Genomic DNA, 41,129 nt, shown 5'->3' with positions numbered 1-41,129 from the left:
TTTTCCTACACAAGGGGGCTTTTTGTCTATTGTCCGTTTTTTCTGGGGCAGTTCAGCTTACGAAAGGGGCTTTTTACAAGCGTTATTTTTTAATGCTGCTTTACACAAGGAACCAAGATCAGCTTAATTTACAATACAGAAATCTCATTGACTTCTTCAATATGATTCTTTTTGGCGTAACCAGTCAAAAACAGCGTTAAAGCACCATCACCAGTTACATTGCAGGCAGTACCAAAGCTATCCTGCAAGGCAAAGATCGTCAGCATCAGCGCCGTGCCTGTAGCATCAAAGCCAAGCACGCTGATGATCAAACCCAAAGACGCCATAACCGTACCACCAGGAACACCGGGTGCGCCAATAGCAAAAATACCTAACAACAGGCAGAATAAAATCATCGTACCCAGTTCCGGCAAGGTGCCATACAAAATCTGAGAAACTGTCATCACAAAAAATACTTCTGTCAAAACACTGCCGCACAGGTGAATATTGGCAAACAGCGGAATGCCAAAGTTTACCAGATCCTTACGCAGCACTTTGGATTTGCGGGCACATTCCAGCGCAACGGCCAAAGTTGCCGCAGAAGACATGGTGCCTACGGCAGTAATATAAGCAGGCCAGTAATGCTTGAGCACTTCCATCGGATTAGCGCCGGCATAAAGACCAGCCAGACCATACAACAACGCCAGCCAGAGATAATGCCCCACCATTACTATCAGCACCACGATCAGGAATACCGGCAGCTGCTTTGTGATCGTGCCTTCATACGATAAAGCGCAGAAGGTGCAGGCGATAAAGATCGGCAGCACTGGAATAACGATATTGGTCACGATCGCTAAAACGATTTTCTGGAACTCTTCTAAAAATTTAGTGATTACAGCAGCCTTAGTCCAGGCAGCCGCCACACCAACCAACACAGAAAAGACCAATGCGCTCATTACGCTCATGATCGGGTCGATTTTTAAATCAAACAGCAGTTTCGGCAGCTCTTTTAAACCATCGACAGAGGAAACGATATTCAAATGCGGTATCAGACCGTAGCCGGATAACATCGCAAAGAAGGCCGCACCCACGGAAGAAACATAGGCCAATATGATCGCGACCCGCAGCATAGTCGATGCATGCTGCCCCAGGCGTGTAATAGACGGCGCAATAAAACCGATAATAATCAGCGGTACACAGAAAATGATCAGCGAACCAAGTAAATTTTTGACTGTCAGTATCACCTGCATCAAATCTTCGTTGGCGTATAAGCCCACAATAATACCAGCGATCACACCCAGCACAAGACGGGCCGGTAAACTTCCCAATATGTTCTTCATCAGCGTCACTCTTTTCTTGGATAATAGATTTTACTATATACTAAAATAGCATATACTAATCAATTCCTCAACTGTTTTTCGTCTTTTTCCCAAAAATATTTCTGCTTTTATGCGGTAAAGATTTAAAAGCCTTCCAATTTTATTCAATTTCATCAAAATTAAAATTTCACATTTTTTTTGAAGCTTTGCCCTTTTTCTGTCAAATATCTGTTGTATACTTAAGTCATAGCAAGTGATGAACTTGCTATACCCTTCCCATCAAATTCATCATAAACAGCTTTCCTATGAAGAAGCCGTTCGCAACCATCCCCTGCGAACGGTTTTCTTTTAATTTATATTAAAAGCCGTTCCTGCTTAGGAACGGCTTGAATATCTTAATTTTCAGGACATATACCTTCACGCAGTAATTTAATAATATCAACAGTATGTACTCCAGTAGCTACAACACTGTTATGTGGCAAAGGATAAATACGCTATTTACACACGGCTTCAATCTTACCAAAAATCTGCTTACGCATTTTTGCCAAAGCAATATCCTGCTCTGCCTTGCCACCATGATAGACCACAAAGATCACATCAGCCTACGTATTGTATACAATCTCATCAAATATTTGCTATTTCTTAACTTACTCGCAATTATTAATTTCAGCAAATAATAAACGACAACGCCCAATATTCTTAAATATATATGCAGGATAAGCATCTGGGAATTTGATATTCATAGCATCAACAATTTTAGGAATTACTTTTTCACATTGATTGTTAACCAAATCTAAGATTTCATTAACATCAATCATTTCAGTAGTATACTTAGGGTGGCTCTTTATATTCTGTAATACAACATACAAAATAAAACGATTTCCATGAATTAATGCCAAACGATTTCTAGCCTGATAATCATTTTCGTGAATCTGAAGATACTTATCAACCGCTCTCAAAACCTCAATACTATTTTTCATAGTGAATGCATTAGTAGAACCATTAAAAAGAATTTTATAAGGAGGTTTTGTTATATCTTCTGTTAATGATCCTACACCCTTTTTACAAATAGTTGAATAAGTTATATCATCTTGCAAACAAGCTTGAGCCACTATTGCCTCATCGATTGAAACCTGATGTATGGGGTCCTCAATCTTAGCACCTGATTTATACAGATAATAAATATTTGAGAAAATCAAGTCTGTTTTTAGGCGTTCTTGTTCTGGATCTAATGCAGCAAATTCCTTACTATCAATTCTGTTTTGTGTATTTGATAACTTCGTAATTTGTAATGCACAAGTTTCATCTACATCTGCAAGGTCAATTAATTGAACAAATACAGTGGCTTTACTAACTTGATCTTGATTCTCTAAGAATGTAGTACCAATAGTTCCTGTAGTTTGCGCTCCATTAACTAAAGACACTCCCTCAAGTGCGAATAAACCTGTTTTAGCATTTGTACTAAAAGCTGCTTTTCGAGTAATTTTTTTACAAAGAATTTTAATACCATTATTGTAGTAAAAGAAGTTTTCCGGGGACTCTAATAAAACTTTCCTTATCCCCTGATTTACCTCTGTATCACCTTTGTAGTAACGTATATTCTTGGCAAATAACTTGTTATCATAATTACTATACCATTCACCAAGGGCAGCAGCAGAAAGTGTCCCATAGTATGCTTTAAAAGGTTCATCAATAAATCCCCAATTATTCAAAATCACATCGTCTATGCATATATTATCACTATCTTGTCCTGCAGCCAAATATTTAAATACATCTGACTGCAGTACCTCAACAAAACTCAAAATATCATTTGTATCGTCATTTGTATTTTGCAATAGTTCATCAATGGGCTTCCTGCAAAAAGTTGATATTTGCTGATTTCCAGTATGTATAAACACGCATATTATTTGATAATCCATATTTTTTATAGCAATTGTGATTTCCGGTGATTTGAGTATATCATACAATTATTATAAAATAAACCATATTGCGACCTATCGAACGGTGTCATGCTTTATCGTACTCTGTCGACTTTTGTCGCCACCATCTCTGCCACCCTTATGTCAAGGCCACGACAAAAAATATTTTTATATCATACTATAACAAAAGTCGATGTATCAATTACACATCGACTTTTGTTATAGTATGATTACTTATTTGCTTTCAATAAAACGCTGTAATATTTTCGCTGACGGATAGCTAGACATTGATGCTACTCCATTAGCTAGTTCTACAGGAAACAATGCCCCTTCATGTCTCCTGCTGATCAAATCTGGGAGAGTTGCCATTATGCGCCCTAACCCGACAAGATCATCTTGTTGCGGAAATTGTGGGTTCTCGTTATATTTTCCCGTTGGAATATTCAAGACAAGCGCGGTATCGGGATCTAACTTAACATATACCTTTTCGCCCCAATTGGTTCTTGAGCCATAAGGATTAGCAAGATCTCCTGTTCGATAGACTTCCTTTCTTACATATTCATGAGTGAGTACAGCTACCGTTGGTGTTTCTCCCAATTGTTTAGGAGAAACATATTTACAAAGTACAGTCAGATGATCATGAAAAACGCCACTCTTTTCTTGTCCGATAATATGTATGGGCCTTTGTACTCGTTTTGTGTATTCAATGAAATCACGGATTAAGGGAACAAACTTCGCATACTGGCTACGCAATGTTAAAGGACCATCCTTGATAAAAAGCGTATCCGAAAAAACACTTTTATCTGTATGATGCCACATAAGTCGTACAATTGTAAATAGCATAAGATGTTCCATCAAAAGCATATAGGAGGATACTATTTTTTCGGAAGCACTATCTTCCTCCATATCAAGATGAAACCCTATCATATCAGTCAATAACACTTCTTTGTGGCAGTGAGGGCATTCACCTTTTGATGAATCATATGGTAATCCTGGGATCTCATTGGAACAATGAGGGCAATCAAACTTTGGCGAGCAACCTTTGCTGTCTTCCCACTTTTTGTATGAAAGCCACTTGAGTGTCTGAAAATACTGACCATCCTCATCAACACGTATAGAGTCGTATATAATATGCCGAATTGCATTATAGTTGTTGCCTAAACTCGTTTTTACATTTTTAAGTGGTAAAACAGTTGCATGAAATAAAGCACTACCAGCCATAATGTCTTGTAGCAAGAGTGGATGTGGATTTTTCTTATCAATCTTCTCCAAATTCTTTTTATCAACAGAAAGCAAAGCAGTTTTTATAAATGCAACTTCCTTACCCGTAGGCGGGTTTGTTTTTACAGAAACAAAAGAGCCGTCCACAGCCCAAATATACTTTAGTTTTTCTAATTGACCCACATCGAAATCATGCCATAAAGACATATCGTGGTCTGTCTCCCGAGATTGACTATCCTCAAAATCTTCTATCAGTGATTGTACCCATTGGCTCTGGATAACTGACAAGTGACCTAATTTTGAGGCATGTTCATCGGGTAACTTTCCAGTTGAAGAATACGCCATGCTTCCACCTCCAAGTTAAATTCCCTCATATAATTTAGCCTGAACCGGAACAACAAATCGGTTCGACATTGTAAGCATCCGCATAAATCCAGGTGTCTTTGCACGCAAAATATCTTGCTCAATCCCGTCAAAGGCAACCTGCAAACGCGCAAGAGCATGAGCTTCATCCTGTGATGAAAGATGCCCTACAAAAAAGTTTTCAGTCTGCGCTAACAGTTCCTTACTGATCGTTGACGGTGACTGTGTGGAATAAATCATTCCAATATGGAATTTGGCACCTTCTTTTGCGAAACGGGAATAAATATCTGTTATACTATTTGATGTTGCCGGGAACAAGTTGTGTGCCTCTTCAAAATAAAGCTGTATATAATGACTTTTTAGCGAATTGCTGACAAATTTCTGTTCTTGGTGAGTAAAAACGGCTGTCGATAAAATATCCGAAAAGTATTGCCGTATAGCATCTTGTGCATTACCAAGGTCCAGAATGACAGTTTTTCCTTCATCTAAAGATTTAAGAATATCAGCGGTAAAATCGCTTGCTCTTGCATCATGATAAATACGATACTTACGTATCATGTCCGGACCGGCCCCTGCCTTTGGGAATAAAAAATCCAGCAAGGCACAATCATCCGAATCAAAGATCGGCTTTTTTGATAAGGTTGAAATGAAAAGTTTATCGTTTTCCTTTGGGTGGTACAGTCGGAAGGCATTTATCTTGTCTAACTCTTCGACAAGTGCATCTAAAGAATTTACATCAGGCAGCATTTCCGGATCTGCCACGCCATGAGCTGCCATTCGAAGTTTTTCTCCAAAGCCGGGATCAAAGCCAATTGCATTTCTACTCTTAACCATATAACGGATTTTGCTCTCATCCGCAGGATACCCAGCTTTTTTCAAGACAGCCCAATAATACAATATTTTTCTTGCTGCTCTGGTTTTGTCACCCTCTTCCAACAACTCCAATTCATCAAAGTCTATAATAGCTGAACTTGTGAAACTTGTAATATAAATCGAATTTCTTTTATCAGTGCTAAGAAAAGATGCTAATAGCCCAAGTCCTGCAGAAGGGTACTCATAGAAGTTCATCCGAAGAACTTCTGATGGAGTTCCTTCTCGCGGGGTGAGCGCATATACAATACAACGGTTCTCATTGGATGAGCGCAAAGACTTGTTACCATCCTGCGGGTTGTCATTAGCATATTCTCCGTTTATATCAAAAATCAGTTGTCCAACAGTTTGATCAACGGGCAGTCCATTCGTTGCATTAATCATCCCTTGAGCAAGAAGTTTGACTACGTTGGATTTGCCCAACCTTGTTTTACCAAACATCGCTGTACGGCGTCCCTTGAAATCCTCCATTGACACATACACCGGAATATCACTTGACGGAATATCACCTTCAATTAGCCGACATTCCATTGTGCGTAAATCGCCTAGTTCAAATCTGGATTTTTCCGGTACAATGCCATTTATGATAGCCTTTAACAGCTCATCACTGGGAGCATAGACTTCATATCTGTGGGCACTTACTATGTTATTCACGTCTCCTGAAAACTCTAGTTTACTAGAAACCTTGGGATTTGCATAAAACATACCTAACACATCGCACTCCAAAGCACCCCATTGAAGTTCGTTCTGTGTCCAAATGTCAAGTTCTGGCATAGCTTTTTTATGTAGTTCAAAATAAGTTTGTTGAACTTGGCTGCTCAATGGTGTAGTCGAGACGCCTCTGACGCGGAGTAATGAAAAATGTGGAGGCGCACTTCCAAACTCGCTGGGAACCATAATCAAAAAAGAACCTCTAGGAACGCCACCAACTATAATCTTGTATTGATCAGAGGTAATGATTTTTGCGCTGTCAAACCCTAGCTCCAATACATAACCGATAAAGCGCATTTTCTCCACTTCACGCGCATTCTTATGCCGTTTCTCCTGTTCAATAAAGGACATCAACGCAGAAATAGGGTTGTCCTGATAAATTGACCTGTCAATGAGGCCCGTCAACGTATTCATCGTCATTCCTCCTGTAAATTAATAGGGTATGAAGATACCAACAATTCTTCCTGTGTACCTCGTCCAGCCGCCAGTCCAGATATTGAACTGAACCTATGTAAGGCTTGTGTATAAAAGTAGTTATCATCATACATCTGTTGTAAAGCTGGATAATTAGCATTAGTTGCAATAATGATTGCACCTCTATCTCTTGCTCGTATCAAAGCATTAAGCAAGCGCTTTTGATCTTTCCATGAAAATAGTTTCTCATTATACTTAATAAAAGCGTTTTGATTGTGTGCAATTGTATAAGGCGGATCAGCAAAAACAAGATCGCCAACGGTCGCTTCACGTATTGTATCAACAAAATCCTGTTTTCGTATATGGACATTGTACAGCGCTTCAGAATATTCTTCAAATTGCTGTACATCATCAATAAACTGTTGTTTCGTGCCGATGGGCACATTGAATTCTCCTAAACGATTAACACGGTACATGCCATTAAAACATGCCCTATTTAAATAAAGAAATCTAGCGGCACGCTCAACAGCATTATTAGGCACATTCGCTCTTACAGCATAGTAATGAGTAGTCGAATGATGCTCTTGATGTTGAATTAATTGCTCTCGGAGCTGTTCTGGATATTTTGCCATAATACGATATGTATTTATTAATTCACCGTTGATATCTGATATGGTGGCTTGTTTTGGCATTAGGGAAAAAAAAGCAGATCCACCACCGAGAAACGGTTCATAATAGCGATTGTATTCGGCAGGAAAAATGTGCTGGTAATTTGCAATCAACCACCTTTTTCCTCCTGGCCATTTCAAAAATGGATGCACGTTTATCGATTCACATCCTCTCTGCTAGAATTATATATCTTCTATGCCGAAAGTAATACTTACACTCAAGTGTAAGATATATAGTACTCTTATAATACCAAATAATTCCTAAAAAGTCATTGTTTTAAGAATAATTTTGACAATTTTCTATTTTCCATAATTTATCTATAGTTAACAAGCGCTCATAATTCTTTATTGATCTCTATTCATTCGACAGTTTTGTTTACCTTTTTATAATCTATATTGCCGTATTCTATCGAATTTTGTCGTCATCATCTCCGTCACACTCATACTACAGAATTACTTGCAAATGGAGTACCATTGCTGGAGATTGCTAAACGTTTCGGGCGCAGTAAAGCAAGCCATACATTAGGCTTATATATACACGCAATACCTGAGTATGATAATATGATCCCAACAAAAATCAAAAAAATATATTTTATTAAAAACCCCCTCGACAATTGAGGGGGTTTTCCGTTGGTACCATTTTTGCATCTTAGACCCGTGTTTTTTTTATACCATAGCAAACAAAAAAGCTGCAGAACAAGTCTGCAGCTAACTTACGCTGTTGGTGATCTGGGAGGGATTCGAACCCCCGACCCACGGCTTAGAAGGCCGTTGCTCTATCCGACTGAGCTACCAGACCAAAAATTGGAGCGGGCGATGGGAATCGAACCCACAACATCAGCTTGGAAGGCTGAGGTTTTACCACTAAACTACACCCGCAATTTACTAAGCAATGCTCTATGTATTTGGTCGGAGCGGCAGGATTCGAACCTGCGACCCCCTGCTCCCAAGGCAGGTGCTCTACCAAACTGAGCCACGCCCCGAATACAAGGGATATTATATAAATTTTTGGTCTTAAAGTCAAGTCTTTTCGTGTTTTAGCAGACAATTTATTATCACTATACTTGACCAAAACAAAAAGGCAGTGTTAAAACTGCCTTTTTAAATACAAGCTTACTATAAAATCAGGCTTCTTCAGTTACTTCTTCAGCCAGAACAGCTTGCTGCTTCTTTTCAGCCAAATGTGCATGATAACGTTTCGTTTCAGCTATAATAACGCCAGTCAGTCCTAAAAGGGCGATCAGGTTAGGAATAGCCATCAAACCGTTAACGATATCTGCCAGTACCCAGATGGCTTCCAATTTCAGGAAAGCACCACAGGCAATCAAGCCGATAAAAATAATGCGGTACGGCAGGATCGCTTTAACGCCCAGCAAATATTCGATGCAGCGTTCGCCATAATAGTTCCAGCCTAAGATCGTAGTAAAAGCAAACAGTACCAGGCCAACCATCAGCAGATATTTACCCCAGATAGGGAATCCCATCGTAAAAGCAGCCTGCGTCAAAGCCGCGCCATTCAAATCGCCAGTCCAGACATTGGTAACAACCAAAGTCAAACCAGTCAAAGTACAAATAATGATCGTATCGATAAAAGTACCGGTCATGGAAATCAGACCCTGTTCAGCAGGCCATTTGGTTTTTGCGGCAGCAGCAACGATCGGCGCACTGCCAAGACCGGATTCGTTAGAGAAAACGCCGCGGGCAATACCATTACGCATCGCCATCATAACAGTTGCGCCCAGGAAGCCGCCGGCAGCAGCCGTCGGGCTGAAAGCGTTAGTCAGCACTGTAGCGATAGCATCCGGGACCTGATCGGCAAACACCAGCAGGATGCCAACAGTAGTAATAACATACAGCAAAGCCATGAAGGGAACGATCTTACCTGCTACATTCGCGATAGATTTCAGACCGCCGATAGTAACAACGGCAACAAGGATAGTCAGCACAGCTGCAGTATAAATAACCGGGATACCAACGGAAAGCTGTGTGATCTCAACGATAGCATTGACCTGAGCAAAAGTACCGATACCAAAGTAAGCACACAATACGCCGGATACGGCGAAGAAAACAGCCAGCGGTTTATAAGACTTACCCAAACCATTTTCGATATAATACATCGGTCCGCCGGCAATATTGCCATTGGCATCTACAGTACGGTATTTTACAGCCAGAAGACCTTCGGCATATTTAGTCGCCATACCGAAGAAAGCAGCCAGCCACATCCAGAACAAAGCACCCGGCCCGCCTGCCTTGATAGCAGTCGCAACACCGACGATATTACCTGTGCCGACAGTAGCAGCCAAAGCCGTACACAAAGCCTTGAAGCTGTTGACATCGCCGTCACCGTCATTTTTCGCCGAAAAAATCAATTTCAAAGCCATAGGCAGTTTCAACACCTGCAACAAATTCAAACGCAGGGTCAGCCAGATACCGGTACCAACCAATAATACCAAAAGCGGCGGCCCCCACACAAAACTGTCGATCTCATTCAAAAGCTCCAACATAAAATTCTCCCTCTTCCCATTTGCGAAATAAAAAACAAAACCCACCGGAATAACGACAACTCCGGTGGGCAAAAAACGATATAAGTACTCCCCTGCCTGAAAGGCAGCGGAACTACTGCTATTGCTCTGTCCATTGGCCTGAGAGATAAAAACGTCAACGACGTTCGTGCACCTTCGGCGCCCATTCAAGGGACTCTCCAGAGTTGTGTCCGCATACGGTTCCGCCTGTTTTACAGGCACCTGAGAGTTTAGCTCCTTCGGTAGACGCATCGTCTTCTCCCATATGTTTCATCCACGCATTATTCACTTGTGATGTTAGTTATTATAGCAGATAGTTTGAAAAAAGCAAGTACTTTTGTATTGTATACATGTATTCAATTGATCAAAGTGTCGAAATAACCTGCTTCTACCAGCTTAGCCAAAGCCAGCTCGCCGCCCTGCGGTTTAAAATCAGCTGATAAAACAGGCGCCGCCAAGCCCTCTGCGCCAAGCGAAACACCGACAGCGCGGGTATTATAGCCACCGGCCACTGCTTCCACAAAATGCGGCAGGCAAAAGCCGCCAAAAACGCCCGCGATCAGCAGAACCACGAATACCTTGAGCCAACGATCACCCAATTTAGCGCATGTCATACTGTATCACCGTCCTTTACTGTCTTCATTATACAAAATTATTCACTTCTGTGAACATTTTGAAAACTACAATAACACTTTCATTATCTACAAAATTATTTTCCTGTGGTTTACTTGTGTCTTACAATTTGAAAGCTAAAATAATCTGCTAAGATAAGAAAAAAGGAGGTATACTATGAAAAACCCCAACGGCTACGGTGGTATCAGCAAACTGCCCGGCAACCGCCGCAAACCATATCGCGTAAGGCTGACAGCAGGCTGGCAGCGACATAATAATGGCAAGCTGCTGCAAAAATACCACACCTTAGGCTATTATACCAGCCGACGTGCTGCCCTGATAGCGCTTGCCGACTATAACAAACGTCCCTACGACCTCAACCAGCAGCAACTCACCTTCAGCAAGCTTTACGAACAATGGTACGACAAGCACACAGCCCGTCTTTCCAAATCCTCGCGCAACAGCTTTGCAGCCGCCTGGAAAAAATGCAGTGACCTGTTTGAACAACCAATCAATAAAATAAAAAAATCCCACATGCAGGCAGTGCTGGATCGTAACCAGCATCTGTCACCCAGCGTACAGACCCGTCTTAAAACTATTTTCAGAGGCATCTTTCGTCTGGCACTCGAAAATGACCTTATCAGCGTCGACTACTCATCTTATCTGGAAAAAACAGCCGCAGTCAGCCAAACCACACGCAGTATTTTTACCCGCAGCGAGATCAGGCAGCTCTGGCAAAACCTTGACCTGGCACTGCCGCTTGCTGACGGCAGCCGTCACCACTACACCGATGTCAGCCTCGTCGACACCGTACTCATCATGCTCTACAGCGGTATTCGCATTGGCGAATTACTGGAAATACAAATAGCACATATCGACCTCAAAAAGCAGATCATCGACCTGCACGGCACAAAAACAAAGGCTGCACACCGTATCCTGCCACTGCACAAGGATATTCTGCCACTTATCGCCGCCCGCATGCACGGCACCTATCTGATCGAAACACCAAGCGGCCACAAACTTACCTATGACACCTATAAAAAACGTTTTTTTGAGCTGCTGATGGCAAAATTAAATCTGCAGCACAAGCCGCACGATTGCCGGCACACCTTTATCAGCGGTATGGATACCTGCGGTGTCAGCGCCGGCAGCGTTATTTTAAAACGTATCGTCGGCCACGCCAACGCTGATATTACAGAAAGCTATACTCACAAAAATATCCGGCAGCTTTTAAACGCCGTTAATCAACTAAAATACTGATTTGTGTCTTACCAGAGTCTTACAAAACAATGACAATGCACAAAATACCAACCTGCTTATGTTAGAATTTCTGACTGCTCACCTGCCAGAAAAATTTTTCTTAGACACCTCCGCTTTTATTAAAAACAGAAAAGGTTTTACCCTGGTAGAACTGGTAGTAGTAATTGCTATTATCGGTATATTGGCTGGTATTGCAATTCCGCGTTTTATCGACGCAACAGAAACTGCCCGTGGTGCAAAAATTGTAGCTGATATGCGTACTATCCAAGCTGCAGAAATAATGTATTATGCAAAATATGCTAAATATCCTTCTAACACAGCAGCAACTACTGGAGGAGATGCAAATTTTGTTGCTTTAATCCAAGGCGGTTGGCCTACTCCTCCTAATGGAAGCTTTTCAATTGCTAAAACATTAGGAACAGATACTGCTGGAACATTTACTGCTGGTACTACTGCTACTGCTTACACCTACACAAATGCTAGTGCAGGTCAAGCTGATCCAGGTGTACTCACTTTAACTGGTGGTACTATGGATGGTAAAGAACTTACTGAATTATTAGGTGGAACCAAATAACTAACCCCTGATAATATTTAAAATAAAAACGGCTGACAAAATTGTCAGCCGTTTTTTATTTGACAAACACCATCAAAAAGCGCATACTTAACAGGTTGCCTTCAACCCACAGTTAGTGAAGCAAGGCTTCAAAAAACAGGACAAGACGCTGCGCGATATGTAAAATGTTTTGATTGACAGCAAACTAAAGCGACGACGTTATAAAATCCTACGCAACGGCAATAAACAAGCATTGAGCAACGATGAGCCTTAGCCGGATAAAAAACGCTCTTAAGCGGCAGAACACCTGTAAGCAGACATCATTACATCCAGCCAGCCGGGAATCCCTTGTTTTTTATATTAAAAATATAAAAAATCGAGGTGTTCTGTATGAACAATGGCTTCTTTAAAATTTATCGTGAACTTTGGGATAAACCGATCTGGAAACAGTCTACTCCGATCCAAAAAACTGTTCTTCTTACTTTGCTCTCTATGGTCAACTTTGCGCCCGCCGAATGGGAATGGCAAGGTCAAAAGTTCAACGTGCAACCAGGGCAGACTATTACCAGTTTACAGCATATTGCTGACCGCTGTGGCAAAGGCGTAAGTACAGGTAATGTTCGGGGAGCTTTAGACCGCTTTGTAAAACTTGGTTTTTTAGCAAACGAATCTACAAAGACCGGACGCCTGCTGACTATCGTTAATTGGGGCGCTTATCAGTACCTTGATGGCGACCGTTGCACAGATGGCTGCAAAGACCTTACAAATGCAGTGCAAAGCGATTGCAAAGGCTCTGCATCTAATAAGAAGAATAAGAAAGAAGAGAAAGATAAGAAGAATAATTTTTATCAAAACTCTTCTTTTTCTTCCTTTTCCCATCCAGCCAAACCCATGCTTTCTGCCGGTGCCGCGCAAATCCGTGCTTTAGCACAGGGAGGCCGCCATGAATAATCAGGTCACGCAGCAGGATGTAGCTAAGATTCTTGATCGTTTAGGCCGTTACTTTCCTATGTTGGTAAAAAACGGCAGCGAAGTCGTAACAGACTGGTATCCATTTATTGCACAGTTCCCGCTTGATGTGGCGCAGGCAGCGGCGATGTATCTTATTGAAAACACCGCTTTCGACCCGCCCAAGCCTGCCGTTTTTGTGCAGGCAGCCAGAATGCTGTTGCAGCACCAAACCGGACAGCGCGAACTGACTGCGGCAGAAGCATGGCACATGGCGTGCAAACAGCTGAATCCTTATAAAAAACCTCATTACGAAAATAAATTAGTTGCTCAGGCTGTACACGACATCGGTTATATGACGCTATGTACAGCTGACCACGATATGTTTTCCCGGTTTGAACATGTTTATAACATTCTGCTGCAGCGTGAAAAGGACGAGTTTAAGATCGAAAGTACACTGGCCAGTATTGGCCTGTGCCAAAGCAATATCGAAAAAATCGAAGCCAAATGAAACAATCCCCGCTGACTATTTATGTCAGCGGGGATTATTTATATTTCGAATCAATTATTTATATTATATGTAATAAAATATATGATATAATTAAAATACAAATATACAGAATATAATTTTTGGGGTGGTGTTATGCGTGTCAAAAAGGGTTTTACATTAATAGAATTAGTGGTAGTTATTGCTATCCTGGGAATTTTGGCCGGAATCGCGATACCAAGATTTATGGATTCCGTAGAAACTGCCCGGGGAGCCAAGTTATTGGCTGATTTACGTTCTATTGAAAGCGCAGGAACTGTTTATTATACAAAAAACGGTAAATTCCCTACTGTCAGTACAGAAGGGAATTTAGGCAAAGATAAAGAATTTATTGAGCAATATTTTGAAAGCTGGCCTGTATCTACGGGCGGATATGCTATAGTGCAAGGTTATAATGGTGTCAATTATCGTTATAATCTAAGCAATGGCGATAAACCATATGAATATGCTTATAATAGCCAGACAGTTGCTGATAAAGCTTATGAAGGCCGGGCAACCATTGATCAGAAGACGTTGGAGCAGTATTTAGGCGGCGAGGCTGGACGGGGAAGTGGACCGGTGTCAATCGTTAGTGCCGCTTCTCTGAGCAGCAGTGAGGCCGAAAAAATCAAAGATAATTTGCTGGACGCTTTAGAAAACGCAGGTATTACAATCGGAGCTATTGATTCTACCAGTACCAATGGTGCAAAAGTTCAAGCTATTGTCAATTATCTAACTAATCAAGGAATAAGCCTGAGTGGCTGTGATTGGGCTATTAGAGGCAATAACAGTAATTACAGCATATATGTGTTCCCCACGCTTACCGGTCCTGGTAAAGTGAACGCTACTGTATATAATTTTAAAAACGGTAATGTTATTTCTTCCTCACAGACTGTCGTTACTGTCAAAAATGATAATGGGATATTAAAAATCGATAAATAAAAACAGCTGTCTAATAATTTAAAATTAGACAGCTGTTTTTATCTTTATAACTTTGATCTTCTAAGTGAAAATATGTAATTTACATTTTTCCTAAAATATATTGCTCGATAAACATCGAGTAGGGAACGCCAGCATTTCCACTGCCCAATCCATTAAGAAAAGATACTGTTATTTTTCTTTTATTTTCACTACTGCCAATACCTGAACTTGCTTTCTCGATACCGTAGGCACAATTATTAAAAGATATTCTTTCTCCAAAGACTGCATAGTAATATTCACCCTGAGGCGGAGTTGGTACTGCGTATAAAAAGCCTTTCGCAACAAGTTCTTGAAAAACTTTTTCGCCATTTGCCTTTTGATCATCTGTAAGGTCGCTGATGTTATTACCTGCTGCCATATATTGTTCAACAGCGCTTTGTAAAGTACGCATATCAGCCGCCGCTCTGGCACTTCTTGTTTTGGCCTGCGAATCTAAAAAGTGAGGAATAGCAAGACCGGCTAAAATTCCAATGACAGCAATCACGATCACAAGTTCAACTAGGGTAAAGCCTTTACTGTGTTTGAACATAACCTTTCCTTTCCTAATCTAAACAAACAGGCAGACAGGCTGTAATTTCCTATCTGCCTATGTAAATTTAATTATTTTTTCTTAGTCATTAAAGTTTTTAAATCAATACCAGTACCGGCATTAATGGTAACAGTTTTAGGTGTAGTACCATTATTAGGTGTTACGGTATAAGCTGTTACAGCATCTTTAATTTCACCAGTCTGATTAGTTTCAGCCACTTTAAAGTTGCCGATAGGCGGAATAGGTTCTACTGCCAAATAACCATTATTTACCAATTCTGACATTGTTGCAAATTGACCTTTTTCAGCGAAATACATAGATTCTGCACTTTCGATAGTTCTCAAATCAGCAACTAATCTGGAGCCACGGGCATTAGTTGTTGCGTCCATAAACCGCGGAATAGCAAGGCCTGCCAAAATACCCAGAATAGCAATTACTACTACCAGTTCTACCAGGGTAAAACCTTTTCTGTTTTTAATAAAATTTTTCATTGGAATTCATCCCTTCTTTTATGCAGCGTTACTATGATCATCCACATAACATAGCCGCTACTTTATTTATATTTTAATAATAACTCTTTTTTAGCCTTTTATCAAGTATTTTTATTATAAAAGCAGTATTTTATTTATAAACTGCCAACTTTAGTAACTATTTCGAACATCGGCAGTAACAGCGCTATAGCCAAAGTACCGATGATAACGCCTAAAATAACGATCAGGATCGGGTCCATAATGGTTTGCAGACGTCCGATCGTATCATCGACCTCAGCACCATAGAAATCGGCTACTTTATCGAGCATAGTATCCAAAGCGCCTGTTTCTTCACCGATATTGACCAGACTGATAACGATCGGCGGAAACATACCGCTGGCTTCCATCGGGTCTGCCAGTGTCCGCCCACGCCGCAAGCTGCCGCGTGCCTGATTGAGAACCCGTTCGGCCTGCAGGCTGCCTGTCGCTTTACTGACGATATTCATGGCGTTCAATATTGGCACGCCGCTGCGCGATAAGCTGGCAAAAGTGCGGGCAAAGCGGGTGATGATGATTTTATTATACAGATCTCCGAAAATAGGTACTTTGAGATAAATACCGTCACGCCACAGGCGAAAGCTTTCTTTAGTCCCAGCCCATTTATAAAGGGCAAACAATGCCGCCAGCGCGGCGAGAACCAGATACCAGTAATGCCCAAGAAAGTTGCTGATACCGATAACGACACGGGTAACAAAGGGCAGTTCTATTTTTAGCTGCTCAAACAATCCGACAAAAACAGGCATGACGAACATCATAATAATAGCAACAACGATGGCTGCCACCGATAAAACGATTGCCGGATAGATCATAGCTGATTTGAATTTGGCGTTCATGCGGTAGTCTTTTTCAAACTGTGCTGCCAGACGGTCCATAACGATCTCTAAAATACCGCCGGCCTCGCCCGCTGCTACCATATTAGTCATCAGCTCGGGAAAGACCTTGGGAAATTCGGCCATGGCCGCAGATAAGGCCTTGCCTTCGCGAACACTGGTAGTGATCTGCCCTAAAACATTACGCAGCCGTTCTTTGGCAGACTGCTGCGTCAGTATCTCCAGGCCTGTTAACAGCGGTACGCCCGCTCCCAGCAGGGTCGCAAACTGACGGGCAAAGATGGAGATATCATAAAGGTTGATGCTTTCTTCAAAAAGTGCGCCCGCAAGCAGACCTTTCTTTTTAGAGGCTGTGATATTGGCCACATACATTTCCTGTTTACGGATAAAGGCGGCGACAGCAGCTTCGTTGGGGGCGTTGACGGTGCCGTAGACTACAGTGCCGTCACGTTTACGGGCTTTATATTTAAATTGCTCCAAACTGCGCTTCCTCCTTTAGCTTTATAGTCCGTGCATATAGCGTTCCAGTGTCAGCGGGTCATAACAGCGTTCTTCCGCAACGCTGCGGTCGATCCTGTTTTGGCGTACCAGCTGTGCCAGATAAGCGTCCATGCAGATCATGCCAAATTTAGAACCGGTCTGGATATAAGACGGTATCTGATGCGTTTTACCTTCACGGATCAGATTGCGCAGCGCCGGTGTGGCGACCAGTATCTCAAAGGCTGCCAGCCGTCCTGTCTGCTCGCGGTTCATCAGCAGCTGCTGGGCCACGATGCCCTGCAGATTGCCTGCCAGCTGGATCCTGATCTGCTGTTGCTGATGTTCCGGGAAAACATCGATAATGCGGTTGACTGTCGATGCCGCATCCTGCGTATGCAGTGTCGCCAGCACCAGATGTCCTGTTTCAGCCGCAGTGATCGCGGTGGCGATAGTTTCCGTGTCGCGCATCTCGCCTACCAGAATAACGTCTGGGTCTTCACGCAGCGCTGCCCGCAGGCCGTTGGCAAAGCTTTTGGTATCGCTGCCGACTTCGCGCTGGTTGATGATGCTGTTGATATGGTTGTGTTTGTACTCGATCGGGTCTTCCAGCGTGATGACGTGGTCTTTGCGGTGTTTGTTGATTTTGTTGATGACTGCCGCCAGCGTCGTGGACTTGCCGCTGCCTGTAGGTCCTGTGACCAGCACCAGTCCGCGCGGCAGCATGGCAAGCTCGCTGATAACGTCGGGCAGATGCAGATCTTCGAAGCTGGGGATATTATTGGAAATCAAACGCAGCGCCGCTGCTACACAGTTGCTTTGCTTAAACACGTTCACACGGAAACGGCACATATCTTCGATTTCATACGAGAAATCGGATTCGCCGTTGTCCAAAAACTGCGTGCGGCGGCGGTCATCCATCAGTTCCATGACCATGTTATAGGTATCCTCACGGCGCAGCGGTTCTTCGCCGGCCTTACGCAGCACACCGTTGACACGCAGCATCGGCGGCAGTCCCACGGTCAAATGGATATCGGAAGCGTTGACTTCAAAAGCGTCACGCATTAACTCTTTGATCACTTTGTCATCTCCTTAGGCATACGCTACGCGCAGCAATTCTGAGGCAGTTGTTTCACCATCCAACACCTTTTGGATACCGTCTTCCTTCATGGAAGTGACGCCATGGGGACGTCCGGCGGCAAAAATATCTGTATCCGGGGCATTTTTCAAAATCAGTTCTTTCATTTCGGGAACAATGGGCAAAACCTCGTGGATCGCCATGCGTCCGGCATAACCGGTAAAATTGCATTTGCCGCAGCCGGCGCCTTTATAGATTTTGACATCTTCGTCAAGCGCAATGCCCATATAAGCTCTTTCAGCTGCATCGGGAGCATAAGCCTCTTTACAATGCGGGCAGATGCGGCGCACTAAACGCTGCGCAACGACGCCGCGCAAAGCAGAAGCGACTAAAAATGGCTCTACGCCCATATCGATCAGCCGTGTGATAGCGCCGGCGGCATCGTTGGTATGCAGGGTACTGAAAACAAGGTGACCTGTAAGTGCCGCATGGATACTGATGCGTGCCGTTTCTACGTCGCGGATCTCGCCTACCATGATGATGTTCGGGTCCTGACGCAAAATACTGCGCAGTCCGTTGGCGAAAGTGAGTCCGGCTTTATTGTTGACAGCGACCTGATTGACGCCGTCGATACGGTACTCGACCGGGTCTTCGACCGTGATGATGTTTTTGCTGGGGTGATTGATATTAGTCAGCGTAGAATACAGCGTGGTAGACTTACCGCTGCCCGTAGGACCTGTAACCAGCACGATGCCGTAAGACGAACTGAACAGATTGCTGTACAAAGCCATGTTCTTGGCAGTAAAAGCCAAATCGCCGATCGCTATCGATGCCGCTGATTTGTCAAGGATACGCATAACGACTTTTTCGCCCAAAATCGTCGGCAGCGTTGAAATACGCAGGTCGATCTCGCGTCCGCCCTGTTCGATATTGATGCGTCCGTCCTGCGGCAGCCGTTTTTCGGCGATATCCATTTCCGCCATGATCTTGATACGTGAAATAATGGCACCGTGGCTGTTTTTAGGCAGTGTAACGGCATTACGCAAAACGCCGTCGACACGGAAGCGCACACGCGTCGCCTCTTCCTGCGGCTCGATATGGATATCACTGGCTTTATCACGGATCGCCTGTTCGATGACCGAGTTGACGATTTTGACTACCGGAGCGTCGTCGCTGCTGTCCTCGACTCTGCGAATGACAGGCGCGAAGGAATCTTCCTTCAATTTGTTCAGACTGCCGCCCACACGTCCGCTGACGCCGTAAAAATTATTGATGGCATTGATGATATCCTGCTGCTCGGACAAGACGATGGAAATATCGCAGCCGCTGACCATACGCACATCGTCGATGGCGTAAAAGTTAGTCGGGTCGTTCATCGCTATCGTAAGGCGGTTGCCATCCTTTTTGAGCGGCACTAAAGTATAACGTTCCGCCAGAAATATCGGTACCGCTGCAATGGCTTCCGGCATGATCTCGATATCGCTCAAAAACATATACGGTATGGAAAGCTGTTTTTCCAGTGTCTTCAGCATCTTCCGTTCCGTCAGAAAGTTCAGGCTGATCAAGGTCTCGCCCAGTCTTTTGCCATTTGTTTTTTGTTCAGCCAAAGCCTGTTCCAGCTGAGTCTGCGTTATTTCTCCCGAAGTGACAAGGATCTCACCCAGGCGTCTTTTCTGCGTTGCCACGTTGCGTACCTCCGTTTTTGCCTTTACTGACAGTAAAATTACATTAGTTACTTTATTGGTTTTAGAACGAATAATATGTATATTTTATTTTATATTTTATTATACTACGATGTATATTCTAAAACAAACTTATTTTAGTAGAAACAACAAGAATATTTATTTGTTTTTCTTCATCTTGTGATATAATAACTATATTAAGATTTTATAATTATCAGTTTAATTTATATTTGGAGGAATCATCATGCGAAAACAGCAAAAACAAACTGATCGTTTGTCACTTGTCATTCTGGCAGCTTTCCTGGTTTTGAGCGCCTCGCATTTTATGTGCCGCTTTGATGCAGGCAGCTATATAGAAGGTTTGTTCGAAAAAGCCTGGGCCGAACAGCCGCAGGCTATCGTGCAAACTCAACCGGCAGCTGCTGCCATGCCTGTTGAAGATGCTTTAGTCCCTGCAGCTAAAATGCAAACTATCGTCCGTAATCCATTTATGGCTCCGGCGGCGCTGCTCAACAGATCTGCCGTATCTGCCGGCACAGCCACAGGCGGAGCGGCTGTTTACGCAGGATCGCCGGTTTTGCGCGGCATCATTAATAATGGCGTCAGACAGCTGGCGATCATCGAATTCAACAATACCAGCAATTATTATAAAGACGGTCAGAGCTTCGGCGACTATACCGTTGCCGCTATCGGTACTGATTCCGTTGATCTCAGCCATCCGCAGGCGCCACTCCATTTGACACTTGGGAGGAATAACTGATGCATTCCTGGAAAAAATCGCTGCGGAACACTACTCTTGCCGCACTTTTAGCATTCAGCAGCACGGCTGTTGCTTTAGCCGCGCCTAATGTTACCTTAAATGTGCACGATGGCGAGGTTCGCGACGTTTTGACTGCTATTTCTGCTCTTTCCGATGCCAGCATCGTTACCGACGAATCTGTCAGAGGCAGGATCACGATCGCTTTGGACAATGTGCCCTTTAACACGGCGATCAAACTGATCACCAGCGCCAAGGGCCTGGCTTACCGCGTCGTTGACGGCGTTATTCTGGTTTCCACGCAGGAAAATCTGAATAAATTCAACGGCAGCGTCAATGTTTTTAAACTGAATTACGCCAAGGCAGAAGATGTTAAAACAGCCCTGGACAGTATTTTAGACGGCGATAAAAAAATCAGTATCGATCCGATCACTAACTCCATTCTGTTCAGCGGCAGCAGCACTGATGAAGAACGTGTGCGCAGCGCTATCAAAGCAATGGATGTAGCTACAAAACAGATCACTCTGGAAGCCAAGATCATTGCCATCAATAAAGAGGACAGTAAAAACCTTGGTATCAACTGGAATTGGGATAAAATACCGCAAAACAGCGAGGACAACAATAACGGCGGCGGTAACAACGACGATGAAGAAGATTTCGGCGGCGTAGTCCATTTTGGCGCCAGCTATGAGTTCCGCTTCAATGCCACGCTCAACGCGCTGTTTGCCAACGGCAAGGCAAAAATTTTAGCGACTCCGCGCATCATCACCGTTCCCGGTAAGGAAGCCAGTATTTTCATCGGTGACCACATCCCTGTTTTGACCGAAAAGATCGAAAACGGCGTTACCGTCAATACTACCGAATATGTAGATGCAGGTATCAAGCTTACTTATACTCCGCTGGTCAGCGAGGACGACATGATCACTTCTGCCGTCCATACTGAAGTCAGCACCCCGACGCTGGTTTCTGAAATCAAAAATTATAAGATCACCAGCCGTACTGCCGATACTTATGTAAGGATGCGTAATGGGGAAACGCTGATCATCGGCGGCCTGATCAACGAAGAAGAACAGAAAAATATCCAGAAGATCCCCTTCCTCTCCAATATCCCGATTTTAGGCGAGCTGTTTAAAAACCGCAGCACTACTAAAAATAAAACCGAGGTCATGATGATCCTGACACCGCATATCACGGAAGCAGGTTCTTCACCGGCTATTTATGATACGCAGTCGCTGGAAAACGAGTTCAGGGATTTTGATGATAACACCTTCCTGAAGGATATCAAAAAATCTGAGCGTGCGCAGGCTGAAGCCAAAATCAAGGCCCAGCAGAAAGAACTGGACAAGGAAATGCAGGAACTGCAAAAAGAATTCAGCGACGATAAAGCAAAGTCGCCGCAGACAGGTTCAATGCGCGACCGCGTCAATCAGATCCTGAACGAAAATAACTAAAAAACAGCAAAAAAGTAATAGCTATCGCCGTAACAGCGATAGCTATTTTTATGTGCTTTTTTATGCATTTTTATAGGCAGCGGCAATCGTTTTGAATTTACGCACCTCTGCTTCAATATCGGCTGCCGCCAGAATCCCGCTGACAACAGCGGCACCGTTGGCGCCGGTTTGCAGCACCTGCCCGAAATTAGCGCTGTTGATACCGCCGATACCGACGATAGGCGCCGCAGTTGCCTGCCTGATGCTTTGCAGACCTTCCAGCCCTAAATAACCGGCGTCGGTTTTGGTAGTAGTACCAAACACAGCGCCGCAGCCTAAATAATCGGCACCATCTGCCAGAGCCTGCCTGGCTTCTTCGGCATTATGGGCCGAGGCGCCTATGACAGCCTGACCGCCTAAAAGCCTGCGTACTACGGCAACAGGCAAGTCGCTTTGCCCTACGTGTACGCCGTCGGCCTGCACCGCCAAGGCAATATCCAGCCTGTCGTTGATCAACAGCGGCACCTTATACACCGTACACAGATTCTTGAGCAGCTGCGCCCGCTCAAACAGCGTGCGGCTGTCGGCGTCTTTATCACGATACTGCAGCAGGGTCACGCCGCCTTTAAGCGCCGCTTCGATGCAGGCGGCAAAATCACGCCCCTGTAAAAGGCCTGTATCTGTCACCAGATAAACGCTGTAATCTATTTTTTGTTTCATCTGTTCCATCTCACTGCTTCCGTTCCGGGTCCAAATGCAACACGTTCCATTTAGTCGTAACGTGGTAAACGCCGTCAAACAATCGTGTTTTGAACATTCCCGGTCCATCTTTGGTTTCCATAAAGCCTGCGGCCAGCTCTGCCGCCTGCCCCATGATAACTATGCCTAAAGCCGCAGCCAGCAATGGGTCTTTTGTCACTGCCGCGCAGCAGGCACACAACGTCGTCGTCATGCAGCCGGCCCCGGTGATCTGCGTCAGCAGCTCATGACCGCCTGTCAGCACCAACGCCTGTTTACCATTGCTGACGTAATCAGTAACGCCTGTAACTGCAAAAACGCAGCCATATTTTTCTGCGGCTTCCTTCGCTACCCGCAGCCCGTCAGGCACATCACCGCTGGAATCCACGCCTTTGCCTTCGGCTTTTTCTTCCAGCAGCGCCATACACTCAGCATAATTGCCGCGGACAATAGTTATCAGCCCTTCACGCAAAAGCTTCAGCGCAAAAGCCAGACGCAGCTTGGACGCCATCACCCCTACCGGGTCTAAAACGACCGCTATGCCTTTATTCCTGGCAGTAACAGCCGCCGTTTCCATAGCCTGCATTTTAGCTTTGGCAATAGTGCCAAGATTCAGCACCAGCGCGTCGGCATTAGCCGTTATTTCAGCTGCTTCCTCCGCTTCATCGGCCATTACCGGCGAAGCACCCGCACACAAGGTTATGTTGGCGCAGTCGCCGGCAGTCACATAATTGGTCAAATGATGGATAACGGGCCGTTTTGCACGCACTGCATCGACAATCAGGCCAAATTGGCCTTTGATGACCAAACTCATTTTAACCAGCCTGCCTTTCTGTACAAATCAACAAAATGATGTGTCGGACCACAGCCGCCGCCGATCGGCAGACTGTACTCTATCGCTTCCGTTACATAGGCTTTCGAAGCTGCCACTGCCTCAGCCAGGCTCAGGCCCAGGGCAAGGTTGGCTGCCAGCGAGCTCGATAACGTGCAGCCTGTTCCATGCGTATTTTTAGTATCGATACGTTCACCCATAAACCAGCGTTCCGTGCTGCCGTCAAACAGCAGATCATCGGCACTGCCGTTCAGGTGCCCGCCTTTGACCAGCACTGCCTGGGCTCCCAGTTCTAAAATGCGTGCAGCCACCGGAAGCATTTCTGCCTTTGTCTCCACCTTCATGCCGCTGATCACTTCTGCTTCGGGCAAATTAGGCGTTACCAGCGTCGCCAGCGGCAGCAGTTCTTTGACCAGCGTCTCACAGGCTTCCGGCGCCAGCAGCGGATAACCGCTTTTAGAAATCATTACCGGGTCCAGCACCACGATCTGCGGTTTATAATAACGCAATCTGCCGGCGATCGTTTTAATGATTTCAGGATGCGAAACCATGCCTATTTTGACAGCGTCGACGCGAATATCGTCGAAGACTGCGTTGATCTGCGCCTCGACCACTTCGGCGTCAATATCCTGCACCATCGTCACGCCCTGTGTATTCTGCGCCGTTACCGCGGTAATAACGCTCATGCCGAAGGTGCCATGGGCGGCAAAGGTTTTCAAATCGGCCTGTATCCCGGCGCCGCCGCTGGAATCGCTGCCTGCTATCGTTAATAAATGTTTCATCATTACTCCTATCTGCGGTCAGCAGTGTGACATTGTTTGCCGCAAACGAAACGGGCACGGGCCTAAAAGTAAGCACCATGCCCGTTAAGATTTAGATTTTAGAGGACGCTTTTTACTTTAGCGACCAGATTCTGAACAGTAAAGCCATATTTTTCCATCATCACATCACCAGGTGCCGAAGCGCCGAAACGGTTGATGCCAAGTACATTGTTTTCACTGCCGGTATAACGGCTCCAGCCCAAAGTAACGCCTGCTTCGACAGCAATCTTCGGCAAGCCTTCAGGCAATACGGAAGCTTTATAAGTGTCGCTCTGAAGTTCAAAGGCATCCCAGCTTGGCATCGAAACCACGCTGACCGCAATACCTTCTTTCGCCAGTTCAGCCTGAGCTGCCAGCGCCAGATGCACTTCGCTGCCGGTAGCGATAACGACCGCTTTTGCCTCTCCCTGACCCGGGTTCAGCACATAAGCGCCTTTATAAGCATTTTCGTGTACGGTAGCGGCATAATCATGCAGCACCGGTAATTTTTGACGGCTCAAAAGCAACGCTGTCGGTTTATGCATGTTCATGCAGGCCATCTGCCAGGCAGTCGCAGTTTCCAAAGCGTCTGCCGGACGGAATACCGACAATCCCGGGATCATCCGCAGGCTCATCGTCTGTTCGATCGGCTGATGCGTCGGTCCGTCTTCACCCAAAGCAATACTGTCATGCGTAAGCACGAAAATAGAACGCAGTCCCATCAAGGCCGCCATACGCATAGCCGGACGCATAAAGTCGGCAAAAACGAGGAAGGTGCCGCCGAAAGGAATGAAGCCGCCATGCAGAGCAAGGCCGTTAAGCACGGTGCCCATAGCGTGTTCGCGCACGCCGAAATGAATATTGCGGCCGCTGCGGTCGGTTTGTGAAAAATAACCGGCATTTTTCATCACAGTTTTATTAGAAGGCCCCAGGTCAGCGCTGCCGCCTACCAAATCAGGCAGCTGCATGACCAGTTTTTGCAGGATATCACCGGAAGCTTCACGGGTAGCTGTTTTAGCAACATCTTTAAAGATCGCTTCCAGATCATGCAGATTTACCAGCGCATTGCCGCTGATACGTTCTTCCAGTTCAGTGCCCAGTTCGGGATAAACAACTTTATAATCAGCCATCAATGCTTCCCAGGCTTTTTGGTTATCCTGGCAATCTTCGATTTTATTTTTGAAATGCTGGCTGACGGTCAGCGGCACATAGAAAGGTTGACCAACAGGCCAACCTGCTTTTTCTTTAGTCAGCGCCAACGCTTCCGCGCCCAAAGGCTCACCGTGGCAGGAAGCACTGTCCTGTTTCGGGCTGCCATAACCGATATGGGTACGGACAATGATCAGACTTGGATGCGAGGTATCTGCCTGCGCCTCTTTCACAGCCGCTTCCATAGCGTCGATATCTTCGGAATCAGCTACACGCAGCACCTGCCAGCCATAAGCTTTAAAGCGTGCTTCTACATCTTCAGTGAAGGCAATATCGGTAGAACCCTCGATAGTGATTTTATTATCGTCATAAAGGTAGATCAATTTACCCAGTCCCAAAGTACCTGCCAAAGAAGCAGCCTCGCTGGCAACGCCTTCCATCAGGTCGCCGTCAGAAGTCAGACCATAAGTATAATGATCGATAACAGTAAATTCAGGTTTGTTGTATTTGTCCGCCAGCATCGCTTCAGCAATGGCAAAACCTACACCCATGGCAAAGCCATGTCCCAGCGGACCTGTAGACGCATCTACGCCTGCCGTATGGCCATATTCAGGATGCCCCGGAGTTTTGCTGCCCCATTGACGGAAGTTTTTCAGTTCCTCCAGAGAAAGATCGTAGCCGGCCAGATGCAGCATTGCATATAGCAGTGCGCTGCCATGACCCGGCGACAAAATAAAACGGTCACGATTGAACCAGTTAGGATCTTTTGGATTATAGTGCATAAAACGGTCCCACAAAGTATACATCAACGGTGCCGTGCCCAAAGGAAAGCCGGGATGCCCCGATTTTGCCTTCTCTACCTGGTCAGCCGCCAAAAAGCGTAAAGTATTAACAGATGCATGATCAATAGCCTGCATTTACTGAACCCTCCCAATAAGTCATAGTAATACATTAATTATAGCATAAGTTGCTATAATTAACATCGTGTATTTTCCAGTGTTTTTTATCTGACAGTCCATTATCAGTTTTTTGTCATTAGCAAAGCATTATAAAGCTTATTTATCTCTTCACATTACAATCCTTCTTGAAATAAAATTTTAAGGTCTAGTCATAAACGCCAAAATAGTGTATACTAATTCCTGTGATTATTTCGCTATTATCATACACTTTATTTATATAGTGTCACCATTCCCTTCGGGCCCCTTGCCTTCTAAAAACTATGTGCGTATTGGAAAAGGGCATCTCCGACCGTGGCATAACAGGTAAAGCTGTATACCTTGACGTCGTTAGATATATTTTTATTATTATTTATTTTATTTCTCGGAGGTGTCTTGATGTTAATGTTTTTAGGTTTTATCGTTTTGATGGCATGTCTGGTAATCGGCGTTCGACGCGGCGGTATCGGCCTGGCTACTATTTCTGGTATCGGCCTTGTTTTCTTTATTTTTATTATGGGCCTGAAACCCGGTAAACCACCGGTCGACGTTATGCTGACGATCATGGCGGTAGTTACCTGTTCAGCATTTTTACAGGCGTCCAAAGGTCTTGACGTAATGCTGAAATATGCGGAAAAATTTCTACGCAGTAACCCCAAATATATTACGATCCTTGCGCCGCTTACCACCTGGCTGCTCGCCGTTTTATGCGGTACCGGGCATGTAGTTTACGCTATGTTCCCTATTATTTATGATATTTCCATAAAACAAAATATCCGTCCGGAACGACCCATGTCTGTTGCTTCCATCGCCTCTCAAATGGGCGTCTGCGCTTCGCCGGCTTCAGTAGCCGTTGTTTCTGCCGTAGCCATTTTAGGTGCTACCGACCAGCCTTTCGGCGTTATGCAGATCCTTTCCATTTCCATTCCGGCTACTTTTATAGGCGTTATAATCGCCGGCCTTTGGAGCCTCAACCGCGGCAAAGATCTTGATAAAGACAGCGAATTCCAGGCCAAAATCGCAGACCCTGAACAAAAAGAATTTATTTACGGCGGTCTGCAAGAGCAAAGTCTTTTAAATGTCTCCCTACCCAAAAGCGCTTATCAGGCAGCTTTAGTTTTTCTGCTGGGTATCGTCGTCATTGCCATCTTTGGCAGTTTCCCACAATTATTACCTCATTTTCCCAATGCCAAAGGCATTTTAAAACCCTTCTCCATGACGCCTACCATTCAGCTAATGATGCTTTCTATTGCAGCTGTTATCATGGTGCTGTGTAATGTAAAAACCTCAGAAGTCGCTTCCGGCTCTGTTTTCAAATCAGGTATGACAGCTATTGTTTCAGTCTACGGTGTAGCCTGGATGGCCGATACATATTTCGGTGCTTATCTGCCCGTTATGAAACAATCTTTAAGTGACGTGGTCCTTGCTTATCCCTGGATGTATGCAGTAGTTTTATTTTTAGTTTCCAAACTGATCAATTCCCAAGCTGCTGCTGTAACCGTAATCGTACCAATGGCATTGAGCGTTGGTGTCAGTCCTTTAGTAATAGTTGGCTTTATGCCTGCAGCTTACGGTTATTTCGTTCTTCCTACTTATCCATCTGATCTGGCCTGTATCGGCTTTGACCGTTCAGGAACGACACATATCGGCAAATTCATCATCAATCACAGTTTCCTGCTGCCAGGACTTATTGGCGTAGGCAGTGCCTGCTTTGCCGGATATATGCTGGTGCATTTGGTCTACTGATTTCTGACCTTTTAACAAAATTTACCAAAACCAAAGGGTTTATCAATATATTGGAGTCACAAAAGCGGTTTGCCACTAAAACAAACCGCTTTTCCTTTTACATTTGCAGCAACTACATCAATTATTGAGCTTCCTTAGCCTCGGCAATGATCTTTTCGGCCATTTTCATCGGAACGTCCTCATAATGGTCAAACTTCATTTCAAAAGTGCCCAGACCCTGGGTCAGCGCACGCAGGTCAACTGCATATTCAGAGATCTCGGCATAAGGGACCTGTGCTTTGACGCAGCCCATACCGTCTTCCAGACTCTGCATACCCAAAATACGTCCGCGTTTCGAATTCAGGTCGCCAATAACGTCGCCCATCATCGATTCGGCACAATAAACATCCAAATTATAAACCGGCTCCATCAAAACAGGTTTAGCCTGTTCCATAGCTTTTTTGAATGCCATATTAGAAGCGATCTTAAACGCCATTTCCGAAGAATCGACGGTATGATAAGAACCGTCAAGCAGCGTGATACGAACATCTACTACCGGATACCCGGCCAAAATGCCGTGTTCCATAGATTCACGCATACCTTTTTCAACTGCCGGGATATATTGACGCGGTACGGCACCGCCAAAAATCTTATCAACAAACTCGAAGCCTTCTCCTGGCGGCAGGGGTTCCATTTTGATCACTACGTGACCATACTGACCATGTCCACCGGATTGTTTCTTATGCTTGCCTTCAACCTCCGCAGTTCCGCGGATAGTCTCTCTGTATTCAACGATAGGCGCACGCAGATCGGCTTCCACGCCGAATTTACGTTTCATACGCTCCATAATGATCTCGATATGCTGATCGCCCATACCACTGACCAGAGTTTCCTTGGTAACAGTGTTTTTAGTAACTATGATTGTCGGGTCCTCGTCCATCAAACGGTTCAAAGCAGTGGCGATCTTCTCTTCCTCGCCTTTCTTTTTAGCGTAAATGGCACGAGTATACATCGGCAGCGGGAATGCGATCGGTGCAAACAACACAGGAGAATTCTTATCGCTGAGCGTATCGCCCGTAGATGTAAACTGCAATTTAGTAGTAACGCCGATATCACCGGCAACTACTTCTTTCATCGGAATCTGAGTTTTACCGCGCATTGTAAAAATACCGCCGATACGTTCTTCTTTTTCACGGCTGGCATTATAAACCATGCTGTCGGCTTTGATCGTACCCGAAAATACTCTAAAGAAGCTCAACCGGCCCACAAACGGATCGGATGTAGTTTTGAAAACCAAAGCGGCCATCGGCGCGTTAGCGTCGCGGATCTCTTCTTCTTCGGTTTCCGGATTCGTAACGACAAAATCGTTCAGTATTGCCGGATAGGTAAAGTCGATGATCGCGTTCATAACACGGCCCAAACCAATATCTTTATATGCGCTTCCGCAAAGGACAGGGAAAATAATCGCCTGACGAATGCCCTTGATCAGGCAGTCCATAATTTCCTCATCGCTGATAGTTTCGCCTTCCAGATAACGCATCATGCAGTCATCGTCAGCCTCAACAGCCGCTTCGACCATTTTTTCATGCGCTTCTTTGGCATACTCCAGCATATCTTCAGGAATGTCCATTTCGATGGAATCGTTGCCGTTAGCTTTATAAGCCTTCATTTTATAAAGATCGATAACGCCGCAGAAATCGGCTTCCTTGCCGAGAGGTAATTGCAGCGGCAATACGCGTTTACCGATCTTAGCACGCAGATTTTCAAGAATACTATCAAAATCAGCATTTTCACGATCCATCTTATTAACAAAAATGATACGCGGCAAATGTGCTTCTTCTGCCAGTTTCCAGCATTGCTCAGTGCCGACCTGCACGCCCGAAGTAGCGCATACAACGATCAAAGCGCTGTCAACGGCACGGAAAGCGCCTTTGACCTCGGCTACAAAGTCAGCAAAGCCCGGTGTATCGATAAAATTGATTTTGGTATCACGCCACTCAACAGGCGCCAAAGTTGCATTGACAGATACGCCGCGTTTGATTTCTTCCGGCTCATAGTCAGTGGTGGTAGCCCCGTCTTCTACCTTGCACATTCTGGAAATTGCTCCCGAACGATACAGTAAGGCTTCGGTAACAGACGTCGTTCCAGCCCCACCGTGACCCACAATGGCCACGTTTCTGATCCTATCTCCAGTATACTCTTTCATGATTACTCCCCCTTGTCCTAGAAAATTTGATGTTATTACAATTCGCTGATTACAAGGGCTTTTCCTGCATTTTGACTGAAATTTAAGAATTTACTGTTTTTAAAACAGCAAAGTGTAACGCAAGTAACAATAAATAAAAAATGTATCTGTATTTACAAAATAATCATTTGACACTCTCATTACTATACCAAAAAAGAACGCAGACCGAAGTCTGCGTTCTGGATCAATCCTGTTCTTCCTCTATTTTGATACCGTCGTCATCGACATTTACCTTGATCTGCTCGTTCCCAAATTTGATGCCGTCGCCTTCGATCATCACTTTAACATGCTCTTCTTGGTCACTGGTGAGGCTGTTACTGATGCGCCGCTTGATATTTTGCTGTTCCGGCCTGTTTTCCTGCTCTGTAATATCAATATTTACCAATGCATTACGATAAATAGTTTCTTTTGGTATTTCCGGCTTTGGCGGTTCGGGGGGGATTTGGTGGATCTGGCGGTTTATTGCCCTTGACTACCAAAGCTGTGGCATTACCCTCAGCCTGTTTGATTTCATAATTAGCCAGCGTCTTATCCAGGCTGCCGTTGATCGCAAATTCTCCTGCCGTCTTACCGTCTGTGTCAGTAGTAAAATGCAGATCCTTCTTAATATCTACATCTAATTCCTCCCATTTATCGTTGACAGCCAGCTCGCTGATAGTACCTTTAAAATCAGGTAATGAATCACCTGCCTGAATCTCAGCCTCATCAGCAGTAACAGTCAGCGTTGCTTTATTGATAGTGAATTTAGTGCCATCATTAACTATAGTTATATCATAACCGTCCTGCCCGGAATAAAGTAGATCACCCAAAGCGTACTCTCCGGCATTCTTTTTAGTCCCTACTGAAATACCGTCTGCAAAACCACTTAACCCCGAACTTTGTTCAGTACTATCGTAAACAGTATTGGCAGCAGCGTTAATATCATTACCATTGATCGTGATTTTTTTCAAAAAGCCCTTTAAAAGAGGCGTAGTATACCCATTATAGAATTTCCAGGAATTTTTTGACGCCGTATCTAATCCAGCTTCAAATGCTTTGCCAAAGTCTTCCATGCTGAGTAATGTACTGCTGCCAAATTTTTTATAGCCTAAAATTGTATCGCCGTTTCTGACTGCATAATAGGCATTTGAAATGCCGCTACCATCTGCAATTATATTATATCCATTTACTATTTTACCAGTATTATAAACGTTTTTTATTTCAGCGTCATTTACTGCAACAATGCCTGCAGCAGTTGCATCATAACCATTTCCAGTAATTACACCAGTATTATAAGCATTTTTTATACTACCATCATAGCTTTGGCCTGCAATACCACCTAAGTAATACTGCCCTTTAATATTTCCGCTATTATAAACGCCATCAATATCCCCTTCATTATAACCGGCAATACCTCCCAATGCCATATCATATCCGCCTATATCATCGTCACTAATATTGCCTTTATTATAGGAATCACTGATATTACCATAATTTTCTCCAGCAATACCACCTATATACACACCCCAGCTGCTTTCACCAGCACCTTTTATATCTCCATTATTAAAAGCATTGCTGATCATACCATCATTTTTACCAACTATTCCACCCAGTAAATAATCCTCACCTTTGCCTGTTAAAGTTCCACTATTATCAGAATAACTGATCACGCCGCCGTTATCATTGTAACCGGTAATACCGCCAATCTGTGAAGATATACTTGTTCCTCCATCATGAACTGTGCCCTGATTATGTGCGTCAGCTACAATTCCTGCGTTATGACCTGCAATGCCGCCGATACGGGCACTCTGATTTATGCTGCTTACCTTCATTCCAAGATTGTAAACATTTTTCAGCTGTCCAAGATTCTCTCCTGCAATACTGCCAACATTACCGCCACTGGAATCAGTAAAAAAAGATACACTTCCACCCTGCATCGTCAAATTATGTACAAAAGCATTTGTATTTAAAACATCAAAGAGCCCTGCATTATTATAATATACTGCCTCAGGATCACTCTTACTATCGATATTGATATACAAGCCTTCTATAGCGCAGCCAGCCCCATCTAAAGAACCATTAAAACCGCTATCTCTGCCAATAGGAATAAATCCCTTGCCCGTATTCCAGTTTGCTGTATCACTGGCATCAATATCATTAGCCAACATATAATCACCAGCAAGATTATTATTGACCGCCTGCAATTCATTAATATTATGTACCAGCATGGCATCGGTTATATTTTTACTGTTGCCGCTCAGATCCTGTATATTGGTACCTGACAGTACCTCACTGCCTTTTTTATCAACAGCTTCACCACTTGCATAATCGCTGACATTTATATTTGCAGTTTTCTTTACTTCATACCCAACCGTCACTTTATTATTAGCACGCAGGGTGATGTCGCTATTACTGCCCGCTTTCAGCGTAGCAGCATTGAGCAGCGAAATGTTATCGCCTTCCAGCACGATCTTATTGGCAGTCAGCTCGCCCAGGTTGATGATGTCACCGCGTACTTTTTTGGCCGCAGCCGCACTCAAGGTGCTGAAAGCACTGCCGTCAAAACCTGTTCTGTCCTCTATCGTCCGTGTCGATGCCGTCAGCTGCCCGACGTTGACTTTGGCATCGGCTCCAAACAGGATACCGTTAGGATTGACTAAAAAAACGTGTACATCATTACCAGTAATATTACCCAATATCTCGCTTTTGGTGTTGCCGGTGACATAATTCAGCACGGCCTGCATCCCGCTGAAATTGACTGTTTCGTTCTTCCCTATGTTAAAGCTGTTCCAGTCGATAGCTACATTGCCGCTGCCTGTGATATTCATTTGGTTTCCGCTGGGATTGAATGAACCTTGATTTACGCTTCCTGCAACTACCGTTCCCCCCTGGGGCAGGGCATAACCCCAGTTGGGCAGCAGCAGCATACCGCCGCTCAACACTGCCGCCAGTATGCGTTTATGTAATAACAGTTTTGTTTTCTTCATGCTTCCCTCTCTCCTTCTCCCGCTCGCTTTTAAAACAGTTTATAGGCTAAAAACCATATCCTGCCATTTTTATCATTTTCTTCGCTTTGGTAGGCTTCGCCGTTGATCTTTCTGGCGTAATCGACACGCAGGTAATAATCATTCGGTTTGGCGTATTGCACACCAACGCCCCAGCCTGCCAGATTACGGCGCTCGCCAATACTTTTGCTCACTTCCACCTCACCCCAGTCGATAAAGGTCGCCAGGCTGAGGTTAGTGATGGGCGTGGCGCAGCGCAGTTCTGCCGTTGCCTGGTAGCCCACGCTGCCGCTGGCTTCGCCCTGCGGATAGGCCCTTACTCCGTCGGCGCCGCCCAGGCTGAACTGCTCACTGCCATCCAGATCTTTACTGGCCAGCTGGCTGTGCAGGTTGACGTGTAAGTTAACAGCATGTCCCAGCATTTGGATATGGTTGACGTCGGTATTGAATTTATGGTAGGTACCTTCGTTACTGGTGCTGATGTCGTCGTAGGTCAATCTTCCGGCATAGTAAAGGGCACTGTAGCCGGTGTAGCTGCCTGCTCCCCTGCTGTTGCCAACAATGCCCAAGTGCAGGGCATCGCTGTGTTTTTTAGTATTAAAACCGAAGGTCCTCAGTTCGTCCTGCAGCTGACGGTTGTCGTAGCCGTAGGCTGCTGCTAAATAGCTGCGGCTGGTATTCACTATAGGCGTACTGCCGTAGATGCTGAAGGTTTTCGCCCTGCCGACAGCGTCCAGAATATTGTAGAAGCCGCTCAAGGTATAATCCATCAGGCTGTAGCTGACGCCTAAACGGCTGCCGTTAGTGCCCACTGGCATTTCATAGCCCAGATTATAGTTGTGCAGGTCGCTGTTGGTCAGCATCCCGCCAACAAAAGCTTTGTCGCCATATCCGCCAGGGTTGTTCATGGTCGTCTGGAAGCCATAGCGGTAGCGTCCGCTGTACTGGCCACCGTGGTTATCCGTATATAAGACGGTATCGAACTGTTTTTTATCGGCCAACGTCACGGTCAGGTCGGTGCTGCCTACTTCTGTGCCTGCACTCAGGATGCCGGCGGCAGCTATGCCCGGTAAGTCGTTCAGGTTATTCAGTGCTGTTTCCAGCGGGGCGTTTTTGATAATGTCACCCTGATGCAGGCTGCTCAAAAAGCTGGCGGCCTGTTCTGCGCTGAGGCGGGATTGGTTATCGATCCTGACCTCGCCCAGAGTACCCAGCAAAATACGTATTTCTACGACGCCGTTTTGAATATCCTGCTGCGGTAAAAACGCCGTGGCTACAGTATAGCCCTGACTGCGGCAATAATCCGTTATTATGTCGGTTGCCTGCTGCAATTCGCTGACGCTGATCTCCCTGCCGGTATAGTCTTTAGTCAGGTCTGTAAAAATTGCCGGGTCGATCGCCTCCTGCCCGGTAAAATTGAAGCTGGTAAGCATAAACTTTTGCTCGCCCTGCACTTTGCCTGCTTCCTCCGGCGCTGTTACCTGTGCCTGCTGTTCAGCCTGGCTGCGGTTCTCTTCCAGCGCCCGCACCTGCGGATCGCTGCCCGGCAGCGCCGCTGCTGCCCAAGCTGTCGCCGTTATTCCCAAAGTTAAAACTAATGCTATACTTTTTCCTGCTGTTTTTAACAATCTGCTCTCCCCTTAATTACAGCTTTTTGTTCTTCGCTCTCTGCCAATTCCCTGCTGTCTAAAAACTGCTTCAGCTCTCGCATTCCCGGGCTGCTGTCCCAATAATCAAGCATTTTTTGTGACTCGTCCTCCAACGTAAAAAAATCGTTGAACGTGCAATGCAAAATATTGGCAAGCCGCAGCAGGATCACAAGCCCGACCGTAACTCTGCCGTGTTCGATATTACTGAGATGCGTCTGACTGATCCCCAGCTTGCGCGCAAGCTCCTGCTGCCTGATTTGATGGACAGCACGGAGTATTTTGATCTTTTTGCCTATCTCTTTGATCTGGCCTTCGTTATACATTTGCCACCACCTTTGCTGCAGCCGCAGCAGCATTTTGTTCAGCATTTAATTTTATATTTTTTAATTTTTATGCAAAAACTTTTATCATAGTTATATGTATTATAACATCGATGTCCCCCCCCGCAAGACACTTACTTTTAGTGTGAGTAAAAATTTTATTGTATCTTGCCCAGAACCTTATGCTGAAAAGCAGTACTCCTCTCACCGTCTGCACCCTGCCTTTGCTTGCGTCAGCTTCAAAAAAGCACAAAAAAATACCGCTCAGCATTACACTGAACGGTATTAGTCCGTTACTAATTTCAAATTTTATGTGCCTGCAGTCTTATTTTACTTCCACCATCTGCGCAAAGCGGCAAACAATACCTCCAGATTGATCGGTTTGGTAATGTGATCGTTCATCCCTGCATTTTTAGCCTTACCGGCATCAGTAACAAAAGCGTTCGCCGTCAGCGCCAAAATCGGAACGCTGGCAGCATCTGGACGAGGCAGGGCACGGATAGCGGCAGTCGCTTTGTAACCATCCATCACCGGCATCTGGATATCCATCAGCACCGCATCGTAATAGCCGGGCAGTGATTTTTTAAACCTCTCTACAGCCAGCAGTCCGTTTTCGGCGGTCTCTACAGTCAAACCGTGCATCTCCAGCAGCTCTACAGCTATCTCACTGTTCAGCTCATTATCCTCTGCCAGCAAAACCCTTTTGCCCTCCAGATGTATGTGCTGCTCAGGCAAAGTCTCGACAGCATCCGCCTTATAAGTATCGCAGAACAGCTGCAAAACGTGCAGCATCTTGGATTTGAAAAGCGGCTTGCTGATAAAAGCATCAGCCCCGGCGTCAATAAATTCCTTTTCGATATTGGAATAATCATAAGCCGAAATAATAATGATCGGCACCTTGGAACCAACCTGCCTGCGAATGACCTTCACCGTTTCCAGTCCGTCCATGTCCGGCATCTTCCAGTCCAGGATCACCGCATAAAAATCCTCCTGCCGCTGGTGCGCCTCCACCACACACTCCACAGCCTCGGCCCCCGACATCACCCAGCTGCTGCGCATACCCAATTCCTGCAGCAGCATCGTCGCGCTTTCACACACAGCCAGCTCGTCGTCAACCACCAATACCGGCAGTCCCGCCAGCTCCTCAGGCTCCTGCTCCTCCCGCATCTGCAATGCCAGCGGCACAGTTACAGTAAAGGTGCTGCCCTCACCGGGACGGCTCTGTACCTCGATCGTGCCGTTCATCATCTGCACGATATTCTGCGTTATCGCCAGCCCCAGCCCGGTTCCCTGGATCTTACTGATACTTTCATCGTTGGCACGTGCGAAAGGCTCAAAAATATGCTGCATATATTCTTCCGGCATACCGATACCATCATCCGCAAAAATAAACTCATACCGGCCCTGTGAATCGATCTCCGAATTCAATTCGTTGATCGTCAGGCTGATCTTACCGCCTGCAGGCGTATATTTGATCGCGTTGGAAAGCAGATTGGTAAACACCTGCCGCAGCCGGTCACCATCAGTTATCACATGCTCGTTACGCACATTAAAGATATTTACTTTAAACGCCTGCTGCTTATCCTGCATCAACGGCCGGCACATACTGACGATATCGTCCACTACATCCGGCAGGCTCACTTCTTCCAGCATCAGGTCTACTTTGCCGCTCTCGATCTTCGACATATCCAGCACTTCATTGATCAGCCGCAGCAAATGCCTGCTGGAAACATTGATCTTGTTCAAACAGCCGCTCACCTTCTCCGGCTCAAATAAATTGGCCTTGGCGATCGCCGTCATCCCGATAATGGCATTCATCGGCGTGCGGATATCATGCGACATCGACGACAGGAAATTACTCTTGGCAAGATTGGCAACGTGCAGCGACTGATACGCGTCCTCCAGAGCCTTGCGCTGCCGCTCCTGCTCCTGACGTTCCTCAGTCACGTCCAGCCCGACGCTGTAAATAGAAGGTATCCCGTCCCAGCTGTCTTCCGCGCTCACATAACAGAAAGTCACCATCAGCAGCTTCACCTCGCCGCTGCGGCAGACGAACCTGAACTCGGAAACATTATACTCGCCAGTTTCCGAAATAGATTTCATTAAAGCGGCAGCCCGCTCCGCGTCATCCGGGTGTACATAAGTACATTTACTGTTCAGCTCGTTTTTAAACTGTTCCGCCGTATAACCCAGCATCTCTAAAAAGTTACCGCCATACCACATCACAGTCTCGCAGTCTCTGGCGTCCACCCTGGCCAGACCGCCGGGAATAGTTCTTAAAATAGCCTCCCGTTCCAGATCCTTTTTCGCCAGCTTATACTCAGCGCTCAGCATATCATGCGACAGCTCGATCCTGGATTTGCGACCCTGCCAGTTGATGAGCCTGTCCCTGATCATAAACCTTTTTTCCAAATTAGGATTATCAAACTCCCAGGCGCAGACATCCTCCTCCGTCAATTCCGCATTATTGCAGAACGGACAGGGACTGGTACGCCCCTGAATGACCTCATAGCACTTTCTGCCCAGCCCCTCTTCTTTGGTCATATGCAAAGTAGCACAGCTGGTCTTATTCAGAAACAGCAGCTCATAAGTCTCAACGTCAGCGATATAAATATTACCGACATACTCGTCCATCATCCACTCAAAATAACGTGTTTTCTCATCCAGCAGCCTGTCACGCTCCGCCCTCAGCTTGGTCACATCGCTGATATCAGAATAAACAGCCAGCGCGACCCGCCTGCCCTCATGCTCCTCGTCAGTTATCATGGCGTTGATGCTGATCCAGGCATGGTCACCGTTTTTAAGCGGTCTGCGGCAGCTTGTCTTCACCAGCTTCTCACCCCTGGCCAGACTGCTGTCAAAGGCATGCCTGATGCGAAAAAACTCGTCTCCGTTCCCGGCATAATATGCTTTGATCGTAGGAAACAACGACTGATATTCCGCCTGGGTAAAACCGGAACTTTTATAAAAATTATCATTGCCCCATAAAATCGTCAAATCATCATCCAAAAGCAACTTACAGACATTGATCCCCACACTGTCTATCAGTGCATTATAACCCATTACTGCATTCAATTCCGCTGACGGCTCTCCCTGCTGCTTCATCTAACCAGACGCTCCTTTTATATCCACTGTAAATTATATTTTTCTCGTTCGTATATATAGTTATTTTAACAAAAAAGGCTATATAATACCATAACTAAAATAAATATTTTTCATTTAATTAGTAAAAAACATTAATTATAAATTTCAAATAATTATTTTTAACCTATTATACTCGGCTTTATTTCTGCATTTACCCCTTATAACAACGCTAAAAAAGCCATACACAGACAGCTTTCGGCAATCTGTGTATGGCCCAGTATCAGCGCCGCCCGGACAGACTTTCTATCAGCTGACGCAGACGTTTTTTGTTTCCCTCATAATCTACTGCAGCAGACGCAGCCAGCGGCATTGCCGCCGCTTTCCGGCGGCTGCGCACACGCTCCTCCTCCCACAGCGCCGCATCCATATCATAAAAACGCGGAAACCGCTGCCCTGACGCCAGCCGCTCACTGCACTTCAAAAACAGCTCACTGTCCAGCGCCCCGTAACGCTGCACCCAGGCATCCAAAAGCCGCCGTTTTTCCTCCTCTCCATACGCCGGCACCGCAAGGCCCGCCGCCTTAAACAACGCCAGCGCCCTGCCTATCGTCTGATACGGTTTCAGCACAACAGCTCACCACCCTGTATACCCGCCATCAATATCTTCTGCAGATGCCTGATCGCCCGGGCCCTGATCCTGCTGACCGCCGACTTTTTGATATGCAGCAGCCGTGCGATCTCTGTTCCGTCCTTATCCTCAAACAACTCAGCCTGCAGCACATACCGCTGCTTTTTGGTCAGACAATCCAACAGGTCTTTTACTGCAAACCGCAGCGTCGCCTGCTTCTCGTTATAGCCAAACCGTTTGTATATCAAAGTATCCAGCTGCTGCTCGGCCTGAGAAATACCGCCTTCAGCCTCAGCGTCGTACGACAACTCTTTATAATCATGCCTCTTTATCCGCCTGATCTCACTCCAGATCGCTGTCCGCAGGCAATACTTGATATGATTGCCAAACGCGGCCGCAGCCTTCGGCTTCCACACTGCCATCTCCTGCAGCAGCACCTCGCTCAAATTCTGCAAAATATCACCGGCGCTAAGCTGCAGATAATAACTGTTATTGACCAGACTCTTATAAATCAGCCCCTTAAAATTGAACAGTATCTGCAATTTAGCCTTCTCATCCCCCTGCTGCGCCAGTATCAGCAGCCTTTCAGTCGAATAAAGACCGTAACCGTTCTCACCGTCAGTAAAAAATGTTTCCAAATCACGCTTCAATTCCTGTATCTCCAAATCTACACTCCTCAGTCTCTTTTAGCTATATTTTCACGCTCACAGCATACGTCCGTCAAAAAAGCCGCTGCCGTCATATTTTCCATACACTCACAGCAAATATCGCCGCCCGCCGTCTCCCAGTAGCTGTCGCCGCTGCAGATCGGCTCGGCGCATACACAACACTGGCTCACAGCCTCTGCCTCAACCTCAGGCGCGGCCAGCCAGTCATTCTCGATCACATCAAAGCTGCTCAATCGCGGGCAGCTTTTTTTAATTGTTTGGTCAAAGCCTTACGCGTCAAAGCGCTGCAATCCAAATGCGCCGCTCTTGCCGCACGCCGCAGGGCATACGGCACCGTCACCTGCAAAATAACCTCCTCATCGTCTGCGTGCACGCGCCGCGGCCTCCCTGCCAGCCTTCCGTTTGGGGCCGACGCCTCCTTACAGGCACATCCCTGACCCTGCTGCAGCAAAGGGCATTTCAAAAGCAGATACAACAATCTGCTTTGCAGCCCCAGGCTCATACGCTTCTCCTCCATTTTTTCTGTTGATGTAACGATCTCGTTCATCATGATCATCCTTTCGTCGTGCAAATGTTTATGGCAGTATTCAGTACTTACTAAATAAGTATTACTTTACTTTGCTGTAAGTATTTCTTTGTCAGATTCAAGGTCAAAGTCCTAAGCAGTAAAACCCTATAAGTCTTAAAAACCCTGCTAACAAATTCAGTACTGAATACTGTCACTATATATAGGGCAGCGAACACCGGAAAAGTTTACATGCCAAAATAAGTTTTCACATACTATTCACAAATATCACTAAAATGTTATGAGCTGCTGTTAAAAACCACCTACAAAAATTTTTTCGAGCCGATGTAAACTATTAAGCCGAGCATAAGCTGCCTATGAGCGCCAGCGAAGCGGGCAGATCTCCTGCGAGCTTATCCAAAAGACGCGACTGCATAAGGAGCGGCGTGGATTTCCTATCCCGACGAAGTCGGCTTACCCAGTTCAAACCACCCTACAAAAATTTTTTTTAAAACGATGTAAACTTTTAAGCCTCTCGCTGCCCTATATATAGCGTGAGGGTTTCACCCCCTTGCCGATCAAATCAAAAAGGAGCATCACTACTATGCAAATGCAAACATCATCAACACCGCCGCTGACTGCGGCAGCACTCGCCGAGCTTATCGCCCTGGGACGCAACCGCATCTCA

At 45.4% G+C, this 41,129-nt stretch carries 34 protein-coding genes, 3 tRNA genes and 1 riboswitch; of the genes, 8 read left to right on the top strand and 29 right to left on the bottom strand.

Features of this window, described 5'->3' with window-relative positions:
• Nucleotides 1-128: 128 nt before the first annotated feature.
• The 10 genes from Q4G98_RS11000 to Q4G98_RS10955 form a co-directional block, all read right to left on the bottom strand.
• Nucleotides 129-1,319, bottom strand: coding sequence for a dicarboxylate/amino acid:cation symporter (locus Q4G98_RS11000; RefSeq protein WP_298564813.1), 1,191 nt, complete (start codon nt 1,317-1,319; stop codon nt 129-131).
• Between the two features lie 626 nt (nt 1,320-1,945).
• Nucleotides 1,946-3,217, bottom strand: a complete 1,272-nt coding sequence (locus Q4G98_RS10995) for an AIPR family protein (protein WP_301961986.1) — start codon at nt 3,215-3,217, stop codon at nt 1,946-1,948.
• Nucleotides 3,218-3,451: 234 nt separating this feature from the next.
• The gene (locus Q4G98_RS10990; RefSeq protein ID WP_298564809.1) at nt 3,452-4,783 is read right to left on the bottom strand and encodes a hypothetical protein; all 1,332 of its coding nucleotides are present in this window, start codon (nt 4,781-4,783) and stop codon (nt 3,452-3,454) included.
• Nucleotides 4,784-4,798: 15 nt separating this feature from the next.
• Nucleotides 4,799-6,796 (bottom strand): ATP-binding protein, encoded by a 1,998-nt coding sequence (locus Q4G98_RS10985; protein WP_298564807.1) that lies wholly within the window; start codon nt 6,794-6,796, stop codon nt 4,799-4,801.
• Nucleotides 6,797-6,798: 2 nt separating this feature from the next.
• Nucleotides 6,799-7,617 carry a Dam family site-specific DNA-(adenine-N6)-methyltransferase gene (locus Q4G98_RS10980; RefSeq protein WP_298564805.1) on the bottom strand — a complete coding sequence of 273 codons (819 nt, stop codon included), beginning with the start codon at nt 7,615-7,617 and terminating at the stop codon, nt 6,799-6,801.
• A gap of 569 nt (nt 7,618-8,186) precedes the next feature.
• Nucleotides 8,187-8,263 (bottom strand) — tRNA-Arg (locus Q4G98_RS10975).
• 6 nt (nt 8,264-8,269) lie between these two features.
• Nucleotides 8,270-8,343, bottom strand: a tRNA-Gly gene (locus Q4G98_RS10970).
• Between the two features lie 27 nt (nt 8,344-8,370).
• Nucleotides 8,371-8,447 (bottom strand) — tRNA-Pro (locus tag Q4G98_RS10965).
• Between the two features lie 141 nt (nt 8,448-8,588).
• Nucleotides 8,589-9,968 carry a sodium:alanine symporter family protein gene (locus Q4G98_RS10960; protein ID WP_298564804.1) on the bottom strand — a complete coding sequence of 460 codons (1,380 nt, stop codon included), beginning with the start codon at nt 9,966-9,968 and terminating at the stop codon, nt 8,589-8,591.
• A gap of 116 nt (nt 9,969-10,084) precedes the next feature.
• Nucleotides 10,085-10,179: riboswitch (glycine riboswitch) on the bottom strand.
• A gap of 163 nt (nt 10,180-10,342) precedes the next feature.
• The gene (locus Q4G98_RS10955; RefSeq protein ID WP_293661514.1) at nt 10,343-10,600 is read right to left on the bottom strand and encodes a hypothetical protein; all 258 of its coding nucleotides are present in this window, start codon (nt 10,598-10,600) and stop codon (nt 10,343-10,345) included.
• 175 nt (nt 10,601-10,775) lie between these two features.
• On the opposite strand from Q4G98_RS10955, the gene Q4G98_RS10950 reads away from it, so the two are divergent.
• From Q4G98_RS10950 to Q4G98_RS10930, 5 genes are all read left to right on the top strand, one after another.
• A complete protein-coding gene (locus Q4G98_RS10950; RefSeq protein ID WP_298564803.1) occupies nt 10,776-11,858 on the top strand; it encodes a tyrosine-type recombinase/integrase in 1,083 nt (360 codons plus the stop codon).
• Between the two features lie 58 nt (nt 11,859-11,916).
• Nucleotides 11,917-12,432 (top strand): prepilin-type N-terminal cleavage/methylation domain-containing protein, encoded by a 516-nt coding sequence (locus Q4G98_RS10945; RefSeq protein ID WP_298564801.1) that lies wholly within the window; start codon nt 11,917-11,919, stop codon nt 12,430-12,432.
• A 369-nt stretch (nt 12,433-12,801) separates the two neighbouring features.
• Nucleotides 12,802-13,362, top strand: a complete 561-nt coding sequence (locus tag Q4G98_RS10940; RefSeq protein WP_293545978.1) for a hypothetical protein — start codon at nt 12,802-12,804, stop codon at nt 13,360-13,362.
• Nucleotides 13,355-13,870: a hypothetical protein gene (locus Q4G98_RS10935; protein ID WP_298564799.1), complete on the top strand. Its 516-nt coding sequence runs from the start codon at nt 13,355-13,357 to the stop codon at nt 13,868-13,870. The genes Q4G98_RS10940 and Q4G98_RS10935 overlap by 8 nt, the downstream gene beginning before the upstream one ends.
• 132 nt (nt 13,871-14,002) lie before the next feature.
• The gene (locus Q4G98_RS10930; protein WP_298564797.1) at nt 14,003-14,827 is read left to right on the top strand and encodes a type II secretion system protein; all 825 of its coding nucleotides are present in this window, start codon (nt 14,003-14,005) and stop codon (nt 14,825-14,827) included.
• A 79-nt stretch (nt 14,828-14,906) separates the two neighbouring features.
• Here Q4G98_RS10930 and Q4G98_RS10925 read toward each other — a convergent pair whose 3' ends face one another.
• The 5 genes from Q4G98_RS10925 to gspE all read right to left on the bottom strand — a co-directional run bounded on the left by Q4G98_RS10925 (nt 14,907) and on the right by gspE (nt 19,995).
• Nucleotides 14,907-15,395: a type IV pilin protein gene (locus Q4G98_RS10925; RefSeq protein ID WP_298564795.1), complete on the bottom strand. Its 489-nt coding sequence runs from the start codon at nt 15,393-15,395 to the stop codon at nt 14,907-14,909.
• A 71-nt stretch (nt 15,396-15,466) separates the two neighbouring features.
• Nucleotides 15,467-15,886 carry a competence type IV pilus major pilin ComGC gene (locus Q4G98_RS10920; protein WP_298564793.1) on the bottom strand — a complete coding sequence of 140 codons (420 nt, stop codon included), beginning with the start codon at nt 15,884-15,886 and terminating at the stop codon, nt 15,467-15,469.
• A 134-nt stretch (nt 15,887-16,020) separates the two neighbouring features.
• Entirely contained in the window at nt 16,021-17,235 is a 1,215-nt protein-coding gene (locus tag Q4G98_RS10915) for a type II secretion system F family protein (protein WP_298564792.1), read from the bottom strand.
• Nucleotides 17,236-17,256: 21 nt separating this feature from the next.
• Nucleotides 17,257-18,312: a type IV pilus twitching motility protein PilT gene (locus Q4G98_RS10910; protein ID WP_298564791.1), complete on the bottom strand. Its 1,056-nt coding sequence runs from the start codon at nt 18,310-18,312 to the stop codon at nt 17,257-17,259.
• Nucleotides 18,313-18,324: 12 nt separating this feature from the next.
• Nucleotides 18,325-19,995, bottom strand: coding sequence for a type II secretion system ATPase GspE (gene gspE / locus Q4G98_RS10905; RefSeq protein ID WP_298564790.1), 1,671 nt, complete (start codon nt 19,993-19,995; stop codon nt 18,325-18,327).
• Between the two features lie 241 nt (nt 19,996-20,236).
• On the opposite strand from gspE, the gene Q4G98_RS10900 reads away from it, so the two are divergent.
• A complete protein-coding gene (locus Q4G98_RS10900) occupies nt 20,237-20,752 on the top strand; it encodes a hypothetical protein (protein WP_298564789.1) in 516 nt (171 codons plus the stop codon).
• A complete protein-coding gene (locus Q4G98_RS10895; protein ID WP_298564787.1) occupies nt 20,752-22,200 on the top strand; it encodes a type II secretion system protein GspD in 1,449 nt (482 codons plus the stop codon). The genes Q4G98_RS10900 and Q4G98_RS10895 overlap by 1 nt, the downstream gene beginning before the upstream one ends.
• A gap of 60 nt (nt 22,201-22,260) precedes the next feature.
• Here the strand turns inward: Q4G98_RS10895 and thiE are convergent, their stop codons facing one another.
• The 4 genes from thiE to tkt form a co-directional block, all read right to left on the bottom strand.
• Nucleotides 22,261-22,899, bottom strand: a complete 639-nt coding sequence (thiE, locus tag Q4G98_RS10890; protein WP_366917006.1) for a thiamine phosphate synthase — start codon at nt 22,897-22,899, stop codon at nt 22,261-22,263.
• Between the two features lie 10 nt (nt 22,900-22,909).
• A complete protein-coding gene (thiM, locus tag Q4G98_RS10885; protein ID WP_177560654.1) occupies nt 22,910-23,731 on the bottom strand; it encodes a hydroxyethylthiazole kinase in 822 nt (273 codons plus the stop codon).
• Nucleotides 23,728-24,531 (bottom strand): bifunctional hydroxymethylpyrimidine kinase/phosphomethylpyrimidine kinase, encoded by an 804-nt coding sequence (gene thiD / locus Q4G98_RS10880; RefSeq protein ID WP_293718292.1) that lies wholly within the window; start codon nt 24,529-24,531, stop codon nt 23,728-23,730. The genes thiM and thiD overlap by 4 nt, the downstream gene beginning before the upstream one ends.
• 98 nt (nt 24,532-24,629) lie before the next feature.
• Nucleotides 24,630-26,615: a transketolase gene (gene tkt / locus Q4G98_RS10875; RefSeq protein ID WP_298564783.1), complete on the bottom strand. Its 1,986-nt coding sequence runs from the start codon at nt 26,613-26,615 to the stop codon at nt 24,630-24,632.
• Between the two features lie 417 nt (nt 26,616-27,032).
• On the opposite strand from tkt, the gene Q4G98_RS10870 reads away from it, so the two are divergent.
• Nucleotides 27,033-28,379 carry an anaerobic C4-dicarboxylate transporter gene (locus Q4G98_RS10870; RefSeq protein WP_298564781.1) on the top strand — a complete coding sequence of 449 codons (1,347 nt, stop codon included), beginning with the start codon at nt 27,033-27,035 and terminating at the stop codon, nt 28,377-28,379.
• 121 nt (nt 28,380-28,500) lie between these two features.
• Here the strand turns inward: Q4G98_RS10870 and fusA are convergent, their stop codons facing one another.
• The 10 genes from fusA to Q4G98_RS10820 form a co-directional block, all read right to left on the bottom strand.
• A complete protein-coding gene (gene fusA / locus Q4G98_RS10865; protein WP_177560652.1) occupies nt 28,501-30,564 on the bottom strand; it encodes an elongation factor G in 2,064 nt (687 codons plus the stop codon).
• A 223-nt stretch (nt 30,565-30,787) separates the two neighbouring features.
• Entirely contained in the window at nt 30,788-30,988 is a 201-nt protein-coding gene (locus Q4G98_RS10860; RefSeq protein ID WP_301961985.1) for a hypothetical protein, read from the bottom strand.
• 4 nt (nt 30,989-30,992) lie between these two features.
• Complete coding sequence (locus Q4G98_RS10855) at nt 30,993-33,569, bottom strand: GLUG motif-containing protein (RefSeq protein WP_301961984.1); 2,577 nt, start codon at nt 33,567-33,569, stop codon at nt 30,993-30,995.
• Nucleotides 33,570-33,598: 29 nt separating this feature from the next.
• The gene (locus Q4G98_RS10850; protein ID WP_298565643.1) at nt 33,599-35,215 is read right to left on the bottom strand and encodes a ShlB/FhaC/HecB family hemolysin secretion/activation protein; all 1,617 of its coding nucleotides are present in this window, start codon (nt 35,213-35,215) and stop codon (nt 33,599-33,601) included.
• Entirely contained in the window at nt 35,209-35,559 is a 351-nt protein-coding gene (locus tag Q4G98_RS10845; protein ID WP_298562840.1) for a helix-turn-helix domain-containing protein, read from the bottom strand. Before Q4G98_RS10845 ends, Q4G98_RS10850 begins: the two co-directional genes overlap by 7 nt.
• 327 nt (nt 35,560-35,886) lie before the next feature.
• Nucleotides 35,887-38,661 (bottom strand): PAS domain-containing hybrid sensor histidine kinase/response regulator, encoded by a 2,775-nt coding sequence (locus Q4G98_RS10840; protein ID WP_298562842.1) that lies wholly within the window; start codon nt 38,659-38,661, stop codon nt 35,887-35,889.
• Between the two features lie 259 nt (nt 38,662-38,920).
• Nucleotides 38,921-39,268, bottom strand: a complete 348-nt coding sequence (locus Q4G98_RS10835; RefSeq protein WP_298562844.1) for a hypothetical protein — start codon at nt 39,266-39,268, stop codon at nt 38,921-38,923.
• Entirely contained in the window at nt 39,262-39,933 is a 672-nt protein-coding gene (locus Q4G98_RS10830; protein ID WP_298562846.1) for an RNA polymerase sigma factor, read from the bottom strand. Before Q4G98_RS10830 ends, Q4G98_RS10835 begins: the two co-directional genes overlap by 7 nt.
• 11 nt (nt 39,934-39,944) lie before the next feature.
• A complete protein-coding gene (locus tag Q4G98_RS10825; RefSeq protein ID WP_298562848.1) occupies nt 39,945-40,154 on the bottom strand; it encodes a hypothetical protein in 210 nt (69 codons plus the stop codon).
• An 11-nt stretch (nt 40,155-40,165) separates the two neighbouring features.
• Nucleotides 40,166-40,486, bottom strand: coding sequence for a hypothetical protein (locus tag Q4G98_RS10820; protein WP_298562850.1), 321 nt, complete (start codon nt 40,484-40,486; stop codon nt 40,166-40,168).
• Nucleotides 40,487-41,129: the final 643 nt, after the last annotated feature.

It is taken from the genome of uncultured Phascolarctobacterium sp., from assembly GCF_958349595.1.
Taxonomy (GTDB): Bacteria; Bacillota; Negativicutes; order Acidaminococcales; family Acidaminococcaceae; genus Phascolarctobacterium.
This window is presented reverse-complemented; position numbering and strand designations above follow the sequence as displayed.

Bases quoted from the DNA above. Each gene is read 5' to 3' on its own strand.
- Q4G98_RS11000 (WP_298564813.1), bottom strand. From the start codon at position 1,319: ATGAAGAACATATTGGGAAGTTTACCGGCCCGTCTTGTGCTGGGTGTG.
- Q4G98_RS10995 (WP_301961986.1), bottom strand. From the start codon at position 3,217: ATGGATTATCAAATAATATGCGTGTTTATACATACTGGAAATCAGCAA.
- Q4G98_RS10990 (WP_298564809.1), bottom strand. From the start codon at position 4,783: ATGGCGTATTCTTCAACTGGAAAGTTACCCGATGAACATGCCTCAAAA.
- Q4G98_RS10985 (WP_298564807.1), bottom strand. From the start codon at position 6,796: ATGAATACGTTGACGGGCCTCATTGACAGGTCAATTTATCAGGACAAC.
- Q4G98_RS10960 (WP_298564804.1), bottom strand. From the start codon at position 9,968: ATGTTGGAGCTTTTGAATGAGATCGACAGTTTTGTGTGGGGGCCGCCG.
- Q4G98_RS10955 (WP_293661514.1), bottom strand. From the start codon at position 10,600: ATGACATGCGCTAAATTGGGTGATCGTTGGCTCAAGGTATTCGTGGTT.
- Q4G98_RS10950 (WP_298564803.1), top strand. From the start codon at position 10,776: ATGAAAAACCCCAACGGCTACGGTGGTATCAGCAAACTGCCCGGCAAC.
- Q4G98_RS10945 (WP_298564801.1), top strand. From the start codon at position 11,917: ATGTTAGAATTTCTGACTGCTCACCTGCCAGAAAAATTTTTCTTAGAC.
- Q4G98_RS10940 (WP_293545978.1), top strand. From the start codon at position 12,802: ATGAACAATGGCTTCTTTAAAATTTATCGTGAACTTTGGGATAAACCG.
- Q4G98_RS10935 (WP_298564799.1), top strand. From the start codon at position 13,355: ATGAATAATCAGGTCACGCAGCAGGATGTAGCTAAGATTCTTGATCGT.
- Q4G98_RS10930 (WP_298564797.1), top strand. From the start codon at position 14,003: ATGCGTGTCAAAAAGGGTTTTACATTAATAGAATTAGTGGTAGTTATT.
- Q4G98_RS10925 (WP_298564795.1), bottom strand. From the start codon at position 15,395: ATGTTCAAACACAGTAAAGGCTTTACCCTAGTTGAACTTGTGATCGTG.
- Q4G98_RS10920 (WP_298564793.1), bottom strand. From the start codon at position 15,886: ATGAAAAATTTTATTAAAAACAGAAAAGGTTTTACCCTGGTAGAACTG.
- Q4G98_RS10900 (WP_298564789.1), top strand. From the start codon at position 20,237: ATGCGAAAACAGCAAAAACAAACTGATCGTTTGTCACTTGTCATTCTG.
- Q4G98_RS10895 (WP_298564787.1), top strand. From the start codon at position 20,752: ATGCATTCCTGGAAAAAATCGCTGCGGAACACTACTCTTGCCGCACTT.
- thiE (WP_366917006.1), bottom strand. From the start codon at position 22,899: ATGAAACAAAAAATAGATTACAGCGTTTATCTGGTGACAGATACAGGC.
- thiM (WP_177560654.1), bottom strand. From the start codon at position 23,731: ATGAGTTTGGTCATCAAAGGCCAATTTGGCCTGATTGTCGATGCAGTG.
- thiD (WP_293718292.1), bottom strand. From the start codon at position 24,531: ATGAAACATTTATTAACGATAGCAGGCAGCGATTCCAGCGGCGGCGCC.
- tkt (WP_298564783.1), bottom strand. From the start codon at position 26,615: ATGCAGGCTATTGATCATGCATCTGTTAATACTTTACGCTTTTTGGCG.
- Q4G98_RS10870 (WP_298564781.1), top strand. From the start codon at position 27,033: ATGTTAATGTTTTTAGGTTTTATCGTTTTGATGGCATGTCTGGTAATC.
- fusA (WP_177560652.1), bottom strand. From the start codon at position 30,564: ATGAAAGAGTATACTGGAGATAGGATCAGAAACGTGGCCATTGTGGGT.
- Q4G98_RS10855 (WP_301961984.1), bottom strand. From the start codon at position 33,569: ATGAAGAAAACAAAACTGTTATTACATAAACGCATACTGGCGGCAGTG.
- Q4G98_RS10845 (WP_298562840.1), bottom strand. From the start codon at position 35,559: ATGTATAACGAAGGCCAGATCAAAGAGATAGGCAAAAAGATCAAAATA.
- Q4G98_RS10840 (WP_298562842.1), bottom strand. From the start codon at position 38,661: ATGAAGCAGCAGGGAGAGCCGTCAGCGGAATTGAATGCAGTAATGGGT.
- Q4G98_RS10820 (WP_298562850.1), bottom strand. From the start codon at position 40,486: ATGATGAACGAGATCGTTACATCAACAGAAAAAATGGAGGAGAAGCGT.